The following is a 44,813-nucleotide window of genomic DNA, read 5'->3' on the forward strand; positions in this document are numbered from 1 at the left end:
TAATATCTTATACTGATGAAAAATATTTTTTTCCTGTTGGCCATTATCTCTTTTATCGGTTGTAAAAACAAAACAAAGGAAAAGGATGAAAATACGGTTTCTGATCCCGTATGGCTTTCCATGAACAGAAATGCGGATTCTTTACTTCTGGATCCAAAAATCAACGCGGTTTCCATTGGAATATATAAAGACGGTAAAACATATACCGGCCATTATGGCGAGCTGGATAAGGAAAAGGGAAATCCCCCTACGGACAGTACAATCTATGAAATCGCTTCAGTAAGCAAAACATTTGCCGGAATTCTGGTTGCCCGGGCCGTTATGGATGATACACTGGATTTGGAAGAAGACATCAGAAAATACCTGAGGGACGACTATCCCAACCTGGAATACAAAGGAAAACCCATAAAAATAAAACACCTGATCACACATACCAGCCGTTTACCCAAATTTTTGCCGGACAGTATCAATGTGTTGTTTGAACATATCGATGAAAATCTTCCTTTTAACATATATAAGGTGGAAAAAAATACAATAGACAAAAGTTTTTACAGGACTTGCACTCTATTACTATAGACACTGTTCCCGGTTTCAAATACGGCTATTCAAATATAGATACCGAATTAATTGCACATATTCTGGAAAATGTGTACGGAGAAACATATGAAGACCTCCTGAAAAAATATATCTGGGATGTGGCCGGAATGCCCGATACCCGGATAAACCTTACAGAAGAACAACGCAGCAGGCTCGCCAATGGTTACGGAGAAACGAATAAATTAGTTCCGCACATGGCTAATTCTCTATGGGGTGCGGCCGGAGGATTAAAATCTACTGTTCCGGACATGATCCGTTATATGAAATTTCAACTGGATGAAAGCAATCCGCTGATCCGGAAATCTCATGAAGTCATTTATGACAACAAAGGAATGAAACTGGCTTATTACTGCCTGTTCATACCGAAGAATAAGGAGTATATTACGGACATCACGGCGGAGCCTTTGGTATGCAAAACTGGTTTTTTGTAATTCCAGAACATCATATGGGTATTACTGTTATCACCAATCAAAGCGATATGCAAACCGCGGATAAACTGATAAAAACTGTTGGTGATATCCTAGAGGACATAAGACAGTTATAGTGAGATAGTATAATTTGAGAAAAACAGGTGAAATACATGTAACTTGTCATCCTCAAGCACTTATTGCAAATAAGCCCTTGATGTGAGCCTCTTCCCCGTTTTTTCCGGATGGAAGTATTACAATGAAAAGGTGGTTTTTAAGTGTTCGCTCACCCTGCTGATTACAAACTCCGTAATCTCAAAATCGGCGACACCGTGCTGTATAAAGGGATCCTGCTCCATGAGACTGCTCAGCGTCTCCCTGCTTTCCACACCAGATAATATCACCCCACCGGTCCGGGGTACCTTTTTACCGGAAGCCAGGAAATTCCCGTTTTCGTACTGTTCGTTTACAAAGTCCATATGGGCTTGCAGATGAGGTTCTACCTTATCAAAAGAAGTCTTATATGTCAGGTTTATTATAAACATTATACTTGGTTAAAAGACATTTCAGGTCGCAAAATATCTGTGGATTAATGATTTAATTAAGGATTCCGTTCTCTTCCGTGAGAATTACCGGTTTACCATCGGTAATGACAATGGTGTGTTCGTGCTGTGCCATAAAACCACCCTTGTTCCCTATCATCGTCCAGCCATCGCTAAGTGTATCCGCATATGTAGACGTTGTAGCTATGAACGTTTCTAGGGCTACCACCGAGTTTTTGCGGAACCTCCTCCGGTCGAATTTGTTTTTGTAATTAAGGAGATCAACAGGTTCTTCATGAAGGCTCCTGCCCACACCGTGACCGGCAAGATTTTTAATCACTTTATACCCTTTCTTTTTAGCTTCGGTTTCCATAAGGTGCCCTATATCGGAAATCCGCACACCTCCGCGGATATGCTCCAGGGCCTTTCTTAAAATTTCTTTGGATGTATCGACGAGTTTTTGGTGTTGGTGAATATCCTTTCCCAAAACAAACGACCCGCCATTGTCCGACCAATACCCGTTAAGTTCGGCAGAAACATCTATATTTACGAGGTCTCCCTCATTAAGAATGCGCGTGGCGGACGGTATGCCGTGACAAAACTCCCCTCCTACACTTATACAGGTATGGCCCGGAAAACCATAGGTAAGGTAAGGTGCGGATTTGGCCCCGAAGCCGGAAAGTATCTTTGCTCCGTAATCATCGAGTTCTTTGGTAGACATTCCCGGACGGGCATAATTGATCATTTCCCGGAGGGTGCAGGCCACCGCCTCACTTGCCTGCTGCATACCTTTTAATTCGGATTCTTTGGATATGGACATTGATCTTGGTTTTACGCTTGGTTTACAAATGTACAAATGTATTTTTATTCCGGTACTCGTTTGCAATGGGTACCTTCATCGTAAACAATGTTTAGATTAGAATGTATCTTTAAAAACATAAAAACATCCTGATAATAAAAATTACCACAGTAAAGGATATTATAAATGAAGGAGAACAACGAAGGTAAATGTCGTTCTTAAAACAGTTTGAATTTAAGCCCGCACCCTACCCCATAAGATTTATTAACTACGGAATTTAACCTGGTAAACACTTCCCTCCCACTTCGATAAAATGTCTTATCGGTCCCGCTCTGCGTTTCGGCACGGGAGATATCGCCACTGAGGGTAAGGTACATGTTTTTACTTACCGGGTATTCTATAGATAACCGGGCATTAACAGCCTTTCCGGTAGCGTTATGTTCAAAACTTACCGGGTGTGCAAGTTCGTTTCTCAAATTCCAGTTGGCTTTTGCAGAATATTTAATGAGGTCGCCGCTTATTTCCAGAAGAACCCTGGCCTTCAGGACGTCAAAGATAAATATGCTTCCTACGGTACCTCCGTACCAATGAGGAGTATATGTACTTTTGAGGATACTCCCTTCTATCAGGGGTATTTCATTGTCCAGCATATACAGGTGCTGGTATTTGTTGGTGAATCCCAGAAATGGAATGATCTTTATTTGAGGCTGTAAATACACATGATATTGCAACCTGGCATCCAGCGATAGCATATATCCTTTGTCTGCCTGTAGTTTTTCGTAATAAGAAATACCCTGCCTGTTATCCTCGCTGTAGTCAGTATCCGTAACCCTTCCGGCGGTGATATCCATGTAGGACATATCCATCTGAACGGAGAAGCTTCGGGAGATTTCCTTTTGCAATAACATCCCTGTCTGCGGACCGCGCAACTTCTTCCATTTGAGTTCTGACAGTATGTTGGGGTTTTGCCCACTAACATCTCCGGCAACGGACCAGCTGAGGCTTTCCTGCCGGTATTTCACATAAGGTTGTATGGAAAGCTGCCCCTTCACAATTTCCTGGGCAAATACTCCATTGCCCGTAAACAGAAGAGAAAACAACAGAATAACGGGAAAACACGATCGCATGGATAAAGAATATATTAGGAACAAAGCAGTTTCCGGGCTTTAATAAACATAAGAATATCATGTACGCAGTTAATGAAACTGCACACATGATATATATTGATAAAAGCTAATGCTATATAACCTTAATTAGGGTATAAATCGGCTATAAATTGCTTATCGGTATCGGATAACACGGTATTCCAGCCCACTTCAAAATCGCCAATGGTAAGGGAATTATCTATGGCATAATGCATAATGGACAAGGGGTCGTACGCGCTGAACTGTGTCTGAGAAGCGGAATAGGTAGCAAAAAGGTTATTGTCTACCTGGGCCTGTGACCAGTAGTTGGGAGCCCCGCCATAGTAGGCATATACCGCTGGTTTGTCCCACGGAATCTCTACTTCCGGGTGCTGGTGTTCATGGATTAAGCCAAGCGCATGTCCGAATTCGTGAATAGTGGTCCGGCTGAATTCCGAATCGGAAGTATTATCGTCAAACCAACCGAAGTTCATGGTTTCCGAATTGGAAGGGATGAGGTTAGCATCGGTACCTATATAAGAGTAAGACCCTTGTCCGGACATAAAGCTTACCCGTATATCCGCATTACCGTTAGTTACAAATTCGAAATTAATATTGGCGTAATCGGACCATTCGTTGGCATACTGCATCACCTTGTTCCTGACATACTGAGACCCGCCCAAAAACTTTACTCTTAACGTTTGACCGTTTTGCCAGACTTTGGAACTCACAGCCGCGGCCCTGGGGGTAACACCTTCCGGATAAACGTCTTTACACATCCGCATTGCAGCAAGTTCATCGGCACTCAGTTCCCGTGTTTCCTGCTGGCTGTTCAGATCGTCCGCCCCGTTCACATCCTCTTTCGAACAGGAGATAAAAATTAAAGATACCATAAGCATCCATACAAATACACTTTGTACTTTCATAATAAAAAGATTTAGGTTAAAAAATAAAATTTGGTGAGGTAGGTGAATTTAAGGTAAATCTTAACCGGATAAACTGATTTAGAGGATTTGCGTAAGAATTACCCTATTCGAAAGCAAATATACATATTTCTTAATAAAAACCTAAAATAATAACAAAAATCCCGTAGTTTAACATAAAAACATCTGGCAGACACTCCCGGGAGAAGGAGCGTGTTAAAGGTTAATCCAGCACAGGGAGGCGGAAAGCAGTTCTACAGTTGCACCGGACATTGTCCGGAAACTGGAAGTATAACCTCATAAATTTATACATTTGTCCTTACAGCAGGCTACGGCTTTTGTCAGGTAACTCCTATCACATGTATTGGTTATGGCAGATATTATTTTTGAAACTTCGGACGGTCCCGTACAGGGATGGCGTGACGGTAATGTAATACGAGCCACAGGGATCCCCTATGCCATGGCCGGACGCTATGAGAAGCCACGGGAAACCGGGCTGCCGCAAATCCCCTATCCGGCCACGAAATGGTCTCCTGCCTGTCCGCAGAACCTTTCACGGAAATCCAGAGGTTTACTGGGGCGGGACATGCTGGAGCGGTTGACGATCGACGAAAACTGCCAGTATCTTTCGATAACACTTCCGGATTCCGCACCGCCACCGTCCGGCAGGCCGGTGATGGTGTGGATATATGGCGGATCATATGCCTCGGGAGCAGGAGATTCCCCGGTGTATAACCCCACCCTGCTGGTGGAGGAAAATGATGTTATAGTCGTAAATATCAATTACCGCCTGGGATTGCTGGGCTTCCTCGGCGGGTACAACGATGTACCGGCCAATCTCGGATTGCTGGATATTATGGCCGCCTTACGGTGGATTAAAAAGCATATTGCCGCTTTTGGAGGAAACCCCGCTAATATTACGCTTTTCGGACAATCGGCCGGAGGTGATGCCATTGCTCACCTGATGCTCATCGAAGGTACGGAAGACCTGTTTCACCGGGCTATCATTCAGAGTGCCCCGCTGGGTATCCGGAAAGGGAAGGCAGCTATGGCCAGAAAAATGATAAAGAAAGTAGCGATGCTGCCGGAAGATACGGATGTAGACACGCTCCTGGCCCTGCAAAGCCGTTTGATCCTTTCCATGAAAGGTTTCGGGATAAAGGGGGGAATGCCTTTTGGTATTCAATACGGGTATCCGCCCGTGCCGCCCGAAAAGGATGTGGAAAAAATATGGCAGGAACGCGCCCGGCAGTGGGACGTAATGATCGGGTGGACGGACCGGGAAACTTCCTTGTTCGTTCCGTTTGTAAAACCTTTACGATCCCTTTCCGTCGTACCCTTTATGGGAAGATCATCCCTGGAATGGCTGATCCGCAAAACAACGGACCGGATATACCGCAATCCGGGTAAGGCCTTTGCCCGGCATTTGGCCGGGGCAGGCGGTTCCGTTTATCAATACCATATAAGCTGGGGGGCCGGGAACAATTGGATAAAAGCCGCGCATATTGTAGACATTTCACTTTTATTCGGTACCCGGGAATTATGGAAAACTTCGGTTTTTCGTGAAGGAAAATCGCTTGCAGAACTGCAACAGGCCGGAAAAGAGATCCGTGCTATATGGACAACATTTGCACGAACCGGAGTTCTAGAAACAAAAAGGTATATTCCGGGGCTAATAGAATATCATCAGGTTAAGGATAATAAGAAATAACATCTATCTGTTTTTTCAGTATTAATTTTAATCATCCCCGCGCAATTTTGTACTCTTGAAACTTAGTTCAATATCCGGTTTTATGTCTATCCAAAAAGTAAATTTAGAAGATAAGTTTAGCCGGTTCCGGGATTACTGGAACCCCAGAATTGTAGGTGAACTCAATGACCAACTGGTAAAGGTCGCTAGGTTTAAAGATGAGTTTGTGATGCACCAGCACGAAAATGAAGACGAGATGTTCCTGGTTATCGAAAGCAAACTGCTCATGGAGCTGGACGACGAAACCCTGGAAATAAATCCCGGTGAATTTATTATTATTCCCCGCAAAACCAATCATTGGCCCAAAGCCATAGGCGAAGTTAAAGTAGTGTTGTTTGAGCCCAAAACCACAGTGAATACTGGAAATACGGAAAATGGATTTACGGTCAGAGACTTGAAAAATATTTAATTCCCGCTTTATAAATCACGATTTCCACTCTCTTATTCTTCTCATTACAAAAATATTCATTTGAAAATCAAAGAAATACTCCAAATAACAAACCATCGTCCGTGGAAAATGCCGGCGGAAGAATGGAAATATTACCAGGAATGGAACGATGCCGTTTTTCTCCATTGGCAGGTGGAGCCTGCCGAGCTGCGCGAGTTTGTTCCACCGGAACTGGAGATTGACTTATATGATGATAAGGCCTGGGTATCGGTAGTAGCTTTTACCATGCAGAAGATAAGGCCGAGGAATCTCCCTCCCTTCCCCCCTGTTTCGGACTTCCACGAAATAAACATTCGTACCTATGTAAAAAACAATAATAAGACGGGGGTATACTTCCTGAGCATAGAAGGCGGAACAGGGATCTCGTGCCGGGTGGCCAGGACCCTATCCGAGCTGCCATACCGATACTCCCGGATGAAACGGCAGGAATGTTATTATAATTCCGTGAATCACAAATTCGGAGATCGGCTGGAAATACTTTACAATATTGGCGGGGAAATATCCCATAAAACCGGACCGGACCATTGGCTTACGGAAAGGTATGCCCTGTTCCAGGAAACCCCGACTGCGATAAATGAATTTGAGATACACCATATCCCCTGGCCCGTATATACGATAGAACTAACAAAAACGGAAGTACATTACCCCCGGTTTTCCAAGCTCCTGAAAGACGCACCGCACCTTGCCCATTATTCCCCCGGTGTGCAGGTAATAGCGTGGGACAAAATTAAAACCAGGAGAATCGCAAGAACAGGTATATAAAAGGATTTTCAACATTCCCCCCTTCACCTGTCTCCCCGGATCATCCCGTCATGACTCTGCCGAAAAAAAGGAAAAACCGAAAAGTTCCGGCGCAAAGATCACAAACAACACGGCCAGGACAATACATCCGGCTATCATACCCAGTAAAAAACAGGTAGAGCACCTGGATTTCCATTCCTTTTCCGTAAATACAGGATGGGGACCTTCCGGAGACTTTTTTAAATAACTTCTAAACATAACAATAAGGTTAAAACCATAGAGAACTGGAGTTCTGCAGCTTAATGGCCCGAAAAACCGGCTGCTGCCGTATCGGGAAACCCGGGGGATTGGTTTCCGTCCGTGCTTTTTATTATTCCCGGATAAATATCTGATAACGACATATAAAAGTCGGGAAAATTTCGTTTAAACACCTTGCTAAGATAACAAAATATAGCTTATACGCTATAATTAATCCCGATTTTATGGCGCAACTTGCGGGGGTGAGTAGTGTTAGAAACCAAGCATACCTGGAAGCATTCGGCAGGAACCTGAGAAAACTGCGCAAGGAGAAAGGTCTCTCCATGGAAAAGCTGGCGCATGCCGCCGGGGTAGAATATTCACAGGTCTTTAAAATTGAACACGCCCAGACCAATGCCACTATTTCTACTGTTCATGCCATAGCCAAAGCACTTAAAATTGCGGAAAAGGAATTGTTTGATTTTTCCCTGTAGCTTGAGATCCCGCTCCCGTATTTGTCCTGTCCTCCCCTGCCATATGACATTTTTGCACCGTACGGGTTTACAGTATTCTCCCGAAATTTGAACAAAACAAATCCCTGCAAATTATGTCTTTTCAGTCTTACTTGATAAATATCCGGACCAAAACCGGCAACAGTGCGGAAGATTTTATCCGGCTGGCCACGGACAAAGGTTTTATGGAAAACGAAACACTAAAACCGGGCATTAAAGCCGGACAAATTGTACAATGGTTAAAAGACGATTACGATCTGGGACATGGCCATGCTATGGCTGTGTATGCTTATCTTAAAGGAAAACGAAATTAAAGGGGACCGGAAAGTTGTTCCGGTCCCCGCAATCCCGCCGATTTCTGGCCGTGTCCTCAAACTTACCCTTACAATGCCAGGCGTATGGCCTCTTCCACAGGTGAATATCCTGCCGAAGAACCGCTCAGAACGAGTTCATTGCGTAACAATAAAGGAGGTTGCGCCATAAACTTCGGAGTATTTCCCCGGTGTTCCTGTGCCGCGTGTACCATAAAAGGATGACACAAGTATATAGTACCGGCCCTGCCCGTAGCCACCACCTTTTCGCGTTCCGGAAGATCTGACAGTCTGGTGGCCAGTTCCGCAAAAGATAGTCCCTCTTCCCCTTCTCCCCGTAACAACCGGGCTACATCCAGGTGTGAACCTTTCCAGAGGATAGTAGGAGCATCGGCCTCCGATACATCCGAATATAAAAGTAACATAAGCAATGCACGTCCCCTGGAACGAATATTAATACGCCATTGAAAAAAATCGGAAGGGTCTTCACCTGGAAAACCGGCATCTACGTGTTTTCCCGTATCACCCGGTTCTTTATCCGACGGAAAGCGTACCGGGAAGGTACCCACACTCCGGCAGGGAAGCCATTTCCCCTTTCCGGCCAACTGGTCGAACACCCGGTATAAAGCCGGGGTGTTTATAGAATCTATGAAAGGTTTACGGGTGTACATACCCAGGCGGATAACCGGTTCTGTCCAGCTCTCCGGTTTTGCCCGGTCGCACGGAAGGTCGTTCCACAAAATATCCCGTGCCGCACGGGCCACTTCTTCGGAAAAGGCATTTTCTATACGGATGTAACCGTTACGGATAAATTGTTCTTTATCTGTACTCTTTAAAATATCTGACATACTATACAGGTTTAAATAAAACCAGGATCAGCCCATAACGGAACTGCCCGCGTTTTGGATGAATAAAATATAAATTGGAAAATCGAGGGAATAAAAACCTTGCCTTATTGAAAAATAAGACACCGCTCCGGATAAGAAGCTGAAAAAACCTGTTATAGCATTACTGTCATTTGCATAGGGCAAAAATAGAAAAAATTATTGGAGGGAACGGAGAAAGAAAGTATCTTGTTCGGGAAAAGTCGTTCAGGACACACCCACTATTATACCGGAATACATGAAAAAAACAATCACCGACCGAAGGAACTTCATCAAAAAATGCGGGCTTTCTACCATCCCGCTGGTATTACCCGCCACTGCCATACAGGCCATCCCTTTTTCAGTTCCCCGTAAGAGTCCTGAGAATTCCGGAGCTCCGGTTAATTTTACCTCTGACAGCCTGTTCCTCTCCCCCCGGGAATACCTGGACAAGCTCGAAGAAATAAACCGGAAACATCCTATAGAAAGGGATTTTTACGGCAACGGGGGAACTATGAAGTTACTTGAAGAAAAATTTGCCGGAATCACGGGAAAAGAAAAAGCGATTTACCTTCCTACCGGCACTATGGCCAATCAAACGGCCCTCAAACTCTTGAGTGGAAACAATACAAAGGTCATAGTCCCGGAAAATTCCCATATTTTCCGGGATGAAGCAGATGCAGCACAGAGTGTCCACGGCAAACGCCTGGTCCCAGTGGGCAGGGACAGATCGTATTTTCTGCGGCAAGACCTGGAAGAAGCGGTAACATACCTGGAAGAAAATGAAGTTTTTAAAAGCGGGCTGGGCGCTATAGCCGTGGAACATCCCATACGCCGGGCAGATGGGACGGCAATTCCCATAGAGGCCATCAAAGAAATATCCGGTTACGGCAGGCAAAACGGTTATAAACTTCACCTGGACGGGGCGCGGATACACATAGCCTCGGCATATACCGGGATTTCCGTTGCCGAATACGCTTCTCATTTTGATACGGTCTACATTTCCCTCTACAAATACCTCAATGCTGCAGGCGGGGCCATATTGTGCGGAAATTCGGAGATCATAGACCAGGTGGCACACCAGATAAAAATACACGGCGGAACGGTATACCAGAACTGGCAGAATACTGCCATGGCCCTGCATTACCTCGAAGGCCTGGAAGAAAGATGGAAAGAAGTGGTCCTTTCCGCCCGGGACCTCGTCTCCGGACTGAACAGGATAGCTGGTATAACGATCTCCCCGGTTCCCGAAGGAACAAATATTTACCACCTGAAACCGGACGAAAGTATTTCGGTGAAAGAACTGGCTAACTATCTGTACCACGAACACAATATATGGCTGGGAAGCCCCGGTAAGGACGGAATCATAAAAATGGCGGTAAACGAAAGCCTGCTGCGCAGGGAGACGGACGATATAGTGCAGGCCTGGAAAAACGGTGTGAAACGAAGCAAAATTTAACAAGGCCACCCCTCATACAAAAGCACAGACGTTTTGACAGGCAACAAAACGGCCCTTTCATTTCTGATTATCAAGTTGTCGTTTTTTCAGGCAGCAACAGTCCGATAACTTATTAACCCAAAACCCCATCAAAACCTATGAAAGCGACAAATTAATTTTTTTTCCACTTCCCAAAAGAATACACGGGGTGTTGAAAAATAGTTGTACTTTTACTTTCAACAAACCAACCCTGAAAAATAACGTGAACATCCAGATCAGTTTTCCGGCCTATGCTACCCTGGCGTGCTGGTTTTTATTTTCCGTAACGTGGTTATGGCAAAGCAACAAGACCAAGGAAAATGTCAATCCCCGTACCACTTCCCAGAAAATTTCGGCTTTTATGGGATTTGTTATTGTTTTTCTCGCTTTATACCTTCCTCTTTTCACGACCAAAGGCTTGGGGAAGATTGTCATTCCTCCGTATAACGCCATACAATTGGCAGGGCTCATACTGGCCGTTAGCGGCATTACTGTCTCCATATGGTCCCGCCTGCTTTTGGGATGGAACTGGAGTGGCGGCGTATCGGCAAAAAAAGAACATGAACTTATCGTTGCAGGTCCCTACCGGATAGTAAGACACCCTATCTATACCGGATTTATCTCGGGACTTATAGGTACCTGCCTGATCATGGGAAGCCTTTCCGGGATTATCATTACCGTTCTCTACACTATGGGACTGTTTAAAAAAATAAGCAAAGAAGAAAAATTACTGGTCGACCTGTTTGGCAATTCATATACGGACTACCAGAAACGCACTTACAAATTAATACCGTTCCTGTGGTAATTATTCCTTAAAAACATAACTGCACAATTTTTTCGGATAATAATCCTCTTCGATTTTGATTTTTAAAGAATTTGTATTTATTATCTTTATAGGGAAAAGATCCGGGCCTCTCAAAAAAGAATGTACCTGTCCCCGGTGGTGATAAACGTGTGTGTTCTATCATTCCGCTTCCTTTTCGTTGCCCTTTTGCGATCAGGCGGGAACAATTATTTTATGGGTATCCATAAATCACAGAAGAAATAACTATTATGAATATCCATATCGCAGAACTAAACGGCATACCTGTTGCCGAACTCATATCCGGCAACACCGAGATCACCAATGCCCAGGATGCCCTGGAAATAATGATGAACAGTATTTACCGGGGTGCCGAATGTATTATTATACAGAAAAAACATCTGGTACCGGAGTTTTTCGAACTGCAATCGGGAATAGCAGGAGAAATACTTCAAAAATTTTCCAATTATAATGCCCGCTTGGCCATCGTAGGAAATTTTGAAGATGTTACAAGCAAAAGCCTGAAAGATTTTATCTATGAAAGCAATAAAACGGGCAGAATAAACTTTGTAAGTACCCTGGAAGAAGCCAGGAAATTATTTTCCCGCTAAAGTTTATCATCGTCCGTTCATATGTTTAATTTAAGACAAACACTATGAAACCTAAAATCATACAATTAAAAGAAACCAAGCTCATCGGTAAAAAAGTAAAGATGTCCTTTACGAAAAACAAAACCGGGGAGTTGTGGCGTGATTTCGTGCCCAAAAGAAGAGAAATCAAGAATAATGTAGGCACCGGTTTATATTCAGTAGAAGTATATAGCGACACCGGTTTTTTCGAAAAATTCGATCCCGACAAATTTTTTGAGAAATGGGCTGCCGTAGAAGTAAGTGACCATCTCATTATTCCGGGAGAAATGGAAAAACTGGTTATCCCCGACGGGTTGTATGCCGTATTCCCCTTTAAAGGCAAGGGCAGTGAATCGTCGGATGTATACAAGTATATTTACGGAACGTGGATACCGGATTCCGAATATACCCTCGATAACCGTCCACACTTTGCATTGATGGGAGCCAGGTACAAAACCGAACATCCGGATTCGGAAGAAGAACTGTGGATTCCGGTAAAAAACAACTAGAGTATAAAATATACGGATCGGAAATCCGTGGATTTTACCGCAGACTGAAAAGACCGCACAAAAGAAGTATACATGGAAAAGAACAGAAAACCACACAGACGTAAAACAACCATAAGCATTATTGTTTTCATCTGCGCCTTTGTCATAGCTTTTGCTATTGCATTTTACGCATCCAGACAATATTTCAGTAAAGACCGGGTATCCGAATTACAACAGACCGTGGATGAAATGAACCGGAAAACCCCTATGGAGGTAGATGAGATTACCCGGCTGGACAGTGTTGCAGCCAAAGGCGATTCCGACATTTTTTACTATTACACCCTTCCGGAAACAGAAATAGCGGAGATTAACGCCGACACTATAAATAAATACGTTCGCCCGGTAATCATTGATAATGCAAAAAACAACCCGGGACTGGAAATCCTGAGGAAAAAGAAGATCACAATGAATTACCTCTATTACGATAAAAACGGGGAATTTATTGAAGAAGTGGCCGTACGTCCTGATATGTATCAATAAATACAGGCATTTGCCTTACATAACACTACGCAGATATTATGAAATTTATTGAAAATGATTCCCTCACCGGTAAACAAAAATCGGATATCCTGATGCTCTGGAACAAGGAATACCCCAAAGATCTGGCCTTACCCGATGTACAAAGCTTTGAAAAATACCTTGCTGGCCTTGAGGACAGGCACCATTTATTGCTCCTCGACGAAAAAGGCCGGGTCAAAGGCTGGTTGATTTATTTTGTCCGGGAAGGCGAACGTTGTTTCGCCATGTTACTGGACCCGGATGAACAGGGCAAAGGGCTCGGGTCCCGTTTACTCGGTCTGGCCAAAGAGCGGAATACGGAACTCAACGGCTGGGTGGTAGACAATAGTGAGGAATTAAAGGAAAATGGTGAAAAATACAGGTCTCCCATCCCCTTTTACGATAAAAACGGTTTTGAAGTATTGCGGGAAGTATCTTCCGCAAAGAACAATATAAACGGGATAAAAGTCCGCTGGAAGGCTCCTGTTAACATCCCGGACATTAACCGGTAAAAACTATGACATGGGCAGATTAATATTGAACCTTGCCGTAACACTGGATGGTTATATCGAAGGACCCAAAGGCGAAATCGATTGGCTGGTCAAAGACGAAAATACTGATTTCGGGGACATTCTTTTCGATATCCTGGAAGGTGTGGACACTATTTTCTATGGCAGAAAAAGCTATGAAGCATGGGGTAATTACGAGCCGGGAGAACATGCCGGCACTAAACTGAAAGAAGCCTATAAACTATTGCACAGCAAAACCAAAGTCGTATTCTCTTCCTCCATAAAAGGAGATAATTCGAATGCCATTTTTATCCATTCGGATATCAGGGAAAAAGTACAAAAAATTAAACGGGAGACTCCCGGAGATATTTGGGTATATGGAGGTGGGGAACTCATTGCCTCTCTGGTAAACCTGGGACTGATCAATGAGTACAGGCTAGCCGTCCACCCGGTAATCCTCGGTGAAGGAAAACCGCTTTTCAGGAATATCAAAATGCGGACAAACCTGCAGTTGAAAGCAACCAGGAGTTCTTCCTCTGGGGTCGTCTTGCTTACTTATAACACGGATATGCAAGGGTAAAAATATATTCTCATGCTATATATGTATATTTAACCCTGCGCATAGAAAAAAGTTTATTCCCATGAGCATTGCATTTGAAGAATTACGGGAAGAGCACCTTCCCGAGGTCAAGAAAATATACGACTGGTACATTGCCAATTCTACGGCAACCTTTCATACCGAGCCCGTAGAGATTGAAGAACTCCGGGAGTTTATCTACCTCGGGCATCCCCGTTATTCTTCCTGTCTTATCCGGTCGGGCAATGAAATTGCCGGATATTGTTTCCTTACCCCTTATAAAAAACGACAGGCATACAACCGTACCGCAGAAGTTACCATTTACCTGAAACCGGAAATGGGCAAAAAGGGCATTGGTAAAACAGCCCTCGATTACCTGGAGAAAAGAGCTGTTAATAACGGACTTAAGAACCTGTTGGGAATTATTACCGGGGATAACCATGGCAGTATTGCGCTCTTTACAAAATGTGGCTACAGGCAGTGTGCCTGTTTTCGTAATGTAGGAGAAAAATTCGGTAAAATACTGGATGTAATGGCCTATCAGAAGGAGGTTTAAAATACGCTACTCTTCTTCATCGTCCTTAACCACGATCATCGTTGCCTTACCTCCGGTATTCAGGAGCCATTCGTTGGCGGACATCAACTCTCCCTTATCGTTATAAACCCGTAGTTCGGCCGTATTGGGGCCGGAAGTCCCCTGGTTCAGTGCCTGGAAGTCTATCTTATTGAATCCCTTCTGCAACGGGATATCGATACCTTTGAAACCTGCTTCCAGAATGATATCGTAGACTACAATACTGTCATTGAGGTATATCCGCACCCGGTCGCCATCCACGTATTCATGATCCCGGCAGGCAAGCCTTACAAAAGCGGAATTGGTCTTGAAATCTCCCAGGTACCCTGTGGTCTTGTAATTACCGCCACGGTCCTCCCCCTTTGCCGAACTGCGGTTCAGGCGTTTCTCGTATTTAGTACCGTTATTGAGAAACTGCTCTTTCTGCATAAAGTTCTCATTTTCGGAGGTAGAAAGATCAAAAGACGAAGTATTGGAATTATAGCGATCGCTCAGCGGAGATGGCATAAAATCCTGTGCTTTTAACAGGGAGGAATTATTGTCCGGCGTCTTGCTTTCCGGCAACACGTTATTCTCTGCCTTTATTGATATGGACTTACGGGGTAACTCTCCCTGGGCATACAAGAAGGTGGAAAACCCCATAATGATAAATAATAGTATACTATGTCTCATACCCCGGTAATAACAAATTTTATGCCTAACACTACGAAAATAAATTACCCGGACCAATTTTTGCATACATCCCGCGGTAAAGCTCTCGTATTCAAACTCAAAAATAGGTAAACATTCCTATAAAACGATTCTCTTATCTGTTAAATTAAAAGGACAATATCTTAATTTTCACCCGGAAACCGTATGTTGTTTATAAAATAGTTAACAACTATGGGAGGTACCGGCTGTCTCTCCCTGTTTTATGAATTATCTTTAAGAAAACTTCTATTATGGACAACAGAACAAAGGACTTGCTCCGTATCCGTCCGGAAATCCCCGATGTATTGGTTTATGAAGAAACAAGTAGTGAGGAACGTTTCCAGAACACTACTATCCGGCCGGTGATTAAGTTACAGAAGGAACTGTTGGTAGAGGCTTTCCGCAACTACGCCAACAAGCACAAGAGAGTGTTTTACACCCTGAGCCTGGAAAAACGGCTGGTATACATTGAAAATGCCATCCACAAGGACATCAAGTTCCGGAATTCGCTCAAAGGCATGATCATCGGGCAATTTACGGTAGAAGAGTACCTCACATACATCGAAAATTCTTCCGCCCTGAACAAACGTATGATGAACATGGTCATAGAAACCATTAAAGACTGTGTGCAATTGCTGGAAGTAGGTATGGCCGTATAAAAAGTTACAGCCATTTCTTCTTTTTGAAAAACACCAGCATCCCGATAAATATCAGCAGCATTATCCCCATAAGGATAAAATAGCTGTATTTGCCGTGCAGTTCGGGCATATTGTCAAAATTCATCCCGTATACACCAGCAATAAAAGTAAGCGGAATGAATATGGTGGCTATAACCGTCAACACCTTCATTACGCTATTCATTTTGTTACTGATGGTACCCATATACATCTCCATGAGGCTGAGGATCATTTCGCGATACACCTCTATGTATTCCACAACCTGGATAGTGTGGTCGTAGAGGTCGCGGTAATAGTTGCGCGTATGCTCCTGAATAAGCCGGAAATCGGTTTTTTCAATACGGTTGATGATCTCCCTCGCCGGAAATACCGAACGCTTAATGCGCAGTATCTCTTTTTTCAGGTTGAGGATGTCCTTTGATATGTCCACGTCAGTCTCTTCGAAAAGGACGTCTTCCAGGTCTTCTATTTTGTCGCCGAGCGTTTCTATGACAAGGAAATAATGATCCACTACAGCATCGAGGAGTACAAAAAGCAGGTAATCGGACTTTTCACCGCGTACGCGCCCCCTGTTCTCCTCGATCCTTTTCCTTATATCGTCAAAAACATCTGTTTTGGATTCCTGGAAAGTAACCACATATCCTTTACCCATCAGCAGGCTGAGGTGTTCGGTGACCAGGCGCTCCTCTTCATAATATATCATCTTGAAAACCACAAACAGGTAGTCTTCGAACTCGTCTATCTTAGGCCTCTGGAACGTATCCACGATATCCTCCAGGACAAGAGGGTGCCACTTGTAATATTTGCCCAGCTCTTCGATGGCCTCTACGCTGTGCAGTCCGTTTATATTTATCCAGGTTGTGTTCTCCTCTTCTGCATACCGGAATACTTCTTTCACATCATTGTATACCGTTCGGGAACATGTCTCTTTGGAATAATCTATAACCTCAATATAGAATTCCTGCCCGGTTTTGCTCCCGGTATATGTCAGTGTACCGGGAACGGACCCCAGCCCCTTTCTGCGTTTCTTTCGCGGCCGTGTTTTTTTCTTCATGAACCGGTCTCGTTGATAAATTGCATTTTTATTTTTCGCCTTTTGCGGCAGTAAAAGTCATGAGTTCCGTCTTGCCTGAAAGCAATTGTAACGATTCTCCTTTTACTTTATAATGATCTGCTTTATCCAACGCAGCCAGAAATTCGCTTTCCCTGTCCACCCCCATACAGGCCATTTTGGTAGAGGCCAGCTTATCGAGACTTATCCCGTTTTCTTTCGCTACGGTAAACCCTCCCATAAGCCGGTTACATCCGGCAAACCCGGAAACGCGCATTTCTTCCTTGTTGAATTCCAGGTAAGGCATTCCCTTGCCAAAATTTGTGGAATCCGCCTTTTCGCCTTCCAGAGAATCGAGCATCCATCTACCGGAAGACAACGCGGTTAAAGGATCGGTTTTAGTGGAATTGCATGATACCGCAATTGCGGATACAAATAACATCACAGCCAGTGTACGGGTTATATTTTTCATAACAGCAGAGTTTATGGTTTCCTTAAAGGTAATAAAAAACACCTATTTTTTATGCCGTTCCCTAAGAATTTTCTCCACATCGGCTAAAGTGTATCCTTTCGCCTGGAGAAGGATCAGGTAATGAAAAAGCAGGTCGGCACTTTCATTAAGAAACAGGTCCTCGTTGTCATCTTTCGCCTCAATAACAACTTCTACGGCCTCTTCTCCTACCTTTTGTGCCACCTTATTTATCCCCTTGGCAAACAGGGAAGAAACATAACTGCCGGAGCCGGCATTTTCTTTTCTGTCCGCAATTACCCCTTCCAGGATGGAAAGAAAACCAAAATGCGGTTTGTTTTCCTCTTTCCAGCACGTATCCGTTCCCGTATGGCAGGTCGGGCCGTGTGGCCGGGCCCGGACAAGTAATGTATCCTTGTCACAATCTGCCTTAATGTCCTCCAGGTCCAGAAAATTTCCGCTCTCCTCCCCTTTAGTCCACAGGCGCTGTTTGCTCCTGCTGTAAAAGGTTACTTTTTTGGTCTCCACTGTTTTTTTATAAGCCTCCTCGTTCATATATCCGAGCATCAGTACAGTTTTTGTATCCGCATCCTGGATAATGGCAGGGACCAGCCCGTTTTCTTTGTCAAAATCTATTTCCATCCTGTGTTGTTTTCTGTAGTTTAAATTAATTTTCCGGGAGTTGTTGTTTAATTGTCAGGTTACTTGAGTATTGGGTTGTTTAGGTAACACTCAATAACTTAATTACTCAGTAATTCAATAACTTTTTTAAAAACTAGAGCAAAATGCCCCAAAGTATCTACCGATCAAAGCCGTACCGCAATCTCCTGTTTTTTCAGAAACCGTTTAAGGTCACCGACCTCCATTTCCTTAAAGTGAAAAACACTGGCAGCCAATGCGGCATCTGCTTTCCCTACGGTAAATGCATCGGCAAAATGCTGCATGTTTCCCGCCCCTCCGGAAGCGATGACAGGTATATTTACCATTCCGGATATTTCGGCCAGGGTATCATTGGCAAAACCATTTTTCGTACCGTCATGGTCCATGGAAGTAAATAAAATTTCTCCGGCACCGCGCTGTTCGACCTCTCTTATCCAATCATAAAGTCGGATCTCCGTCGGGACTTTCCCGCCCACCAGGTGTACCAGCCACTCACCATTCACTTTTTTGGCATCTACGGCCACCACCACGCACTGGCTACCGAACCTTCCCGCCAGGCGGTCTATAAGTTCCGGGTCCTTCACTGCGGAGGAGTTCACAGACACCTTATCCGCCCCGTTGTGCAATAAAACCCCCACATCTTCTACCGATGCAATACCGCCACCTACCGTAAACGGTATATCCACCTTTTCGGCGACACGCCTTACCAGTTCGGCCAGGGTTTTGCGTTTTTCCTCGGTAGCGGAAATGTCCAGGAATACCAGTTCGTCCGCACCTTCCCTGGCATATATTTCCGCGAGTTCCACCGGGTCCCCGGCATCCCGGAGGTCCAGAAAATTAATTCCTTTTACTGTCCTGCCGTTCTTAATATCCAGACAGGGTATAATTCGTTTGGTCAACATAATCCGATGTTCTTCTTTGTTTCCGGTAACCGATGTCCCGGTATTATTGCGCAATAATATACTGCTCCAGTTCTTTTAAGCTGATGTTTCCTTCGTATATGGCCTTACCGATAATGGTCCCTTCACAACCGAGTTCTTTCAACCGGGGCAATTCTTCAAAAGCCGATATCCCGCCGGAAGCGATAAGCTTTACTCCTTTAATATTTTCCAGCATTTTGGCATAAAGGTCAAATGCCGGCCCTTTGAGCATGCCATCTTTGCTGATATCAGTACATATCACATATTCAATACCTTCTTTTCTATACTCTTGTACAAAAGGATTTAAATCGATACTTGAATTTTCCTGCCAGCCGCTTATGGCGATCTTTTCTCCGGTTTCTCCCGGCAGGACATCAGCGCCGAGGATAATTTTTCCGGGGCCGTACTGTTTAAGCCATCCCAGGAAAGTCTCCCGGTCCTTCACCGCAATACTTCCCCCTGTTACCTGCCGCGCACCGCTCTCGAAAGCAACTCTGAGGTCTTCGTCCGATTTGAGTCCGCCCCCGAAATCGATCTTTAACCGGGTTTGGGAAGCTATCTGTTCCAGTACCTTGTAATTGACAATATGACTGCTTTTTGCCCCGTCCAGGTCTACCAGGTGAAGGTATTCTATACCGTGGGCTTCAAATGCTCTGGCTACTTCCAGCGGGTTTTCATTGTATATTTTACGGGTGTTGTAATCGCCTTTCGAAAGGCGTACACATTTGCCTTCTATAATGTCTATTGCGGGGATGATTCTCATATTTGTTTTAATTAATTATTCCAATCCCGTATTTAAAAAATACGACAATCGTGATAGAGATACACGGCCGTATATCTCTGCAAGGTTATATTTTTAAAAAATTTTCCAATATCCTGGCGCCTGCGGCGCTGCTTTTTTCGGGGTGAAACTGCACGCCGTAAAAATTGTTTTTATGCAATGCCGAAGCGTATTCCACCTCGTAGTCTGTCAGGGCTATGGCCTCTTTGCAACGCGGAGCATAATAACTGTGAACGAGATACATAAATTCGTCCTCTTTAACACCTTCGAACAAGGGGGATTTTAACCCGTGTATCTGGTTCCAGCCTATCTGCGGCACTTTTACCCTTTCGGAAAAGCGTATGATATCCACATCAAAAATACCCAGCCCTTTGGTATTGCCTTCTTCGGAAGAGGCGCACATCAGCTGCATGCCCAGGCAAATCCCCAGCACGGGTTGTTTTAATTCCGGGATAATCCTGTCTATTCCTGTAGCCTGTAGTTTCCACATAGCACTCCCGGCTTCTCCCACTCCAGGGAATATGACTTTATCGGCATGGCGGATGGCTTCCGCATCATCCGTGAGAACTGCTTCATATCCCAGGCGTTCTATGGCAAACCGGATACTCTGAATATTACCTGCTCCGTAATCTATAATAACTAATTTCATAAATATGAGGTTAGAAGTTAGAAATACGAAGTCTGTTTAAGCCCGGTAATAACGGACGATCTCAACTCCGTACTTTTAACTTCATATTTCTAATTTCAAATCATTCCTTACAAGTACGAAATACATTTGAGCCTGACTATAATAAATTATTCCAACTTCCAACTTCGTACTTCTATCTTCTTACTTCAAATCATTCCTTTGGTCGTGGGAAGCACCATTTTTTCCACATCGCGTTTTACGGCCATTTTTATGGCTTTTGCAAAAGCTTTGAAGATAGCTTCGATCTTGTGATGTTCATTAGTCCCTTCTGCTTTAACATTCAGGTTGGCCCCTGCTCCGTCGGTAAAGGACTTAAAAAAATGGTAAAACATCTCGGTAGGCATCTTCCCTATCATCTCGCGTTTGAACTCTGTTTCCCATACCAGCCAGTTCCTTCCCCCGAAGTCTATGGCTACCTGTGCAAGACAGTCGTCCATAGGCAGGCAAAAACCATAGCGTTCTATCCCCAGTTTATTTCCAAGTGCTTTCCGGAATACTTCGCCCAAGGCAATGGCCGTATCTTCTATGGTATGATGCTCATCTACTTCCAAGTCCCCCTTTACTTTGATTTCCAGGTCCATCTGTCCGTGACGGGCCAACTGGTCGAGCATGTGGTCAAAAAAGGCGATCCCGGTATATATGTCGCTTTTCCCCGTGCCGTCCAGGTTAAGGGTAATGGCGATGTCCGTTTCGTTGGTTTTCCTGGCCACGGAAGCCTTGCGGCTCTGTAGTTTCAGAAATTCGTAAATATCTTTCCAGTCGGAGGTTTCCAGTACAATGCAGGATTTTATCTCTTCCTGTCCCAGCGTAACTTCCCCGGTGCCAAGGTTGGTGGCATTATTTATAAATATACCTTTACTTCCGAGGTTCTTGGCCAGTTCCACATCCGTAAGACGGTCCCCGATGACAAAAGAATTTTCGAGGTCGTAATCGTCGGAGAAATATTTGGTAAGCAATCCTGTTTTAGGTTTCCGGTTGGGTGAATTTTCATGGGGAAAAGTCCTGTCTATATAAACGGCGTCAAAAACGATACCTTCATTTTCCAGGCTTTTCAGGATAAAATCCTGTACAGGCCAGAACGTGTCTTCCGGAAAGTCGTCGGTACCCAAACCGTCCTGGTTGGTTACCATAACGAGTTCGAAACCCAGCTCCTTCGCAATCCTGGGAAGCCATGTAAACATGCCGGGGTAGAATTCCAGTTTTTCGAAAGCGTCTATCTGTTCGTCTTCCGGTTCACGTATCAGGGTACCGTCCCTGTCTATAAATAGTACTTTTTGCATATTACTTTTTTGTTTTATATCCGTTGTTTTTTAAGGCTGGTCCGTATTTGTTACAGTTCTCCGAGAGCCTGTACCAGCCTTTTATTTTCTTCGGGGGTGCCTACGGTAAAACGCAGGCAGTTCTGGCAAAGCGGCTGCGTGGTACGGTTTCTGGTCACAATACCTCTTGCCACCAACTGTCCGTACCTCTTACCCGCATCATCCACCCTTGCCAGGATAAAATTGGCATCGGAACGAAATACTTCCGACACATAAGACACTTCCAGTAATTCTTTAAATAAAAGCGCTTTCTGTTCCTTTATTTCAATAACTTCTGTCTTCACTTTTTCAGGTTCCAGCAATCGTTTCAGCGCTCGTTTCTGTGTGAGTCCGTTTACGTTATACGGAGGTTTTATTTTATTGAGTACGGCAATGATTTCTTCGGAGGCATAGCATATACCCAAACGTATACCGGCCATGCCATATGCCTTGGACAATGTTTGGGTAATCACCAGATTGGGATATACGGCAAGTGCGGACAACCAGCTTTCCTTATCGGAGAAATCGATATAGGCCTCGTCTATCACTACAAGTCCGCCGAAATCTTTCAGCAGTTTTTCAACCGTCTCCCCGGAAAATGAATTTCCGGTAGGGTTATTCGGGGAACACAGGAACAATATCCTGGTATTCTCATCCGCCTTTTCCAGTATTTCAGGAACTTTCGGTTGAAAGTCAGCGGATAACAGCACTTCCCTGTTCTCCACATTATTTATATCTGCCAGCACTTTATACATACCATATGTGGGTGGCAAGGTGATAATATTGTCTGTTCCCGGTTCGCAGAAAGCCCTGTACAACAGGTCCAGGACCTCGTCACTGCCGTTCCCCAGCAGAATGTTTGCCGTGCGTACATTCTTTTGTTTCGCCAGAACTTCTTTTATCTTGCGTTGCTGCGGATCGGGGTAACGGTTTACATCCGTTTCGTTAGGGTTTTCATTGGCGTCGATAAAAACCATATCCGCATCAAAATCCTCAAACTCATCCCTTGCCGAGGAATAAGGTTTCAGCTTCGCCACATTGGGGCGTATCAGTTTGTCTATCCGGAATGTCATCATTTCCATTTTATGAATTTCTAAGGCTGTTAAGACGCAGGGTAACCGCATTTTTATGTGCCTGTAATCCTTCTGCCTCCGCCATAATTTCTATGGCCCTTCCTATGCTTTGTATCCCTGTTTCCGATATCTTCTGAAAAGTTACGGACTTGGTAAAACTATCCAGGTTTACCCCGCTGTAATTACGCGCATAACCATTGGTTGGCAGCGTATGGTTAGTTCCGGAAGCATAATCGCCTGCACTTTCCGGGGTGTAGTTCCCGATAAATACGGAACCGGCATTGATAATACCGTCCGTATAAAACGCCTCATCCTGCGAGCAGATAATCAGGTGTTCCGGCCCGTATACGTTAATCAGGTCCAGGGCTTCGTTTTTATCCGTTACATAGATCAGTCTGGAATTTTGTATGGAAGCCTCTGCTATTGTTTTTCTCGGCAGCTCTTCGATCTGCGAAGCAATTTCGCCTTCTACTTCATCTATAAGATCCCTGGAAGTGGAAACGAGAATCACCTGGCTGTCCGTTCCGTGCTCCGCCTGCGACAACAGGTCCGAAGCCACAAAGGAAGCATTGGCACTGTCGTCTGCCACAACGAGCAGTTCCGAAGGACCGGCAGGCATATCAATAGCTACACCGTACTGTGTGGCCAATTGCTTGGCTACGGTAACATATTGGTTCCCCGGACCGAATATCTTGTATACCGGGGGAATACTCTCCGTGCCGAAGGTCATTCCGGCAATGGCCTGAATTCCTCCCACCTTAAGTATTTTGGTCACTCCGCATAGTTTTGCCGTATACAGGATGGCCGGGTTTATCTTTCCCTGCTTGTCCGGTGGCGAACAGAGTATAATTTCCCCGCAACCTGCAATACCGGCCGGAACGGCAAGCATAAGAACAGTGGAAAAGAGTGGTGCCGTACCTCCGGGGATATATAACCCTATTTTCTGAATGGGTCTTTTTTCCTGCCAGCATTCGATACCTTCTGTAGTGGTTACCGACACCTTTCCGGTCTTCTGTGCACGGTGAAATTTCTCTATATTGTCCTTCGCAAGACGAATAGCTTCTTTCAATTCGGCCGGAACCAGGCCTTCGGCTTCTTCTATCTCCACATCTGTAACGGCTGTCTGTTTTAAGGTAACCCCGTCAAAAAGAGAAGTGTATTTGGATACCGCACGATCTCCTTTACCCCGGATCTCCGTAAATATTTCTTTTACCATAGCTTCTATATCACCTATGGTCTGTGTGGGCCTTTTTAAAAGTTCCGGCCATTCTTCCCTGGCGGGACCGTATATCTTGTTCATATGCCTTTTATTTAGTATTGCTTGATTAGCTGTAATTTCAAATCCGTTTTTTCTGAAAGTGATACCCTATGATCCGGTAGCCGGAATTTCACTCTTTGTCATTGTTTACATTTCACCTGTTTTTTATTAAAGTACCATTTTTTCTATGGGACATATCAAAATACCCTCCGCACCGACTGCTTTCAGCTCATCAATGACATCCCAGAATTTATTCTTATCGATCACCGAGTGCAAACTACTCCAGCCCTCTTCTGCCAACGGCATTACCGTCGGGCTCTTAAGCACGGGAAGGATATTGCCCACCGCCTCTATTTTGTCATTGGGGACGTTCATCAGTATATACCGGGAATTCCTGGCCTTCAATACCGACTGTATACGGAAACGCAGTTTGTCCAGAATAACGTTGTTTTCTTTGGCAACAGCAGGAGATACGGCAAGTACGGCTTCGCTCTTTAAGATGACCTCTACTTCTTTCAGGTTATTCTTAAACAAGGTACTTCCACTCGAAACAATATCTACAATAGCGTCGGCAAGACCAATATTGGGGGCAATTTCCACGGAACCGGATATCTGGTGAAGATCGGCACGGATACCTTTGGAGGCCAGGAACCCGTTTACCGTGTTCGGATACGAAGTAGCAATCTGCATACCATCAAGATCTTTTATAGACGTGTATTCGAACGTCTTGGGAACGGCCAGGGAAACACGGCATTTTGAAAAGCCCAGTTTTTCCACAACTTCTATTCCCTCTCCCTTTTCCACCAGCAGGTTATCCCCCACAATAGCTACATCAACCACCCCGTCTTTGAGATACTGGGGGATATCCGAGTTCCTTAGAAACAGGACTTCAAGGGGAAAATCGGAAGCTTCCGCCTTTAACTGATCGTTACCATTGTTTATGGAAATACCACAATCTTTAAGGATCTTAAGGGAATCTTCATTTAGACGCCCGCTCTTTTGAATGGCAATTTTTAGTTTGTTCATTTTTTTGCTTGGTTTGCCCTGTCCGGGATATTTTTACATTTTTTTCTTACTCGGGATTATGAAAATAAAAAAAGCCCGTTTGATACACTCAAACGGGCTTAATATGGGTTAAAGAATTACATGCATACCATTATCACCTCGCCTGAGTGCAAGTGTAAAAATGATGATGATGTAAAACTATAGGATTCATTTCTTCTTTTGTTGTGATGCAAATTTAAATTAAAAATTATTCAGATCAACAAAAATAATCTCAAAATTTTATAACATTCTACCCGGATATTGTAACAAAAAGATCGCAACCCGCCATATATCGCCGGGACGGATGTTGTTCCTTTTGTAAGAATTTTATATTTTTAACAAAAATTAAGAAATTACCGGAGCCAGCCGGACCCGGTTTTTATTCAATGAATGCAAACATTTTATGGAGATCAATGTGCGTTCGATAGAAGATGCCCTGGACTGGGCCGAAAATTTATCCGGTATGGGGCATAACGGGGAATTAAGTTGTACCCTCAATACCGGCCATAACAGTGCGGGATCACTACTGGGCGATACCTCATTTATCGACAATGAGATGATCTCCCGAAACCTGATCGATCCGCCGGACACTTACCACATGGATGCCATGGGCAGGATACGCCATTCAGACAACAAAATATACTACGATGAGAACGGGGAAGTTGTCCATAAACTCATCTCCGATAAGACCGGAAAGTCCATAATGGTCAATCAGGGTATCCTGGAGAACATGATCAAATGCACATTTGTAGTCCATAAGAAAGAGAGAACGCTGACTCTTCTCATTGTTGAAGACGAAGATGCAGCCCTGGAACTATATAAATTTCTAGCAGATAATGGCAATGCGGAACAGGCAATACAAGCCTTTTCGGACAGTTCGGGTATAGAAAAATTTTACATCTATACCAATCACAACCTGGGAAGCGTACAGATGGACACTGATTTTTTTGATGTAGTAAATGGCTTTTCCCCCTTGTATAAAATTCACAGCCATCCCTATGATGACCACGATTTCTGGGATGAATATCCTTCCGGATATGGTCCTACACAAGGCCGTCCTGGCGATAGAAGGTCAAGAGAAAGTTTTATCCAGGACTACGGCTATCAAAAACATTATATGTACCACAATGGAGAGCATTCCCTGACAGAATATAGGGACGACAGGTATGGTTTTGTGAAAAAGTATAATATAACCTTGATAAAACTCAAGTCCCTAGACCTCAGAAAAGGGTTTGGTGCAAAATAAATATAATGAGAAATATCTTGATCTTTTGGGCTTGTTTATCACTACTTTTTTCCTGTACAGAAAAAAATAAAGAAGTAGTGATACTCAATGAAAAAATAAAAGCAGAATTAGATGAATTTATCACACTAACCAAAGACCATGAACTTATAGATGAATCCTATGTTTGCCTGTATTTTGATAAACCAAAGACTAAACTAAGTTTTGGTATTACCTTAACTCCTCCCGATGATTGTTCCTATTTCAAAGGAGTATTTTTTTACAAACAGGAACCCGTTTTTATCTATTATGAAAAACAAGACTCTTTGACAGCAGAAGATGTTAAACCTATTATACAGATATTAGACAGTGAAAAAATCAAAGAAAACTGTCTTAGGCTTGGCGAAAACGCCCCATTTTATGGTAATTTTCATCCCCCGGTATGGGCGTATGAAATAGATGGAGGGGAAATAAAGCTCATTCATGAATCCAAACTAAGGCGGGACAGAAATCCCTGAACCTTACAGAACTTGGCATTAAATAATGATTAGGATGAGAAGCTGCTTGGTTCTTTTAATTTCCCTACTGGCTCTTCTTTCCTGTATGGAAGGAAATAATGAAGAAGTTATCCTAAACAAGAAAATCAAAGCAGAATTAGATGAATTTATTATGCTAATCAAAGATAATGAACTTAAAGACGAATCATATGTTTGTCTTTATTTTGATAAACATAATGGCAAAGTAGGATTAGGCATTACACTTGACCCTGTCTATAATTGTTCTTATTTCATAGGAACCTTTTACCATAAACAGGAACCTGTATTTATCTATTTTGAAAAAGAAGATTCTTTGACAACAGAAGATGTCAAGCCTGCTATACAGATTATCGATAGTGAAAAGCTCAAAGAGAATTGTCTAAAGTTTGGTAAAAACACTTCAGATTACGCCGGTTTTGCCCCTCCGGTATGGGCTTATGAAATAGATGGAAATGAAATAAAACTCGTTCATGAATCCAAATTGAGACGACAACCAAAATAAAACATATGAAAAATTTTCTCATTGCCTTTATTTTCTTTTTAATGTGGTCTGCCCTGGGAACATGGGTATATACATGCCATGTGAAGAATTTGTGCATAGACCTTCCCGAAAAAGAAACGGTGGTGACATCACCGAAAGACACGCTTCCTTCCCGCGAAAAGTACGGCGGCATCTTTGCTCCGGAACAATTCGACGATTATTCCATTATCTCCGGGACCGATTCGGTGATTGTTGCCGGTAAGTCCGCAAGTATAGAAAAACTGCTCTTCGATTACCTGAATAAAAACCAGGACAAAGAGGTGTTAATCACGGGCCTGTATAATAATACGGAGAAAAAAGCCCTCGGGCTGGCCAGGGCGGAGACACTCAAAAAACGTTTTACGGCATACGGGATTAATCCGGACCGGATAGCTACAGAAGCCGTTAGTAAAGATTTTAATTTCGATCCCCGGAACCAGTACCGCGGAGGTATCCGGCTGAAAGCCCGGGATCTTACGGAGGACAGAAATGCCCTGGTCGAAAAAGGTATAGCCAACAAAATACTGTATTCACACTTCGGATCGGAAAAATTCCAGCCGGACAATACCTTACAGGCCTATGCCGAAGAACTGAAAAATTACCTGGACAAATACCCCGAAAAGGAAGTAGTCATTACCGGGCATACGGACAATGTAGGATCTGACGAAGCCAACGAGTGGATAGGTATGCAACGGGCCAGAAATGTTATGGAATACCTGATAAAGACAGGTATCCCCGGGGAAAAGCTGAAGATTTTTTCAAAAGGACCTCACGCCCCCCTGGAGAGCAATAACACCCTGGAAGGCCGCCGGAAAAACCGGAGGATAGAAATAAAAGTGAATTAACCATAACCTGAATAAAAGATCATGGACCAATTAGCACCGGTAAATGCAATAGAATACATCGTATTATTTATAATACTCCTGGGGTGTTTCCTCATCGGGTATTTTTTTGCTAAAAATCACAGTTCTAAAAAATACGGAAAGCAGCTGGACGAATGCCTTTCCGAGAAACAATCGCTCCGGGAGAGCCTGAACAAACATGCCCAAAGCACCTTCGGAAATAACAATTCCAACATCAAGGCCAGGAAAACCAGGGACAGGCGAGGGATACTCTATACCCTCCAGGACAGTCCGCTTAATTTTGAACGTATCGGCAGGGCAGACGAAACAGAAAAAGACGACCTCAAAAAAATAAGCGGCATAGGGCCCTTTATCGAAGAAAAACTGAACAGCATAGGTATTTTTACCTTTGAGCAGGTAAGCAGGTTTACAGATGAAGACATGAACCAGGTCACCGAACTTATACAGTTCTTCCCGGGAAGGATCAAACGAGACGACTGGAAGGGACAGGCCACAACCTTAAAAAACAACAAATAGCCTTGCCGGAAAACCGGTGGCTCCCTGATAACCAAACGACAAAATCCCTGCACCGGCAGAAAGTGAACATCTTTTAGCCGGTTGAATGCGGATTAAACAAACCCTCAGGCCAGGAACAGAAAATCATATATTTTGCCCGCTTCGCAAGGGGCCTGCTTCCTACTCCCGCAAATAGTATACTTATGGCCGGGAGTTTTCTTTTGGCACCTGTGAATAATATTCTTGTGGCTACGGGTATTGTTTTAGCTCCTGCAGGTAATCTCCTTATGGCTGTCTCTCTCTGCAATTTGAATTGCTACAATTTTCTCACACCATCAAAAATGCCGGGGCTGAGACCTGCAAGGGAGATCAACAAAAAGTGCCCGGAGGCAGCTTATACAGCCTGTCGGGCACTTTATACATCTTCACGTCCCGAACCCCGGGACAGGCATATATACTATCTCTTATACATTTTCTCCCGTTGTTCACGAATGGCAGGGTCATCCATATAATCATCAAAGGTAAGGTACCTGTCAATAGCACCGTTAGGGGTCAGCTCTATAATCCTGTTGGCCACGGTTTGCGCAAATTCGTGGTCATGCGTGGTAAACATCACCGTACCTTTAAAGTTTTTCAATGAGTTGTTAAATGCTGTGATACTCTCCAGGTCGAGGTGGTTCGTAGGTTCGTCCAGCATCAGTACATTGGCCCGGAGCATCATCATCCTGCTCAGCATACACCGTACCTTTTCCCCTCCCGAAAGTACCCTGCCCGTTTTTAAGGCCTCTTCCCCGCTAAACAGCATCTTTCCGAGAAACCCGCGTACGTAAACCTCTTCTCGCTCTTCTTCGGTTTTTGCCCACTGGCGCAACCAGTCCACCAGGGTGAGGTCGTTATCAAAATACGCCGCATTGTCTACGGGAAGGTATGATTGGGAAGTAGTAACCCCCCATTGATATTTACCGGAATCCGGTTCTTCTTTTCCGTTAATGATCTCGTAAAAGGCCGTGGTAGCCCTGGAATCCCTCGAAATAACTGCCACTTTATCCCCTTTTGCCAGGTTGATATCCACATTCCGGAACAGTACCTCTCCTTCCAGTGAAGCGGAAAGCCCTTCCACGTGAAGGATCTGGTCCCCGGCCTCTCTTTCCTGTTCGAAAATAATGGCGGGATACCTCCGGCTCGAAGGCTTAATATCGTCTATCTTCAGCTTTTCCAGCATTTTTTTACGGGAAGTTGCCTGCTTGGATTTTGCTACGTTAGCACTGAAACGTTGAATAAATTCCTGCAGTTCCTTGGCCTTTTCCTCCGCTTTCTTATTTTGCTGGGCACGCTGTCTTGCCGCAAGCTGGCTACTTTCGTACCAGAAGGTATAGTTTCCGGAATAATGACTTATTTTCCCGAAATCTATGTCCGATATATGCGTGCAGACAGCATCGAGGAAGTGGCGGTCGTGAGAAACCACAATAACCGTGTTGTCGTAATTGGCCAGGAAATTCTCCAGCCAGTTGATGGTTTCGAAATCCAGGTCATTGGTAGGCTCATCCATGATGAGTACGTCGGGGTTACCAAACAGGGCCTGCGCCAGTAAGACCCGTACTTTCAGTTTTCCGTCCATATCCCCCATCGGGGTATAATGAAATTCTTCCGGTATCCCCAGGTTAGACAACAGGGCTGCGGCATCACTGTCCGCACTCCAGCCGTTCATTTCCTCAAACTGCACCTGTAACTCTCCTACCCTTTCACCGTCCGCATCACTGAAATCTTCCTTGGCATAGATGTCGTCCATTTCCTTTTTTATGGCAAACAGCGGTTTGTTTCCCCTTATTACGGTTTCCAGCACCGGATGCTCGTCATAAGCATAGTGATCCTGTTCCAATACGGACATCCGCTTTCCGGGTTCCAGGTGGATATGGCCCGAAGTAGGGTCCATCTTACCGGAAAGAATTTTTAAGAACGTCGATTTCCCGGCTCCGTTCGCACCGATTATCCCGTAGCAATTTCCCTGGGTGAAGGTGACATTGACGTCATCAAATAACACCCGTTTGCCGAATTGTACAGAAAGATTTGATACTGTTAACATTTATTTTATTTTTGAAGTTCGTTTAACTCGATGCAAAAGTAACAAAACGTAAACTATTACAAAGGGTATACCTCACCCTTTTAAGAACATTTTTAACTCGGTATTAACACGCGAACATCCCAAGGTTTGTTAGCTTTGCTGTTACAAATAGTATAGTTCTCAGCGCTATACATTTAAAAGGATTGTATGAGGAACTTGCTGATTGCATTTTTGGTATTACCTTTTATTGGCTGTGATAATCCCAAGAATACCATCGCCTATTTTGGGGGCGAAGTCATAAATCCACGTGATAGCATTGTCGTTTTATACAGAGATGACGAACCCGTAGATACTGCATTATTAAACAGCGAAAACCGTTTTTTGTTCCGGATAAAATTGCGGGATAAAAAGGGAGACCTGTTTAAATTCAGGCACTTCCCGGAATATCAATACGTATTTATCCAGGGGCGCGATAGCGTATTGGCCAGGGTAAATACCCTCAATTTCGACGAATCCCTCGTCTTTTCCGGCAAAGGTGCGGAGAAAAACAATTTCCTGATAGAAATGTATCTTCTGGACGACGACGAACAGAAACTCATCTACAGTTATTACAATCTCGAACCGGCAGATTTCAGCCGGAAAATAGATTCGCTCCGCGATATGAAGATGGAGCAATACGAACACCTTATCGTTACCCAACGGCTTTCGGAGCCGGCCAAAAATGTGGCGAGAGCCTCTATTGATTATCCCAATTACAGGTACCGGGAATTTTACCCGTACATGTATAAAAGACTAAAAAGTACTGACGGAAAAAACGAGGTCAAGATACCGGATGATTTTTACGCCTTTCGCCGTAACGTGAACTATAACGACAGGGAACTGAGATTCTATAAACCGTATTTCGATTTTATGGTATATCACTTTAACGGGCTTGCCTACAACAAGTGTGTTAAAGAATGTCCCCGGGAAGAAGATTTTAACGAAAATTCCGTCCACTACTACATACATAAATTGCAGCTTATAGACGATAAGGTAAAGGAAAAGGGTCTGAAAGATCACCTCTTCCGCAATACCGCTTATACTTATTACTTCGAAGATCAGGATGAAGCTAATAATAAACTCTTCATGGACAAATTCCTGGAACTCGATGGAGACAATAAATATATGGAGGAAGTCGAGTCTCTTTACACCAACATCAGAAAACTTCAGAAAGGGGCCCACATCCCGGCACTGCAACTCGTGGACCTGGAGGGAAATCATACCGACCTGGACCAGGTGTGCCACAATAAAAACACGGTGGTTTATTTCTGGACAATATTTCAGAAAGGACATTCCAAGTACATAAACAAGTATGTAGGCAGCTTACAGAAAGAGTACCCTAAGGTGAACTTCGTAGGCATATGCCTCAACGAAGATTACGACAAATGGACGGAAGCCATTACCCTGAACAATCTGCGCCAGGAGAAACAATACCTGTCACTGAAGAGGGAAAGCATCAGCAAAGGGCTTACCGTAAACAACCTGAATAAGGTGATCGTAGTGGATAAAAAGAATAATATCATCAATGCTTTCACCTATATCCAAAGTCCTGAATTCCGGACTATCCTGAACTCGTTCAATTAAATACGGGAAAAGGGTTCAGCAGCCATATCCTTTCCTATTTTCCGAAAAGGAATTTCCGATGATGTATACCCCAATCGTTCAGAACGGTAATAATGGGCGTTATACTGTCCGCATGCGCAGACCATTTATAGGTAATAACCACAGGGTATGTATTGGAAACTTCCCGGACAATTAAACGGTTCTCCTGTAATATTTTCAATTCTTTGGATAAAATGCGTGGTGAAATATCCCCTATGGCCCTTTCGATAGCTGTAAAACGATGATTCCCGGTGCGTATGGCAATCAGTATCTGTATCCGCCACTTCCCTCCTATTACCTCGAGGGCATCCCGTATGGGATATAAGCTGTTAATACACTCTTTGAACTGTTCTTTCCGGGGAGACACTTTTTCGGGTTTCATCAATATCCTTTAGGTAAGTACTATTTTTTATATAGCGAATATAGAATAATTTTGCAGGAACAAAAAAGAGTTATGAAGCTATCCTATTTAGATCTTTCCCCGGTACCTCTCCACGGCACACGTCGCCAGGCCCTCCGCCAGACCATAGAAACTGCCAGGTTCCTGGAAGAAACGGGTTTTCACAGGTTCTGGGTGGCCGAACACCATAATTCCGAACATTTTGCCGGACGCGTTCCGGAAGTACTCATCCCCGCCATAGCGTCAGAAACCGAGAAAATCCGCGTTGGTTCAGGTGCCGTATTGCTTAACCATTACAGCCCGTTTAAAGTCGCGGAAATATTTTCTACACTCACAGAACTGTTTCCCGGTAGAATAGATCTCGGAATAGGACGGGCAACCACCGGCCCTTATTCCGACCTTGCCCTGCAGCGCAACCGCTCTTACCGGCAGACCACAAACGACTCCACAGAACAACTGGTGGAATTGCTTTCCTGGCTGACAGATGATTTTCCTGAGGACCACCCTTTCTTTAATGAAGTAAAAGTGTTCAGTGACGATGCTTTACCGGATATCTTCCTGCTAGGTTCCAGTGAATGGAGCGCCAGGGCAGCATCCAGATCAGGACTTGCCTACACCTTCGCCGCCTTTATAAATCCTTCACAGGCCCACTATATCACCGGGCTTTATAAAAACCTCTTTCAGCCTTCCGATAAGGTCTACGGGCAACAACAACCGAAACTGTTATTATCCCTCAGTATCTATGCCCATGAAACCGAGAAGCTTGCGGTAGAATTATCTGCCCCGGCACAATATTTTTTTCAACAGTTTTACCGTGGCAATCTAAAAGAAGGGCTATTGCGGGAAGAAGACGCCCTGGAAAAACTGAAAGGCTCCGAGCTCGTGCAAAGACTGTCCGACCCCAGGCAGCCTCACCGGTTCCTTGTAGGCGATATTACTACCATAACCCGCGAACTGAGAACCATTCAGGAAACTTTCGGTGCAGACGAGATTATCGTACAGCTTATTTCTGCCAATCAGAGCAAAAAATTAAAATCCCTCGAATTACTGGCCAGAGCCATGGAATAATATTTTCCCGGTTCCTATTTCGTGGTATCATCACAAAACACAAAAGAAAAAAGCGAAGCTGTTTAATACAACTCCGCCTGTAAGCACCGGACGGGTCCGGGTGTAATATTATTTACCGGGACCTTAAGAATTTCCCTTTTTATAATCTTCGAGGAATTTCTCCAGACCGATATCGGTCAGGGGATGTTTCAGCAACCCAGTGATAGAAGAAAGCGGCCCGGTCATTACATCTGCTCCTATTTTGGCACATTCGATAACGTGCATGGTATGACGAACAGATGCAGCCAGTATCTCGGTTGAAAAATCGTAATTATCATAAATCTGGCGTATTTCGGCAATGAGGTTTAACCCGTCGGTAGAAATATCGTCCAGTCTTCCGATAAAAGGAGAAACATAAGCTGCTCCGGCCTTAGCCGCCAGCAGGGCCTGTCCGGCAGAGAATACCAACGTACAGTTGGTGCGGATCCCTTTATCCGTAAAGTACTTTATGGCCTTTATTCCGTCCTTTATCATAGGAACCTTTACCACGATCTGCTCGTGCAGTTCTGCCAGCTCCTCTCCTTCCTTTACCATGTTTTCAAAATCGGTAGCGATTACTTCGGCGGAAACATCACCTTCCACAATATTACATATATCCACATAATGTTTCAGGATATTGTTTCTCCCTGTAATACCTTCTTTGGCCATAAGGGACGGGTTGGTGGTAACTCCGTCGAGAACACCCAGCGCCTGGGCTTCTTCGATCTGTTGCAGATTGGCAGTGTCTATAAAAAACTTCATTTTTTTTGACTTTTAATATGTTGGATTTTTATTTATTCGGGTCTGACTGTTATCCCATTGCCAAAAGGGCTTATAGTAACAAAGACTACAAATCTACAATTTATAATGGTTCATCAGTAATTTTTCATATGTTTTATCCGGTAAAACCCGTTTAAGCACTATAGAAAACTTTTGCATAAAAGCCCCTACTTTGTAATGGACAGCTGGCGATTTTTGCTGCATAATACGGTATACCGCCTTCGCCATGTTTTCCGGGTCTCCTCCCGAATCCACATGTTCGTTCATGGTCCTCAGAATATCGCCATACACTTTTTCATAAGGCGACCCTTTTATGACCGGGGCGTGGTACCTGCCTGCGGCGATATTGGTCGCGAAATCCCCCGGGGCCACATTTACGGCTTGTACACCAAAAGCCCCGATCTCCATACGCAATGCTTCCGTAAGCAATTCCAGGGCTCCTTTGGAAGCGGAATAGATACCGCGATAAGGCAGTCCCATATATCCCGCAATAGAAGTGACATTGATAATAAGTCCTCTCCCCTGTTCCCGCATATGCGGAAGGACAGCCTTTATAACCCGCATAGGGCCAAAAACATTCGTTTCGAAATTGTTAAGCATTTCCGCATCCGGGATCTCTTCCAGCGGACCTGTGATTCCCACCCCGGCATTGTTGACCAGGACATCAATACGCGCTTCGATATTGATAAGGTTTTTCACCGCTTCGTCAATACTTTCCTTTTCCCGGACGTCCATCCTGAGCAAGGGAAAAACAGAACCCGTTACCTTCTGCGGATTCCTGCTCGTGCCATAAACCTTATACCCTTTGGTTATGAGAAACTCCCCTATGCATTTACCAATGCCGGAAGACCCTCCGGTAATTAGAACTACTTTTGACATGAAATATTTTTTATCCCTTATCGGAACCAACAAACGAAGATACTTTTTTTAAGTTAAAAACCCCTGAAAAAACAAAAATAAACCCTGTTGAAAAATTACTAGTTATCAGAGGATCAGCTTCCGCTCCGCAAGGATTACAGGAACACAAGGCTACCCTTTACGTATTGGTTTTTTAACCTGTTTCCACACTTTCCTGGTCCCCACATAAGCTTTTTTGTCCGATTTCAGGTAACGCGAACTCAAAACCACCAGAAGCGCCACACAGGCTGTTGTTCCCAAAGCACCTCCGTATCCATGGAAATAATCGCTCATATTCAGGAGGATAATACCGTAAATAACAGCCGCCAGGCTGATTCCGAAATAACTTGTGGTCTGCCTTCCCGATACCATACCCACAAAAGTGGCGCCGATAAAGACAACGGGAATAGTTTCCGCCAGGGACTGCGAAAGAACATCCGGAAAAATTTTAAAAAACAGGGCGACAATCATGCTCAGCGTGGCCGAAGAACGCACCGGCGACCAGGCAAAACGATTACAACAATAATACGTGCCCAATGCTCCTGCCAATGCTGTTATTACTAATACCAGAAACTCCATAAATTCAGTAATTGGTAAATAAATGAGGCGATGACTACTCCCAGAAAAGCCAGTGTGCCCAGTTTTCCTCCTACACCGTACAGAAAGTTTTTGGAGAACATGAGAAAAAAGGCCGTAATAATCGCCGCTATTATAACAAAAGTAAACCCGTTGGCCACCTCGGGCGTGGACATCCCGATAAAAGCCCCGCAGTAAATAACTTCCGGCAATCGCGATAAATAAACCGATTGCTTATTGATACGAGGTAGACAGGAGGCCGTAAACCCGGTAATCGAACCACCCAGAACAGGACCCAGCCCCAGTTTTTGGTTTAAAACGAAAGCGACCAGGGCACCGGCCGGGACCCAAAGCACAAGACGCCAGGAATCATAATCGAATCCGTCTATATGTAAAGGCGATTTCAGATAGGAAAAAAGCATGATAAACAGCAAAATGCCGATGAAGACCAGAACATACACAGGGGCCTTGTATTCTATTAAAATTATAAATAAAAAGATAAAGTGGATTAAAAATAAGGACCATATTAATCCGTTCCTGACAAAGTTGCTTTTTGATGGCAAATTCATGGCGCGAAAATAAAAAGATATAAGAAAATTATAAAGGAAAAACGCCTGACAATTTTAACGCAATCCGTAAGTTTTGTGAAACCATTCCTGTCGCCGGAACAGGAAACTTGAGGGCACAAAAAAAGGCAAGCTACCTACATCGCACCGCTACGACCGCATACCCTTGCTGCGTTCCCACCCTGGGGGATTCTGCAGGAGCTGGTCGTGTAGGACTTGCCGGGTGCAAAGTTACTCCTTTTTTATATTTTGCCAAAGGTTTTACCATCTTAATTTTATTGAATAAATTGCCATTCCTTAAATAAACTTTCATGAAAATGTTCAAGTGGCTAATTGTCAATATACTGTTTTGTTTCTTTATGGCCTGTAACGGTGAGAAGGCCCCTTCAAAAAAGTTTTCCATACAGCTGGGAAAAGGGCTGGACAAGGTACAATACAACCAGAAGGTAAAGGCAACCATAAGGAACAAGAAAAAAATAGACATAGATTCTGTTACTTACAGCATCGACGGTAAAAGAATGGATACGGACGGAGAAAACCTGACGTTTACCGGGATAGACCTGGGGCACCGCAACCTGGAAGCTACCGTTTATTACGAAGGGAAATCGGATAAAATATATAAGCAGGTGGCTGTTCTTGCCGAAAAAGCCCCTGAATTATACACCTATACTATCCTGCACGAATACCCGCACGACAGCAATGCCTTTACCCAAGGCCTGGAGTTCCTCAATGATACGCTCTACGAGAGCACCGGGAGACGGGGAGAATCATCCCTGCGGAAAATAAATTACCGCACAGGGGAAATTCTTCAGAAGATCGGGTTGGATTCCATGTATTTCGGGGAAGGGCTTACCATTATGGACCATAAAATATACCAGCTCACCTGGAAAGCCAATACCGGCTTCGTCTATGACATGGAATTCAATAAAATAAAAGATTTTCCTTACGGCAGCAGTAAAGAAGGCTGGGGCCTGTGCAATGACGGTACCCAGATCTACAAAAGTGACGGTACCGAAAAAATATGGATACTGGACCCCGAAACCCTGGAAGAAAAAGACCATATCGAAATTGTCACCAATACTTCCGTCTTTTCCCGTGCCAACGAACTGGAATTCGCGCACGGCAGGATATATGCCAATACCTGGCAGAAAGACGGGGTTATGATCATTAACCCCGGCACCGGGGCCATTGAGGGTGTTATCGATTTTCGCGGACTTAAGGACAAGGTGACCCAGAACAAAAACCTGGATGTCCTTAACGGCATAGCATATCACCCCGGCAACGATTCCTTTTTCGTCACGGGGAAAAACTGGGATAAGATTTTCGAAGTAAAGGTCATCAGAAAGCAGGACTAAAAGTCATTTTCCACAACTTATTACAATACACCATATGCATTGGTTAACCCTTATAATAGCCGGTCTCTTTGAAGTAGGTTTCACCTTCTGCCTGGGAAAGGCCAAAGAGACTGCCGGACCTGCTTCCTATTGGTAGATAGCCGTTTTTTTCCTCTCCCTTTCCCTGAGTACGTACCTCCTCTACCACGCTACACAGGTCTTACCCATATGTACAGCCTATGCCGTATGGACCGGCATAGGCGCCGGTAGACTTCTGGAGACTGTTTTTTATAACCACGCTTATCCTGTCTATCATCGGGTTAAAGGTATTTTCCCATTAGAACGGCCCGAACGGTATTTTACTGTTGTTCTCTAGTTCATAAGCCTCCTTTCCCTGCTCGAATATACGTGCGGAAAGTTCTCCTTTCAGAATAATATCATCTCCGGAAACCTCCAGCCAGCTACCTTCCCGAAGGCCTATAACCGGTTGAGTATTGATGCGGTGAAATTCCTTTATCCGGGTTTCACGGGTTTCCCCCATATGCCTGCTCCCGGTATCCGGGTCCAGGTAATGCGGGTTTATATTAAAGGGTACCAGTCCCAGTGTCTTGAAACTCGGAGGATAAACAATAGGCATATCGTTGGTAGTCTGCATGGTGAGCCCCGTGATATTGGCCCCTGCACTCGTGCCAAAATATAACGTGCCGTCAAGAACCGCCTGTCGCAAAAGTTCCATTATCCCGTTTTTATATAACTGTGTTACCAGCAGGAATGTGTTTCCTCCCCCGGTAAATACCGCTTCAGCCCTCCGGATAGCTTCCTTCGGGTCTTCAAAAGTATGGATACCTCTTATCCTTTTCCCTATTTTTCCGAAACCTTTACGCGCCACTTCCGTATATTCGTCGTGGGTAATCCCTCCCGGACGGGCATAAGGGATAAAAAGAATCTCATCAGTTGTAGCAAAAAACTCCTGGAGACGTGGTAAAATATAAGATAAATAGGTACTGCCATGCACTGTGGAAGTACTGGCTATAATAAGTTTCTTCATACGGATGTTTTCGTATTATGGTTTAACTCAGATTTTTTGTAAATTTAAATATTGTATTTAACCCGTTCCGCATTTTAATAGATTTTCTCCGTAAGGCCGACATTCCTTTTAAAATGCACAACAGCAGATTGTATTTAACAAAATTTTAATTGTCCTGTGGTTTTTTTTCCGGTAATCTTGTGTTTTCTTTATCCGGAGGAAAAATAACTGCCTTCTGTACGAAAGGAAATCTCCCGGATTGCGTTTATCAGGTACGGACAGACAGAAAAAGTCAACTACCCCGGGGGCAAGCCCGCGAGGTAAGAGGCGGAAACCATAGATTACTTTTCGGCGCAAACGTCGGAGCATTTAATCCCTATAATTGTCGGGACACTTAGTGAGTAAAAACCAAAATGACCCTATGCGAAAAATATTTTTTATTCTGATACTTATTAGTACGTTCACCACCTATGCTCAAGACGACAACAGGGTTATTCTCCGGGGAAAAGTATTGTACAAAAACACGAACGTTCCGAATCAGAACGTTATAAATATAGATACGGAAAGAGCTACTATTACCAACAGGGACGGTGAATTTGAGATTTATGTGAAATCGGGAGACCACCTTGCATTTTCCGCCGTAAACTATCAGTTAAAGACCATACTGGTAACTGACAGTATATTAAACAATAGCCGCCTGGTTATAGAAGTAAACGAGAAGGTAAACGAACTGGACGAAGTGGTGGTAACGCCGGATAACGAAGAAAAATTCCTTGAACTGAAGGGAGAGGAATTCAAGAAATTCGATTATGAAGAGGATTATTCTTCCGTGGCAACCAACATGGCAACTCCCGAACACCAGCTGCAACACGGAATCAACTTTGTAAACATATTCAAGGCTCTTTTCCAGGCGGATAAGCAGGGAGAAGGACCGAAAAGACAACTCAAGGTCAGCGAAGTGCTCCGACAGGTGTACAACGATGAGTTTTTCGTGGCCGACCTGAAAATCCCCCAGGATAAAATAGACGATTTCCTCTATTACTGCGACGACAGAATACCAAGGCAATCTCTCCTGCGTAAAGACAATGAATTTGAACTTATAGAGTTCCTGGTACAACAAAGTGAAAACTACCGGGAAAGCCTGAAAAAAGAATAGTCCGGTTTCATCTATACCAAGAAAATCACCGTACACCACGTAGAACCCATAACCACAGGTATTGCAACAATCGAGAAAAAACAAGGTCTTGCTCCTGCTCTTGCCGTTTTCCCTTTATGGTATCCACGCGCAAAACAGGTTAAAAGGCAAAGTGGAAAGTTCCTTTTCAGATGTCACCGGGGTCCATGTTATAAATAAGACTCAGGAATCCGCCACCATTACCGATGCCTATGGTTATTTTGATATCCCCGCACAGGAAGGTGACACCCTCCTGTTCTCCGCCGTACAGCTCCGGAAAGAAGAGATCATTGTCACCGCCGGCATCCTGCAAACTCCTTCCTTTGTCATACACCTTACGGAACAGGTGACCGAACTGGATGAAGTGGTCTTAAAAAACCTCACCGGAAACCTCGATACTGATCTCAGAAGAATTAGGACAGACAGTGTTACCGCCATTCATATGGGATTGCCAAATGCCACCAAACGTCTCCCTACCCAAACCGAACGCAGGCTAAACGAAGCGACTACGGGCGGAGGGTTTATTCCGCTGAACCCTATTATAAATGCGATAAGCGGACGGACCCGAATGCTGAAGGACAGGCTCCAAAAGGAACGGGAAACAGCAAAACTTGAAAAAATCCGCGTCAGCTTTAACAAAGATTTTTTCATTTCTCTCGGCATTCCCGAAGAAAAGATATACGATTTTTTATACTTTTGTTCTGTTCAGGCCGGGTATAACCAAATCCTGGGCGCAGACAACAACATGCTCCTGCAACAGTTTTTACAAAAACAGGCGGAAGCTTATATAAAACTAAACACCTCCCCCCTTATTTCAAAAGATTGACCTGCCGGAACCCTCTATTGAAATTCTGTATAATGCATTATATTAAAAAAATTAGTGTCCTTTTTATTTTACTGCCCCTGCTGGCCTTTACAGGTATGCATAAGTTTTACGTCAGCACCACAGAGGTAAACTACGATGAAAAATCACAGGCCGTACAGGTTATTTCACGGGTCTTTGCAGACGACCTGGAAAAGACCATAGACGCCCGTTATGGTATAAAATCCGGACTGGTCACTTCCAGGGAACATCCGGAGGCAGATGCTTACCTGGAAAAATACTATGCTTTGAAATTGAATATCAGGGTAAACGGGGAAAAAACAAAATTCAACTACCTGGGTAAAGAATTCAAGGATGATATGGTAGTCTCTTACCTGGAAATCCCCGGTACCCCTCTCCCCTCTTCCATAGAAATCGAAAATAAGTTGCTCTACGAAACCTATCCGGAGCAACAGAATATCGTACATATACGCTCCGGTGATACCCGGAAAAGTTTTTTATTGCGGAAAGACGATGACCGGTGCATGTTAAAGTTTAAACGGAAATAATGACATCTTTCGAAAAATACATAATTTGCAACTTTATTTCATTTACTAACACAACTCAAAATATGAACGCATCCCGATTATTTCTCTCCTGTTCTCTTGCTTTATTTTTATGCGGTGGCATATATGCCCAGGAAAAACCACAGCAGGGACATAAGAATACCAATAAATTCCGCCAGATGTACCGGGAATTCACTTCACCCAACATGTTCCGGACGGCATCCGGTGCTCCCGGTCCTGCCTACTATCAGCAGCAAGCCGATTATAAAATAGCTGTGGAACTGGACGATAAGAACCAGAAACTATACGGGGAAGAAACCATTACCTATACTAATAACTCCCCTGATAAACTGGAATATCTCTGGGTACAACTCGATCAGAATATCCGTGCCAAAGACTCTCCCGCCTTGCAGAAAGACAGTGAAAATATGTCTCCCGCGGATACGCCGGACAGGTTTACCGACAAATACCTGAAAAGACCTTTTGACGGAGGGTTCAATATAGAATATGTAAAAGACTCCAAAGGGAAAGCGTTGCCATATGTCATTAATTACACAATGATGCGTATCGATATCCCCGAGCCTCTTAAGCCCGGAGAGAAGATATCCTTTGCCATCAAATGGTGGTACAACATCAACAACCATATTACAAACCGTGCCCGCAGTGGCTTTGAGCATTTTCCGAAGGACGGTAACAATGCCTATATCATAGCCCAGTTCTTTCCCCGCATGGCGGTATATAACGATTCCGAAGGCTGGCAGAACTACCAGTTCTGGGGCAGCGGGGAATTTGCCCTGCCATTCGGTAATTACGAAGTAAATATTACGGTTCCTGCCGATCATGTCCTGGAAGCTACGGGCGAACTGCAAAACCGTAAAGATGTGTTTACCAAAACCATGCTGGACCGTTACGAAAAGGCTACCAAATCTTTTGACAAACCTGTGATTATCGTAACGCAGGAAGAAGCAGAAGCCAGGGAACAATCGTTCTCGGACAAGAAAAAAACCTGGAAGTTCAAAGCAGAAAATGTTCGTGATTTTGCCTTCACGACCTCCAGAAAATATATTCTAGATGCCATGGCCGTAAAGATCGGGGATAAAACCGTTATGGCCGAATCGCTATACCCAAAAGAAGGAAACCCGCTGTGGGAAGAATATTCGACCAAAGTAGTTGCGCATACGCTGAAATCATACTCCAGCCACACGTTTGACTACCCTTATCCGAAGGCTATTTCGGTACATGCCAAAAACCAAGGCATGGAATATCCCATGATCTGCTGGAACCACGGAAGGCCAGATGAGGACGGCACCTACTCCGATAGGGTAAAATACGGTATGATAAGTGTTATTATCCACGAAGTAGGGCACAATTTCTTCCCCATGATCGTTAATTCCGATGAAAGACAGTGGGGATGGATGGACGAAGGGCTGAATACCTTTCTGCAATACCTGACCGAACAGGACTTTATGGAGAACTACCCGTCCAGACGTGGAAAACCTTCCACTATGGTAACTTATATGAAAGGGAACCAGGATTTTATAGCCCCTATTATGAGCAATCCCGAAAATGTTTACCAGCTGGGGAACAACGCATACGGAAAACCGGCAGCCGGGCTCACTATATTGCGCGAAACTATTATGGGGCCAGAACTTTTTGATTATGCCTTTAAGACCTACGCACAGCGATGGATGTTCAAACATCCCAACCCGGAAGATTTTTTCCGCACCATGGAAGACGCATCGGGTGTAGAACTGGACTGGTTTTGGCGGGGCTGGTTCTATACCACGGATTATGTGGATATAGGAGTCAAGGACGTTAAGAAATTTTATGTAGCCCCTCACCCCAGTAATGAAGTAAAGGCTGTTATGGCTGCCAGGAATATTCCGGAAAATGCTCCGCTGATATTTATGGCCGAAGAAGGAATGGAAAACTACAGCGAGACACTCAAAAACGGGACTCTGCTCGATCATTCCACCCCGTTGAAAGAATATATTCTCGATAACTTTACACCGGAAGAAAGGGCACGATTAAAGCAGCCAAAATACTTTTTCGAGGTTACTTTCGAAAAACCGGGTGGAATGCCCATGCCGCTTATCGTAGAATATACCTATGCCGACGGTAGTAAAGAAACCGTGAAATACCCTGTAGAGATCTGGCGGAAGAATGATGCGGAAGTCTCTAAAGTGATCCCTGCCGATAAAGAAATTACACAAATTACGGTAGATCCCGGAGCAGAAACCGCAGATGTGGATACCTCAAATAATTTATGGCCGCGGAAAGCGACCAAATCAGAATTCGATACCTTTAAAGAAAAGGTCAATCAATAACGGATATGCAACGGGCGTCCTCCTTATCGGAACGCCCGTTTTTATTTGCCTTCTTCGGAAAGAACACATAATCAATACCGTAAAACCGGAAGTTAATTTTTGTTTCTTCATTATGTTTTCCACTTTATATTTTTTCTGTATATTCGCGCAGAATTAAAGAAAGCGTTCTTTTATTTAATAAGTCAAAAGACTATCGGGGTGTGGCGCAGTTGGTAGCGTACACGCATGGGGTGCGTGTGGTCGCTGGTTCGAGTCCAGTCACCCCGACTTTCCAGTATCAAAAGCATTGTTAATCATTTTATTTTCAATGCTTTTTGTTTTTAGTTATAGCATTTAATATCGTTTGTATTCACCTGAATTCACCCAATCTGGTGAACAAATCGGTGAATAGTTGTTCTTCAGAGGCACTTTCAGAAGTAAATAAACATTTGTAATTCAGTTAATTAATTCGTAAATTAGAAA

General features: G+C 44.1%; 51 protein-coding genes, 1 tRNA gene, 1 other RNA gene and 1 pseudogene. 30 read left to right on the forward strand and 24 right to left on the reverse strand.

What is annotated here, in order from left to right; all coding sequences use genetic code 11:
• Positions 1 to 15 precede the first annotated feature (15 nt).
• Both ED312_RS24345 and ED312_RS24350 read left to right on the forward strand, forming a co-directional pair.
• Positions 16 to 576: a serine hydrolase domain-containing protein gene (locus tag ED312_RS24345; RefSeq protein ID WP_123214851.1), complete on the forward strand. Its 561-nt coding sequence runs from the start codon at positions 16 to 18 to the stop codon at positions 574 to 576.
• Positions 558 to 1,028 carry a serine hydrolase domain-containing protein gene (locus ED312_RS24350; RefSeq protein ID WP_123214852.1) on the forward strand — a complete coding sequence of 157 codons (471 nt, stop codon included), beginning with the start codon at positions 558 to 560 and terminating at the stop codon, positions 1,026 to 1,028. The genes ED312_RS24345 and ED312_RS24350 overlap by 19 nt, the downstream gene beginning before the upstream one ends.
• A gap of 230 nt (positions 1,029 to 1,258) precedes the next feature.
• On the opposite strand, the gene ED312_RS04675 is transcribed toward ED312_RS24350, so the two are convergent.
• From ED312_RS04675 to ED312_RS04690, 4 genes are all read right to left on the reverse strand, one after another.
• Complete coding sequence (locus ED312_RS04675; RefSeq protein WP_123214853.1) at positions 1,259 to 1,549, reverse strand: YciI family protein; 291 nt, start codon at positions 1,547 to 1,549, stop codon at positions 1,259 to 1,261.
• A gap of 52 nt (positions 1,550 to 1,601) precedes the next feature.
• The gene (gene map, locus ED312_RS04680) at positions 1,602 to 2,366 is read right to left on the reverse strand and encodes a type I methionyl aminopeptidase (protein ID WP_123214854.1); all 765 of its coding nucleotides are present in this window, start codon (positions 2,364 to 2,366) and stop codon (positions 1,602 to 1,604) included.
• A 197-nt stretch (positions 2,367 to 2,563) separates the two neighbouring features.
• The gene (locus ED312_RS04685; RefSeq protein ID WP_123214855.1) at positions 2,564 to 3,472 is read right to left on the reverse strand and encodes a hypothetical protein; all 909 of its coding nucleotides are present in this window, start codon (positions 3,470 to 3,472) and stop codon (positions 2,564 to 2,566) included.
• 122 nt (positions 3,473 to 3,594) lie between these two features.
• On the reverse strand, positions 3,595 to 4,395 hold the full coding sequence (locus tag ED312_RS04690) for a matrixin family metalloprotease (RefSeq protein ID WP_123214856.1): 801 nt from the start codon (positions 4,393 to 4,395) through the stop codon (positions 3,595 to 3,597).
• A 367-nt stretch (positions 4,396 to 4,762) separates the two neighbouring features.
• Between ED312_RS04690 and ED312_RS04695 the strand changes: the two genes are divergently transcribed.
• From ED312_RS04695 to ED312_RS04720, 5 genes are all read left to right on the forward strand, one after another.
• Complete coding sequence (locus tag ED312_RS04695) at positions 4,763 to 6,103, forward strand: carboxylesterase family protein (protein ID WP_123214857.1); 1,341 nt, start codon at positions 4,763 to 4,765, stop codon at positions 6,101 to 6,103.
• 82 nt (positions 6,104 to 6,185) lie between these two features.
• A complete protein-coding gene (locus tag ED312_RS04700) occupies positions 6,186 to 6,551 on the forward strand; it encodes a cupin domain-containing protein (protein ID WP_123214858.1) in 366 nt (121 codons plus the stop codon).
• Between the two features lie 60 nt (positions 6,552 to 6,611).
• Positions 6,612 to 7,352, forward strand: a complete 741-nt coding sequence (locus tag ED312_RS04705) for a YqjF family protein (protein WP_123214859.1) — start codon at positions 6,612 to 6,614, stop codon at positions 7,350 to 7,352.
• 461 nt (positions 7,353 to 7,813) lie between these two features.
• Positions 7,814 to 8,062: a helix-turn-helix domain-containing protein gene (locus ED312_RS04715; protein ID WP_123214861.1), complete on the forward strand. Its 249-nt coding sequence runs from the start codon at positions 7,814 to 7,816 to the stop codon at positions 8,060 to 8,062.
• A gap of 113 nt (positions 8,063 to 8,175) precedes the next feature.
• Entirely contained in the window at positions 8,176 to 8,394 is a 219-nt protein-coding gene (locus ED312_RS04720) for a DUF4287 domain-containing protein (RefSeq protein WP_123214862.1), read from the forward strand.
• A gap of 68 nt (positions 8,395 to 8,462) precedes the next feature.
• On the opposite strand, the gene ED312_RS04725 is transcribed toward ED312_RS04720, so the two are convergent.
• Positions 8,463 to 9,239, reverse strand: a complete 777-nt coding sequence (locus ED312_RS04725) for a phytanoyl-CoA dioxygenase family protein (protein ID WP_123214863.1) — start codon at positions 9,237 to 9,239, stop codon at positions 8,463 to 8,465.
• A 274-nt stretch (positions 9,240 to 9,513) separates the two neighbouring features.
• Between ED312_RS04725 and ED312_RS04730 the strand changes: the two genes are divergently transcribed.
• The 8 genes from ED312_RS04730 (at position 9,514) to ED312_RS04765 (ending at position 14,850) form a co-directional block, all read left to right on the forward strand.
• The gene (locus tag ED312_RS04730) at positions 9,514 to 10,713 is read left to right on the forward strand and encodes a threonine aldolase family protein (protein WP_123214864.1); all 1,200 of its coding nucleotides are present in this window, start codon (positions 9,514 to 9,516) and stop codon (positions 10,711 to 10,713) included.
• Positions 10,714 to 10,903: 190 nt separating this feature from the next.
• Positions 10,904 to 11,536: a methyltransferase family protein gene (locus ED312_RS04735; protein ID WP_123214865.1), complete on the forward strand. Its 633-nt coding sequence runs from the start codon at positions 10,904 to 10,906 to the stop codon at positions 11,534 to 11,536.
• A 248-nt stretch (positions 11,537 to 11,784) separates the two neighbouring features.
• Complete coding sequence (locus ED312_RS04740; RefSeq protein WP_123214866.1) at positions 11,785 to 12,144, forward strand: DUF4180 domain-containing protein; 360 nt, start codon at positions 11,785 to 11,787, stop codon at positions 12,142 to 12,144.
• 44 nt (positions 12,145 to 12,188) lie between these two features.
• Positions 12,189 to 12,671, forward strand: a complete 483-nt coding sequence (locus ED312_RS04745) for a GyrI-like domain-containing protein (RefSeq protein ID WP_123214867.1) — start codon at positions 12,189 to 12,191, stop codon at positions 12,669 to 12,671.
• A gap of 72 nt (positions 12,672 to 12,743) precedes the next feature.
• The gene (locus tag ED312_RS04750) at positions 12,744 to 13,190 is read left to right on the forward strand and encodes a hypothetical protein (RefSeq protein WP_123214868.1); all 447 of its coding nucleotides are present in this window, start codon (positions 12,744 to 12,746) and stop codon (positions 13,188 to 13,190) included.
• Positions 13,191 to 13,228: 38 nt separating this feature from the next.
• Positions 13,229 to 13,720 (forward strand): GNAT family N-acetyltransferase, encoded by a 492-nt coding sequence (locus ED312_RS04755; protein WP_123214869.1) that lies wholly within the window; start codon positions 13,229 to 13,231, stop codon positions 13,718 to 13,720.
• Positions 13,721 to 13,730: 10 nt separating this feature from the next.
• The gene (locus ED312_RS04760; RefSeq protein ID WP_123214870.1) at positions 13,731 to 14,297 is read left to right on the forward strand and encodes a dihydrofolate reductase family protein; all 567 of its coding nucleotides are present in this window, start codon (positions 13,731 to 13,733) and stop codon (positions 14,295 to 14,297) included.
• A gap of 61 nt (positions 14,298 to 14,358) precedes the next feature.
• Complete coding sequence (locus tag ED312_RS04765) at positions 14,359 to 14,850, forward strand: GNAT family N-acetyltransferase (RefSeq protein ID WP_123214871.1); 492 nt, start codon at positions 14,359 to 14,361, stop codon at positions 14,848 to 14,850.
• A gap of 6 nt (positions 14,851 to 14,856) precedes the next feature.
• On the opposite strand, the gene ED312_RS04770 is transcribed toward ED312_RS04765, so the two are convergent.
• Entirely contained in the window at positions 14,857 to 15,540 is a 684-nt protein-coding gene (locus ED312_RS04770; protein ID WP_123214872.1) for a hypothetical protein, read from the reverse strand.
• 269 nt (positions 15,541 to 15,809) lie between these two features.
• Between ED312_RS04770 and ED312_RS04775 the strand changes: the two genes are divergently transcribed.
• Positions 15,810 to 16,217, forward strand: a complete 408-nt coding sequence (locus ED312_RS04775; protein WP_123214873.1) for a glyoxalase — start codon at positions 15,810 to 15,812, stop codon at positions 16,215 to 16,217.
• A 4-nt stretch (positions 16,218 to 16,221) separates the two neighbouring features.
• Here ED312_RS04775 and corA read toward each other — a convergent pair whose 3' ends face one another.
• The 10 genes from corA to hisG form a co-directional block, all read right to left on the reverse strand.
• A complete protein-coding gene (gene corA, locus ED312_RS04780) occupies positions 16,222 to 17,289 on the reverse strand; it encodes a magnesium/cobalt transporter CorA (RefSeq protein ID WP_123214874.1) in 1,068 nt (355 codons plus the stop codon).
• Between the two features lie 28 nt (positions 17,290 to 17,317).
• Positions 17,318 to 17,758: an META domain-containing protein gene (locus tag ED312_RS04785; RefSeq protein WP_148044218.1), complete on the reverse strand. Its 441-nt coding sequence runs from the start codon at positions 17,756 to 17,758 to the stop codon at positions 17,318 to 17,320.
• Positions 17,759 to 17,800: 42 nt separating this feature from the next.
• Positions 17,801 to 18,427, reverse strand: a complete 627-nt coding sequence (hisIE, locus tag ED312_RS04790; protein ID WP_262707128.1) for a bifunctional phosphoribosyl-AMP cyclohydrolase/phosphoribosyl-ATP diphosphatase HisIE — start codon at positions 18,425 to 18,427, stop codon at positions 17,801 to 17,803.
• A gap of 134 nt (positions 18,428 to 18,561) precedes the next feature.
• Complete coding sequence (gene hisF, locus ED312_RS04795; RefSeq protein ID WP_123214900.1) at positions 18,562 to 19,317, reverse strand: imidazole glycerol phosphate synthase subunit HisF; 756 nt, start codon at positions 19,315 to 19,317, stop codon at positions 18,562 to 18,564.
• A gap of 43 nt (positions 19,318 to 19,360) precedes the next feature.
• Positions 19,361 to 20,098, reverse strand: a complete 738-nt coding sequence (hisA, locus tag ED312_RS04800; RefSeq protein ID WP_123214877.1) for a 1-(5-phosphoribosyl)-5-[(5-phosphoribosylamino)methylideneamino]imidazole-4-carboxamide isomerase — start codon at positions 20,096 to 20,098, stop codon at positions 19,361 to 19,363.
• Positions 20,099 to 20,183: 85 nt separating this feature from the next.
• Entirely contained in the window at positions 20,184 to 20,765 is a 582-nt protein-coding gene (gene hisH, locus ED312_RS04805) for an imidazole glycerol phosphate synthase subunit HisH (protein WP_123214878.1), read from the reverse strand.
• A 185-nt stretch (positions 20,766 to 20,950) separates the two neighbouring features.
• Positions 20,951 to 22,084 (reverse strand): bifunctional histidinol-phosphatase/imidazoleglycerol-phosphate dehydratase HisB, encoded by a 1,134-nt coding sequence (gene hisB, locus ED312_RS04810; protein ID WP_123214879.1) that lies wholly within the window; start codon positions 22,082 to 22,084, stop codon positions 20,951 to 20,953.
• 50 nt (positions 22,085 to 22,134) lie between these two features.
• Complete coding sequence (gene hisC, locus ED312_RS04815) at positions 22,135 to 23,178, reverse strand: histidinol-phosphate transaminase (protein WP_123214901.1); 1,044 nt, start codon at positions 23,176 to 23,178, stop codon at positions 22,135 to 22,137.
• A gap of 7 nt (positions 23,179 to 23,185) precedes the next feature.
• Positions 23,186 to 24,475 (reverse strand): histidinol dehydrogenase, encoded by a 1,290-nt coding sequence (gene hisD, locus ED312_RS04820; RefSeq protein WP_123214880.1) that lies wholly within the window; start codon positions 24,473 to 24,475, stop codon positions 23,186 to 23,188.
• Positions 24,476 to 24,601: 126 nt separating this feature from the next.
• Positions 24,602 to 25,459 carry an ATP phosphoribosyltransferase gene (gene hisG, locus ED312_RS04825; protein WP_123214881.1) on the reverse strand — a complete coding sequence of 286 codons (858 nt, stop codon included), beginning with the start codon at positions 25,457 to 25,459 and terminating at the stop codon, positions 24,602 to 24,604.
• A gap of 421 nt (positions 25,460 to 25,880) precedes the next feature.
• On the opposite strand from hisG, the gene ED312_RS04830 reads away from it, so the two are divergent.
• Genes ED312_RS04830 through ED312_RS04850 form a run of 5 tightly spaced genes read left to right on the forward strand, consistent with a single transcriptional unit; the run spans position 25,881 to position 29,134 of the window.
• Positions 25,881 to 26,723 (forward strand): JAB-like toxin 1 domain-containing protein, encoded by an 843-nt coding sequence (locus ED312_RS04830; protein ID WP_123214882.1) that lies wholly within the window; start codon positions 25,881 to 25,883, stop codon positions 26,721 to 26,723.
• A 5-nt stretch (positions 26,724 to 26,728) separates the two neighbouring features.
• Entirely contained in the window at positions 26,729 to 27,217 is a 489-nt protein-coding gene (locus tag ED312_RS04835) for a hypothetical protein (RefSeq protein WP_123214883.1), read from the forward strand.
• A 34-nt stretch (positions 27,218 to 27,251) separates the two neighbouring features.
• Entirely contained in the window at positions 27,252 to 27,737 is a 486-nt protein-coding gene (locus ED312_RS04840; RefSeq protein WP_123214884.1) for a hypothetical protein, read from the forward strand.
• A 5-nt stretch (positions 27,738 to 27,742) separates the two neighbouring features.
• A complete protein-coding gene (locus ED312_RS04845; RefSeq protein ID WP_123214885.1) occupies positions 27,743 to 28,600 on the forward strand; it encodes an OmpA family protein in 858 nt (285 codons plus the stop codon).
• Positions 28,601 to 28,621: 21 nt separating this feature from the next.
• Complete coding sequence (locus ED312_RS04850; RefSeq protein ID WP_123214886.1) at positions 28,622 to 29,134, forward strand: hypothetical protein; 513 nt, start codon at positions 28,622 to 28,624, stop codon at positions 29,132 to 29,134.
• 436 nt (positions 29,135 to 29,570) lie between these two features.
• On the opposite strand, the gene ED312_RS04855 is transcribed toward ED312_RS04850, so the two are convergent.
• On the reverse strand, positions 29,571 to 31,196 hold the full coding sequence (locus tag ED312_RS04855) for an ABC-F family ATP-binding cassette domain-containing protein (RefSeq protein WP_123214887.1): 1,626 nt from the start codon (positions 31,194 to 31,196) through the stop codon (positions 29,571 to 29,573).
• A 186-nt stretch (positions 31,197 to 31,382) separates the two neighbouring features.
• Here ED312_RS04855 and ED312_RS04860 point away from each other — a divergent pair, with 186 nt between their 5' ends.
• Entirely contained in the window at positions 31,383 to 32,798 is a 1,416-nt protein-coding gene (locus ED312_RS04860) for a TlpA family protein disulfide reductase (RefSeq protein WP_123214888.1), read from the forward strand.
• Between the two features lie 34 nt (positions 32,799 to 32,832).
• On the opposite strand, the gene ED312_RS04865 is transcribed toward ED312_RS04860, so the two are convergent.
• Entirely contained in the window at positions 32,833 to 33,198 is a 366-nt protein-coding gene (locus ED312_RS04865; protein WP_123214889.1) for a winged helix-turn-helix transcriptional regulator, read from the reverse strand.
• Between the two features lie 72 nt (positions 33,199 to 33,270).
• On the opposite strand from ED312_RS04865, the gene ED312_RS04870 reads away from it, so the two are divergent.
• A complete protein-coding gene (locus ED312_RS04870) occupies positions 33,271 to 34,284 on the forward strand; it encodes an MsnO8 family LLM class oxidoreductase (RefSeq protein ID WP_123214890.1) in 1,014 nt (337 codons plus the stop codon).
• Positions 34,285 to 34,407: 123 nt separating this feature from the next.
• On the opposite strand, the gene fsa is transcribed toward ED312_RS04870, so the two are convergent.
• From fsa to ffs, 5 genes are all read right to left on the reverse strand, one after another.
• The gene (gene fsa, locus ED312_RS04875) at positions 34,408 to 35,064 is read right to left on the reverse strand and encodes a fructose-6-phosphate aldolase (protein WP_123214891.1); all 657 of its coding nucleotides are present in this window, start codon (positions 35,062 to 35,064) and stop codon (positions 34,408 to 34,410) included.
• A 93-nt stretch (positions 35,065 to 35,157) separates the two neighbouring features.
• Entirely contained in the window at positions 35,158 to 35,961 is an 804-nt protein-coding gene (locus tag ED312_RS04880) for an SDR family oxidoreductase (RefSeq protein ID WP_123214902.1), read from the reverse strand.
• A 150-nt stretch (positions 35,962 to 36,111) separates the two neighbouring features.
• Positions 36,112 to 36,558, reverse strand: a complete 447-nt coding sequence (locus tag ED312_RS04885; RefSeq protein WP_123214892.1) for a hypothetical protein — start codon at positions 36,556 to 36,558, stop codon at positions 36,112 to 36,114.
• A complete protein-coding gene (locus ED312_RS04890) occupies positions 36,540 to 36,977 on the reverse strand; it encodes a hypothetical protein (RefSeq protein WP_170164444.1) in 438 nt (145 codons plus the stop codon). The genes ED312_RS04885 and ED312_RS04890 overlap by 19 nt, the downstream gene beginning before the upstream one ends.
• Before the next feature lie 267 nt (positions 36,978 to 37,244).
• An RNA gene (ffs, locus tag ED312_RS04895) (signal recognition particle sRNA small type) lies at positions 37,245 to 37,343 on the reverse strand.
• A 95-nt stretch (positions 37,344 to 37,438) separates the two neighbouring features.
• On the opposite strand from ffs, the gene ED312_RS04900 reads away from it, so the two are divergent.
• Positions 37,439 to 38,476, forward strand: a complete 1,038-nt coding sequence (locus ED312_RS04900; protein ID WP_317125659.1) for a glutaminyl-peptide cyclotransferase — start codon at positions 37,439 to 37,441, stop codon at positions 38,474 to 38,476.
• 34 nt (positions 38,477 to 38,510) lie between these two features.
• Positions 38,511 to 38,796: pseudogene (locus ED312_RS04905) on the forward strand (DMT family transporter).
• On the opposite strand, the gene pepE reads toward ED312_RS04905, so the two are convergent.
• Positions 38,793 to 39,503 carry a dipeptidase PepE gene (gene pepE / locus ED312_RS04910; protein WP_123214895.1) on the reverse strand — a complete coding sequence of 237 codons (711 nt, stop codon included), beginning with the start codon at positions 39,501 to 39,503 and terminating at the stop codon, positions 38,793 to 38,795. The pseudogene ED312_RS04905 and the gene pepE overlap by 4 nt on opposite strands.
• 400 nt (positions 39,504 to 39,903) lie before the next feature.
• Between pepE and ED312_RS04915 the strand changes: the two genes are divergently transcribed.
• From ED312_RS04915 to ED312_RS04935, 5 genes are all read left to right on the forward strand, one after another.
• Positions 39,904 to 40,638 carry a carboxypeptidase-like regulatory domain-containing protein gene (locus ED312_RS04915; protein WP_123214896.1) on the forward strand — a complete coding sequence of 245 codons (735 nt, stop codon included), beginning with the start codon at positions 39,904 to 39,906 and terminating at the stop codon, positions 40,636 to 40,638.
• A gap of 61 nt (positions 40,639 to 40,699) precedes the next feature.
• On the forward strand, positions 40,700 to 41,482 hold the full coding sequence (locus ED312_RS04920) for a carboxypeptidase-like regulatory domain-containing protein (protein WP_123214897.1): 783 nt from the start codon (positions 40,700 to 40,702) through the stop codon (positions 41,480 to 41,482).
• Positions 41,483 to 41,514: 32 nt separating this feature from the next.
• A complete protein-coding gene (locus ED312_RS04925) occupies positions 41,515 to 42,027 on the forward strand; it encodes a DUF6702 family protein (RefSeq protein ID WP_123214898.1) in 513 nt (170 codons plus the stop codon).
• Between the two features lie 62 nt (positions 42,028 to 42,089).
• Positions 42,090 to 44,351, forward strand: coding sequence for a M1 family metallopeptidase (locus ED312_RS04930; RefSeq protein ID WP_123214899.1), 2,262 nt, complete (start codon positions 42,090 to 42,092; stop codon positions 44,349 to 44,351).
• A gap of 194 nt (positions 44,352 to 44,545) precedes the next feature.
• Positions 44,546 to 44,618, forward strand: a tRNA-Pro gene (locus tag ED312_RS04935).
• Positions 44,619 to 44,813: the final 195 nt, after the last annotated feature.

This window comes from Sinomicrobium pectinilyticum, assembly GCF_003725735.1.
Taxonomy (GTDB): Bacteria; Bacteroidota; Bacteroidia; order Flavobacteriales; family Flavobacteriaceae; genus Sinomicrobium; species Sinomicrobium pectinilyticum.

Coding starts and splice junctions, on each gene's coding strand:
- ED312_RS24345 (WP_123214851.1), top strand. CDS start 16: ATGAAAAATATTTTTTTCCTGTTGGCCATTATCTCTTTTATCGGTTGT.
- ED312_RS04675 (WP_123214853.1), bottom strand. CDS start 1,549: ATGTTTATAATAAACCTGACATATAAGACTTCTTTTGATAAGGTAGAA.
- map (WP_123214854.1), bottom strand. CDS start 2,366: ATGTCCATATCCAAAGAATCCGAATTAAAAGGTATGCAGCAGGCAAGT.
- ED312_RS04685 (WP_123214855.1), bottom strand. CDS start 3,472: ATGCGATCGTGTTTTCCCGTTATTCTGTTGTTTTCTCTTCTGTTTACG.
- ED312_RS04690 (WP_123214856.1), bottom strand. CDS start 4,395: ATGAAAGTACAAAGTGTATTTGTATGGATGCTTATGGTATCTTTAATT.
- ED312_RS04695 (WP_123214857.1), top strand. CDS start 4,763: ATGGCAGATATTATTTTTGAAACTTCGGACGGTCCCGTACAGGGATGG.
- ED312_RS04700 (WP_123214858.1), top strand. CDS start 6,186: ATGTCTATCCAAAAAGTAAATTTAGAAGATAAGTTTAGCCGGTTCCGG.
- ED312_RS04715 (WP_123214861.1), top strand. CDS start 7,814: ATGGCGCAACTTGCGGGGGTGAGTAGTGTTAGAAACCAAGCATACCTG.
- ED312_RS04720 (WP_123214862.1), top strand. CDS start 8,176: ATGTCTTTTCAGTCTTACTTGATAAATATCCGGACCAAAACCGGCAAC.
- ED312_RS04725 (WP_123214863.1), bottom strand. CDS start 9,239: ATGTCAGATATTTTAAAGAGTACAGATAAAGAACAATTTATCCGTAAC.
- ED312_RS04730 (WP_123214864.1), top strand. CDS start 9,514: ATGAAAAAAACAATCACCGACCGAAGGAACTTCATCAAAAAATGCGGG.
- ED312_RS04740 (WP_123214866.1), top strand. CDS start 11,785: ATGAATATCCATATCGCAGAACTAAACGGCATACCTGTTGCCGAACTC.
- ED312_RS04745 (WP_123214867.1), top strand. CDS start 12,189: ATGAAACCTAAAATCATACAATTAAAAGAAACCAAGCTCATCGGTAAA.
- ED312_RS04750 (WP_123214868.1), top strand. CDS start 12,744: ATGGAAAAGAACAGAAAACCACACAGACGTAAAACAACCATAAGCATT.
- ED312_RS04755 (WP_123214869.1), top strand. CDS start 13,229: ATGAAATTTATTGAAAATGATTCCCTCACCGGTAAACAAAAATCGGAT.
- ED312_RS04760 (WP_123214870.1), top strand. CDS start 13,731: ATGGGCAGATTAATATTGAACCTTGCCGTAACACTGGATGGTTATATC.
- ED312_RS04765 (WP_123214871.1), top strand. CDS start 14,359: ATGAGCATTGCATTTGAAGAATTACGGGAAGAGCACCTTCCCGAGGTC.
- ED312_RS04770 (WP_123214872.1), bottom strand. CDS start 15,540: ATGAGACATAGTATACTATTATTTATCATTATGGGGTTTTCCACCTTC.
- ED312_RS04775 (WP_123214873.1), top strand. CDS start 15,810: ATGGACAACAGAACAAAGGACTTGCTCCGTATCCGTCCGGAAATCCCC.
- corA (WP_123214874.1), bottom strand. CDS start 17,289: ATGAAGAAAAAAACACGGCCGCGAAAGAAACGCAGAAAGGGGCTGGGG.
- ED312_RS04785 (WP_148044218.1), bottom strand. CDS start 17,758: ATGAAAAATATAACCCGTACACTGGCTGTGATGTTATTTGTATCCGCA.
- hisF (WP_123214900.1), bottom strand. CDS start 19,317: ATGTTGACCAAACGAATTATACCCTGTCTGGATATTAAGAACGGCAGG.
- hisA (WP_123214877.1), bottom strand. CDS start 20,098: ATGAGAATCATCCCCGCAATAGACATTATAGAAGGCAAATGTGTACGC.
- hisH (WP_123214878.1), bottom strand. CDS start 20,765: ATGAAATTAGTTATTATAGATTACGGAGCAGGTAATATTCAGAGTATC.
- hisB (WP_123214879.1), bottom strand. CDS start 22,084: ATGCAAAAAGTACTATTTATAGACAGGGACGGTACCCTGATACGTGAA.
- hisC (WP_123214901.1), bottom strand. CDS start 23,178: ATGATGACATTCCGGATAGACAAACTGATACGCCCCAATGTGGCGAAG.
- hisD (WP_123214880.1), bottom strand. CDS start 24,475: ATGAACAAGATATACGGTCCCGCCAGGGAAGAATGGCCGGAACTTTTA.
- hisG (WP_123214881.1), bottom strand. CDS start 25,459: ATGAACAAACTAAAAATTGCCATTCAAAAGAGCGGGCGTCTAAATGAA.
- ED312_RS04830 (WP_123214882.1), top strand. CDS start 25,881: ATGGAGATCAATGTGCGTTCGATAGAAGATGCCCTGGACTGGGCCGAA.
- ED312_RS04835 (WP_123214883.1), top strand. CDS start 26,729: ATGAGAAATATCTTGATCTTTTGGGCTTGTTTATCACTACTTTTTTCC.
- ED312_RS04840 (WP_123214884.1), top strand. CDS start 27,252: ATGAGAAGCTGCTTGGTTCTTTTAATTTCCCTACTGGCTCTTCTTTCC.
- ED312_RS04845 (WP_123214885.1), top strand. CDS start 27,743: ATGAAAAATTTTCTCATTGCCTTTATTTTCTTTTTAATGTGGTCTGCC.
- ED312_RS04850 (WP_123214886.1), top strand. CDS start 28,622: ATGGACCAATTAGCACCGGTAAATGCAATAGAATACATCGTATTATTT.
- ED312_RS04855 (WP_123214887.1), bottom strand. CDS start 31,196: ATGTTAACAGTATCAAATCTTTCTGTACAATTCGGCAAACGGGTGTTA.
- ED312_RS04860 (WP_123214888.1), top strand. CDS start 31,383: ATGAGGAACTTGCTGATTGCATTTTTGGTATTACCTTTTATTGGCTGT.
- ED312_RS04865 (WP_123214889.1), bottom strand. CDS start 33,198: ATGAAACCCGAAAAAGTGTCTCCCCGGAAAGAACAGTTCAAAGAGTGT.
- ED312_RS04870 (WP_123214890.1), top strand. CDS start 33,271: ATGAAGCTATCCTATTTAGATCTTTCCCCGGTACCTCTCCACGGCACA.
- fsa (WP_123214891.1), bottom strand. CDS start 35,064: ATGAAGTTTTTTATAGACACTGCCAATCTGCAACAGATCGAAGAAGCC.
- ED312_RS04880 (WP_123214902.1), bottom strand. CDS start 35,961: ATGTCAAAAGTAGTTCTAATTACCGGAGGGTCTTCCGGCATTGGTAAA.
- ED312_RS04885 (WP_123214892.1), bottom strand. CDS start 36,558: ATGGAGTTTCTGGTATTAGTAATAACAGCATTGGCAGGAGCATTGGGC.
- ED312_RS04890 (WP_170164444.1), bottom strand. CDS start 36,977: ATGCTTTTTTCCTATCTGAAATCGCCTTTACATATAGACGGATTCGAT.
- ED312_RS04900 (WP_317125659.1), top strand. CDS start 37,439: ATGTTCAAGTGGCTAATTGTCAATATACTGTTTTGTTTCTTTATGGCC.
- pepE (WP_123214895.1), bottom strand. CDS start 39,503: ATGAAGAAACTTATTATAGCCAGTACTTCCACAGTGCATGGCAGTACC.
- ED312_RS04915 (WP_123214896.1), top strand. CDS start 39,904: ATGCGAAAAATATTTTTTATTCTGATACTTATTAGTACGTTCACCACC.
- ED312_RS04925 (WP_123214898.1), top strand. CDS start 41,515: ATGCATTATATTAAAAAAATTAGTGTCCTTTTTATTTTACTGCCCCTG.
- ED312_RS04930 (WP_123214899.1), top strand. CDS start 42,090: ATGAACGCATCCCGATTATTTCTCTCCTGTTCTCTTGCTTTATTTTTA.